Here is a 56,571-nt window from a genome sequence, read left to right as displayed (position 1 = left end):
CATCATCGCGGGCCGGGAGGGCACTGCCGTCCCCTTCAGTGGCATCGCCCCGGCCGCCCGCATCCTGCCGATCCGGGTTCTGCAGCAACTCGGCGCGGTCAACAACCCGCAGCTCCCCGCGCAGATCGCCGCGGCCATCGACTGGGCGGTCGCGCAGGGCGCTGACGTGATCAACCTGTCCCTGACCACAATTCCCCGCCCCGAACTGACGGAGGCCGTCGAGCGCGCGCTGGCCAAAGGAGTGGTGCTGGTCGCCGCCGCGGGCAACCGGTCGGAAGATTCGCAGAACCTGCCGGGTTACCCGGCCGCGTACCCCGGGGTGATCGCGGTCGGCGGGGTGGACGAGCAGGGCGGCCACGTCGGCACCTCGATCAGCGGCGACTACGTCGACATCGCCGCACCCGGGATGAACATCGTCGGGCCGGCGCCCGGAAACAACGGCTACCGCACCGTGCCGGAGGGTGGCACCAGCTACGCCGCCGCGTACGTGTCAGGAGTGGCCGCGCTGGTCCGGGCCGCCTACCCCAGTCTCGACCCGCAGCAGGTAGCAGATCGGCTGGAACGCACCGCGGACAACCCACCCGAGGGCCAGAACGCCGACATCGGCCACGGGACGGTCAACCCGTACCGGGCGGTGTCGAGCCTGCTCGGCACCCGGGCGAACCCGCCGGCCGGCACGCTCCCGGCGCCCGCCGTGCGAGACGACCCGCTGAGCTGGCAGCGCCCCACCGCGATCTGGGCGGCGGTCATCGGCGCACTGCTCGCCGGGCTGCTGCTGGTCGCGCGACCGATCATGGCCCTTGGCCGCCGACGCGACTGGCGCCCCGGCCGACGCACCGACGCCCCAACTGGCGGCTGAGCGGCGCACCGCAGCCCGGTGCCGACGCCTACGCCCGCCAACGCCAGACACAGAGCGGCTCCGGGCCGGGCGAACCGGACCGGAGCCGCCAGTGCGAATGCCTCAGCTCCACACCTTGGAGTTGCTCATCTCCGTGGTGAGGTAGTTTTCGCGGGCGATGCCCACGGCACCGCCGATCTCGTTCAGGATCCGGTTGATGTCCCGGACCGCCGCGTCCCACTTCGCCTGGTGCTGCTCGTAGGCAACCCGGTCCTCGCCGTCCCAGTGCAGCTTGGTCAGCATCGACCGCAGCGTGTCAAGCTTTTCCTCGAGGGTCTTCGAGATGGCCTGCATCTGCTGGTTGCTGCTCTCGAGGACCGCATAGTCAACTTTGATCGTCACGTTTTCCTCCTCTGCCGGCTACGGATCACGGGTTGAGAGCAGAGTGGAACTTGTCCAGCATCTGCTGCTGCTCTTCGTCGTTGACCTGGTGCGTCGTACCCGACTTGTCGAGCAGGTCAGCGATGCTGTCCATCGCCGTCAGCAGTTTGACGGTGTCCTCGTTCCAGCGCGTCATCAGCGACTGGAAGCCCGTGGACGCCTGACCCTTCCACGCGATGGCCAGGTCGTCGACCACGTTCCACAGCTTCTTCAGCTCGCCGTCGACCTCGCTGCGCGTGGACCGCACGTCACTCGCGGCGGTATGCAGAGTCGCAGCTTCGACCTCGAACGCCATGCTTCACACCCTTCCGTCTGTTGTGGTGGCGGCTTCGCCGCATCCTCCCCCGCGGCAAGGCAGCAACACCCCACCGACGGACACTCCTGTGAAGACCGTAGCGGAACGTGTCCAGCCCTCGCAGCCCTGACCCGTGACGTTCGATGGATGGTGGTGAATCGGGCCGGAACGGCCCACCACCCCCTACCGAACGACCGACCGCGCTCAGGTTGGCTCGGACCAGGCGGTCTGGATCAGCTGCTGGCCATCACGACGGCGAACCAGGGTGCCCCGGCCGGGCGGTTGCGGGCTCGGCCGCAACGTGCCGAAGACCGCGCCCTCCTCCCGGTTGCCGGACATCAGCAGGCCCGGCGAGTCCAACTCGCGAAGCCGTTGCAGCACCGGCTCGTAGAGCGCCCTGGACACACCACCGACCCGGCGCGTGACGATCAGGTGCAGACCGATGTCGCGGGCCTGCGGCAACAGCTCGTGCAGGGCGCTCAGCGGGTTGCTGCCGCCCGAGGCCACCAGGTCGTAGTCGTCCACCAGGATGTAGAGGTCCGGACCCTTCCACCAGCTCCGATCACGCAGCTGGGCGGTCGTCACGTCCGGGCCGGGCAGTCGGTTGGACAGCGCGCTGCGGATCGACCCGAGCCCCTGGGCGAACGCCTGGTTCGACGGGGCGTAGTCGAGCAGGTGGTCACCCTCCACCGCCCCCAGCAGGCCACGCCGGTAGTCGGCGATCACCAGCCGGGCCTGCGCCGGCGTGTACCGCTCGGTGATCCCCCGGGCGATCAGGCGCAGCAGGTTGGTCTTGCCGCACTCCGCGTCGCCGAAGACCGTCAGGTGCGGCTCGTTGGCCAGGTCCAGGTAGACCGGCGCGAGTGCCGACTCGTTGACGCCGATCGGGAGACCGGGTGCCGACCGGTCGATGATCCGGGCCAGCTCCGCCACCGGCAGCCGGCGCGGCAGCAACCGCACCTTCGGCGCCGGGCGACCCGGCCAGTTCGCCGCCACGTGCCCGGCCAGGGACAGCGAGGCCTCGCTCAGGTCGTCGATGTCACGACGGCCGTCGATCCGCGAGATCGCGGTGAGGAAGTGCAGCTTGTCCCGGGTCAGGCCACGACCGGGGGACTTCTCCGGCACGTTGTTCGCCGCCCGACGGTCGATCTCGGACTCCGACGCGTCGCCGAGGCGCAGCTCCAACTTGGTGCCGAGCAGATCCCGCATGTTGATCCGGATCTCCGCCCACCGTACGGCGGTGAGCACCACGTGCACACCGAAGCCGAGGCCCCGGTTGGCCAACGTGGTGATGGTCTGCTCCAACTCCTCGTACTCCTGGCGCAGGGTGTTCCACCCGTCCACCACCAGGAACACGTCGCCGAACGGGTCGTCGGCGAACTCGCCGGCGGCACGGCGACGGCGGTAACTCGCCACCGAGTCGATGCCGTGCTGGGCGAAACGAGCCTCCCGCTCGTCGAGAACTGCGACCACCTCGGCCACCGTCCGACGGACCGCCTCGACGTCGCGCCGACCCGCCACCCCGGCCAGGTGCGGCAACCGCTCCATGCTGCGCAGCGCGCCCCCGCCGAAGTCCAGGCAGAAGAACTGCACCTCCCGCGGCGTGTGCGTGAGCGCCAACGAGGCCAGCAACGTACGCAGCATCGTGCTCTTGCCACTCATCGACCGACCGACGATGACCACGTTGCCGCCGGCCCCCGCCAGCTCGACCATCATCGGGTCCCGACGCTGCTCGTAGGGGCGGTCCACCACGCCGACCGGCACGGTCAGTCGCCCACGCCCAGGCCAGGAAGCGGTGCACAACCCGTAGGTCGGGTCCACCGCCAGCGGACCGAGCAGCTCACCCAGGCCCGGCGGATCGGCCAGCGGCGGCAACCACACCTGGTGGGCCGGGCGGCCCCGACCCTTGAGCTGGTCGATCAGCACGTCGAGCATCGCCACGGCCTTGCCGTCGGCCGGCTGCTCCGGCTCCGGGGCGGTGGCCACCGGCACCTGCGGGACCTGCACCGGAACGAAGTCGAGACCGTACGGCACGATCCGGCGCTGCACCAGCGCCTGCGAGGCGGAGGCCTGCTGCCCCGGCGCCCGGTACGCACCCGACACGTACGCGGCCCGGAACCGCAGCATGGTGCTGGTGTCCGTCTTCAGGTAGCCGTGGCCCGGCGCGTTCGGCAGCTCGTACGCGTCCGGTACGCCGAGCACGATCCGGCTCTCCACCGCGGAGAACGTGCGCAGACCGATCCGGTACGACAAATGCGTGTCGAGGCCCCGCAGCTTGCCCTCTTCGAGGCGCTGGCTGGCCAGCAGCAGGTGCACGCCGAGGGACCGACCCAACCGGCCGATCATCACGAACAGGTCGATGAAGTCCGGTTTGGCGGCGAGCAGTTCGCTGAACTCGTCACAGATGATCAACAAGCTCGGCATCGGCGCCAGCGGCTCACCGGCCGAGCGCGCCTTCTCGTACTCGAAGCGGGAGACGTAGTTGCCGGCCGCCCGCAGCAGCTCCTGCCGTCGCACCATCTCGCCGGCGAGCGCGTCGCGCATCCGGTCGACCAACGGCAGCTCGTCGGCCAGGTTGGTGATCACCGCGCTGGTGTGCGGCAGCGCCTCAAGCGAGGCGAAGGTCGCGCCGCCCTTGAAGTCGACCAGGACGAAGTTCAGTTCCTCCGACGAGTGGGTCACCGCCAACGCGGCCACCACCGTACGCAGCAGCTCGCTCTTGCCGGAGCCGGTCGCACCGATCACCAGACCGTGCGGGCCCATGCCCTCGTGCGCCGACTCCTTGAAGTCGAGCTCGACCACGTTGCCGTCCGGTCCGACGCCGAGCGGGATGCGCAGCCGGTCCCGGTGCCCACGCGGGCGCCAGGTGTTCTGCACGTCCACCGCCGCGGCGTCACCGACGCCGAGCAGGTCCGGTAGCTCCGTGCTGCGGGCCAGCGGCTCGTCGCCGCCGGTCTGCTGCTGGGAGAGCCGGAAGGGGGCGATCTGTCGGGCCAGCCCTTCGGCGGCCTCGGCGCTGAGCCGGTCGGGCCGACCCAGCGTCGACGACGAACTGCCCCGGACCAGGTCGAGTGAGCTTCCGTCATTCACGTCGAGGCAGAGCAGCCAGCGGCCGGCGTCGCGCGGCACCGTCCCGGAGAGGTCGATCACTGTGGCGCCGAGCAGCCCCGGGCCAACCAGCTGGCAGGTCGGCGAGATCTCCCCGCCGTCGATCACCACGACCAGGTGCGGGGCGGTGGTCAGCGGCTTGGCCTCCGGCGCGAACCGGGGCCGCCCGCCCAGCTCGGTGGCGAGCGAGGCCTCGGCCTCGGCCAGGCTGGCGAAGACCAGTCGGCGCGCGCCGGCCGCGTCCGTACGACCGCTGTGGTGGGCGTGTGGCAGCCACTTCACCCAGCCCCAGGACGACTGCCGGTCGGGTGCGGCGACCACCGCGATCACCAGGTCGTCCGGTGCGTGGAAGGTGGCCAGCTGCCCCAGCGCCGCCCGGGTCAGGTCGAGCACCGGTTCGCGGTCGCCGCGCAGCACCACCCGGCTGAACGCGCGCACCGACAGCGCCGTGGGCAGGTCGGGCACCGTGGAGTGTGCCCGGACGAACCGACGAAGCGCGATGGCGCTCATCGGCTCCAGGTCCTCCACCGGCTTCGTCTCCGGTGGGACGATCTCCACGGCGAGCCGCTGCGGGCCGAGGGCGATCCGGGTCTCGCCGAAGTCGTCCTCGGTGATCCGTCGCTCCCAGAGTCGCCGGGAGGCGGCGATCGACCAGAGCGCGTCGGGCTCCGGGTGCCGCCAGGCCATCGCGGCCCGCTGCTGCTCGGCGGCACGCCGGGTGCGCTTGCGCATCTGCGCCAGGTAGCGCATGTAGTCACGGCGGTCGGCGTTCAGCTCGGCCTTGTCCTTGCCACCGCTGTTGGCCAGCGAGCCGATCGCCATGCCGAGCATCGAGACACCGAACAGACCACCGGCGACGTAGGTCATCATGCCGCCGCCCTTGCCGGCGTAGAGGAACGCCATGGCGCCGACCCCGCAGAACATCGGCAGGATCATGAGCAGCTGCCCCATCCCGCGGGGCGTCGGCTCGGGCAGCTCGGGAGGCGACTCCAGCAGCACCTCGCCGCGCGGTAAGGCCGGCCCCGGCTGACGCGGGAGCCGGCGGAACACCACCGTGCTCACGGCTGTCTCCTCCCCAGAAGCGGCCCTGATGACGTGCGGCCCGCGGAACACCGCCCGCGGGTGGGCATCGTACGTGCCGTCATCGTAGGTAATCTGCCGTGTGCGCGGTGGACCCGGACCGCAGCATTCCCGCCAGCCGATCACAGACGCACACCTGGAGGCCACTGTGGCGACGAAGACGGCGACCGGTGGTCTCAGCCGGATCACCATCGTGGCTCCGCGTACCCGGATGGATCTGGCGCTGCCGTCGGATGTGCCGTTGGCCGACCTGCTCCCCACCCTGCTGCGCTACGCCGGTGAGGACATGGCCGACGAGGGTGCTCGGCACGGCGGCTGGGCACTGTCCCGGTTGGGCGGTGCGCCCCTCGACGGTGGTCGTACCGCGGCGCAGCTCAGCGTCCGGGACGGTGAGGTGCTCTACTTCAACCCCCGGTCCGACGCCGCGCCGGAGATCGTCTTCGACGACGTGGTGGACGCGGTCGCCACCGCGACCAACCAGCGCCCTGGCGCCTGGCAGGTCGGCGCGACCCGCTCCTTCGCTGTGGCCTTCGCGGCGGCGGCGTTCGGCGCCGGTGCGCTGGCCGCCCTCTTCGCCGGTCCGCCGCACCTGCCCGGCGCGCTGGCCGCGCTGCTGGTCGCGGTGGCGCTGCTGGTGGGCGCGGCGGTGCTCTCCAGGGCCGCCGGTGACAGCGGCATCGGCGCGGTGCTGGCCCTGGTCGGCCTGGTGCACGCGGCCACCGGCGGCCTGCTGCTGCTCGCCGGCGATCGATCACTGACCGACCTGGCCAGTCCGCATGTCCTGCTCGCGGCGACCGCCGCGGTGGTGGCCGGCGCGGTGGCCGTGCTGGCCGTCGGCGACCGGTATCCCCTCTTTTTCGCCGCGATCGGGGTCGCGGCCGCGACCGGCCTGGGCGCGCTGCTCTGCCTGGTCCTCGGCCTCGACGCGGCAGCCTCCGCCGCGGTGGTCGCGGCGGTCGCGTTCGGCGTGGTGCCGGCGCTGCCGATGATGGCCTACCGGCTGGCTCGCCTGCCGGTGCCGTCGATCCCGACCGGTCCGGAGGACCTGAAGACCGACAGCGAGTCGGTCGACGGCCGGCAGGTGCTCCAGCAGAGTGAGCGCGCCGACCAGTTCCTGACCGGCCTGCTGTGGACGGTGTCGCTGCTGGTGCTGGGCGCGCAACTCGTGCTGGCTCTGGACGGCCGCCTGCCCGCGGTGCTGCTGTGCCTGGTGCTGGCCCTGCTGGCGCTGCTGCGGGCCCGCCCCCTCCTGGGCCGCTCGCAGCGCACCCCGGTGCTGCTGGCCGGAACCGTGGGTCTGGGCCTGGCCGCCGCGACCACCTTCGCCGGTGGGTCGCTGGCGGTCCGGCTCGGCCTGATCCTGGGCGGTCTGGTGCTCGCCGCGGTGATCAGCCTGATCTATGGTCTGACCGTCGCCGGCAAACGCATCTCGCCGGTCTGGGGCCGCCTGCTCGACATCGCCGAGATCCTGCTCATCATCTCGCTGGTGCCGCTCGCCTTCTGGGTCTGCGGCCTCTACGGCTGGATCGTCAACCTCCGACCCTGACCGTGCACCGCCGCCGCACCGGTCAGCGCGCCCGCGGACCGGTGGAGACACCCAGCGCCGACGCGACCGGAGCGGTGGCGTAGACGCCCGGAGCATGCTGACCGTCCATCGGCCGGGTCGACGCGCCCACCCGGTCGGCGACCTCACGAACCACCTTGACCAGGGCCTCGACGTGGTTGTCCATCGCCGCGACCCGCAACAGCGGTGCCGCCACCCGACCGTCCGACGAGACGGTCACGGCCACCGTGTGCGACGGCGCCGAGGTCGCGGTGATCGCGTCCACGAGCGGACCGAGCGGCGCGTCGAAGCGGCCCCGCAGAGCCATGCAGCGGTGCGTCCAGCCGCCGCCGCGCAACCCACTCCAACTCTCCGCCGGCGCCTCGGGCACCAGGTCCAGACCGGCGGCCGAGACGATGGCCGCACGTAGCTCCTCCCGGCCCAACGGACGATGGGCCAGCCCCGCCGAAGTCAGCGCCTTGCCGAGCCGGCCGATCCCGGCCGCCACCGTCCGGTGTACGCCGGTCAGCCCGCCGCCGCGGCTCACCGCCTCGACCCGGGCGTCCCGAACGGTGAGCCGCAGCGCCACCCACACGGTCCGGTGGGCCGCAGGCGGCGCACCGGGTGACGGGTACCAGACCAGCGTGTGCGCGACGACCTGGGCCCGGGAGACCGGGGCGCTGAAGTCCGCGAGCACCCGCAGCGCGCGGTCCACCGCGGCGGCGTCGACGGAGCCGACCGCCGCACCGGTCGCGGACTGCAGGGCGACGGCGGCGAACCAACCCTGGTCGTCACGCCCGATTCCGAGCCGGGTGCCTCGGTCGGTCAGCTCGATGACGCTCAGCTCAGGGGCGAGCGCGGCCAACCTCGGGTCGGTCGCCGTACCGCTGGCCAGCGCGGCCGACGCCCGCTCACCGCGTCGCCGCAACCGTCGGCGCAGCAGCAGGTCCTCGAACCACCAGCGGCCGCCGCGACGGGCGAACGCCGCCAGGACGACCAACAGCGCCGCAGTGCCCGCCGCGGCGAGCACCCAGCTGGGTCCGGCCGTGGCGGCCCAGACGCCGACCACGCACAACTCCAGTACGACGAGCTGCCCGACCAGCACGGGGCCGACCCGTCCACGGCCGGGCCGCTCGGCCGGGGGCGCCGGCCGGGTCGGAACGTCCACCGGGTCCGTGACCGCTCGGGCGGGTGGCGCCTGAACCTGCGTCATCGCTGACTGTCCCTCCTGCACGGTACGGCTCTGCGCCGGGTCGGTCCGGTGCCGGCCACGAGCGGTGGTCCCAAGGAACCACCGTCGGCCCCTTATCGTAGGGAAGCCCGCGACGGCACCCCGACCCTGATCGTCGCGGATCCACCCCGCCGGAGGTAAGTCATGCGGACCCGCCGCGATCAGGTGCAGGCGTACCGCTTCGTCACCCGCCGCATCGTCTCCGCCTTGCTGTCGGGCGATCCGGAGACCACCAACCTGCCGATGCGACGGCTCGGCATGGCCGTCTTCGGCAGTGTCCTCACCGCGGCCATCGTGCTCGGCGGGGTGGGTGCCTACGGCCAGTTGACCGGTGGCGCGGCGCCGCTGGACGACCAGACCCTGGTCATCGAACGGGAGACCGGCGCGACGTACGTGTTCATCGAGGGCAAGCTGCACCCGACGCTCAACTACACCTCGGCGCGCCTCATCGTGAACGACGCGAGTGCCCAGGTGCGGACGATGTCCCAGGCGTCGCTGCGGGACCGGCCCCGCGGCGTCACCGTCGGCATCGTCGGAGCACCGGACGCCCTGCCGGACCGCAAGTCGCTGACCGGGCTGCCCTGGTCGGTCTGCGACGTGCCCGACCCGGTCGACCGGCAGCGGTCCAGCACCCGACTGGTGATCGACCGGGCCCTGCCCGGCGGCACGCCGCTGGGTGACCGGGCGGTGCTGGTCTCGGTGAACGACCAGCGGTACCTGGTCACCAACAACACCCGACTCCAACTGCTCGACCCGTCCCGCACGATCACCGCGCTGCGGATGGCCGGCACCGAGCGACTCCAGGTCGGGCAGCAACTGCTCAACGCCGTGCCGGCCGGGCCACCGCTGCGCCGGCCGTCGCTGCCCGGTGAGGGCGAGCCCAGCAGTCGCAAGGTGGCCGGGCAGTCGCACGACGTCGGTTCGGTGTTCAAGGCCGCCGGGCGGCACTACGTGCTGACCCGGGACGCTCTCGTCTCGATCAGTGAGATCACCGCTCTGCTGCTCGTCAGCAACGGCGGTCGGATCACCGACATCACCCCGAACCAGGCCAGCGAGGCGTTCGAGGAGCGGCGGATCGAGGAGGAGGGGGTGCCCCCGACGATGCCCGCCCTGTACCCGGCCCAGCCCGGTCAGACCACGCTGTGCGCGACCTACCGCAAGGACAGCTCGGGCGGCCCGCCGACCACCACCCTGGAGGTCTTCGACCGCGTGCCGAGCGAGTTGACCGACAGCGATCCGGGTCTGGTGCCGGTGCGCCAGACCAGACGCGACGCCGTACGCACCGCCGAGGCGGTGCTGCTGCCCGGCGGCAAGGGTGTCATCGCGCAGGCCTCGCCCGGTGCCGGGACCAGCGGGTCCGGCGCCGCCGGGTCGACGATCTACCTGATCAGCCCGCAGGGCATCCGGTATCCGCTCGGCTCGGCGGCGACACTGGACGTGCTCGGCTACGGCGGGATCACCCCGTTGGCGGTGCCCGGGTCCCTGCTCGCACTGATCCCGACCGGGCCGACTCTGGACCGCGAGGACGCGTTCGCCGTCTTCGCTCCCGACGGGCCGGCACCGTCCGCACCGCCGTCGGCCGCGCCGAAGTCGGGCTCACCGTCCGCGGCGCCGCCGTCGGGCACGCCGTCCGCGGCGCCACCGTCGGGGTCGTCGTCCGCCGCGCCACCGTCGGGGTCGACCCCGTCGAGTCCGGCCGGTGGCACCCCGTCGAGCGGCGGGACCGGCGGGGGGTCCACGGAATCGACCGGCACCGACGGCTGAGCAGCTTCGGCGGGTCGCCCGGAGTCGCACTGGTGGACTAACCTGGATGTCGCTGACGGTTGTCAACCAGAACGACGGGGATGTTGCCATGGCCGGGCGTACGGAAGTCGACCTGTTGTCCCTTGAGGACTTCCACGAGCACCTGGCGTCGCGGTTGAGCCAGGCCGAGTCGGTGCTGCGCAAGCTCAACACCGAGATGCAGTGCCGTCCTCCGGCCCTGGGCTCGTTCTTCGACGCCACCGACAAGGCGCGTCGCTACAGCGAGGTGCATCAGTCCTATGTCGACCAGGCCGAACGGATCCGGCAGGCGGTGCTGGCGGCACAGCAGGCGACCAGCACGATCCTGAGCAACTACCGCACCACCGAGGCGCGTAACGCGGCCAACTCCGACGATGTCACCGCCGCGCTGAACCCGGTCGAACGGGCGTTTCAGACGAAGGAGGACGGGCGTGTCTGAATACACCCAGCGCTATCAGGGCGACAGCCACCAGCAGCTGTACGACGGCCTGATGGCGGGCAAGCCGGAGCAGATCGAGGGCGTGGCCACCCAGTGGGCCGAGCTCAAGGGCATCCTCGACGGCCTCGGCCGGGATCTGAGCGGCGACCTCGACAAGCTCGCCAACACGTGGACGGGTTCGGCGGGTCGGGAGTTCCATCGGCGACTCAGCCTGATCGTCGCCCACACCGACGCGTTGGGCGAAGGGATGGCCGGCGTCAAGCAGGGGTTGACCATGATGGCCGACCATCTGCGCGCCGCGCACAAGCAGGCCGAGAGCCCGGAGGAGACCGACGACAACGACAAGGCGATCGGCGGCGCGATCAAGGGTGGCGCGGCCTTCGGTCTGACCGGTCTGATCGTCGGGGGCATCGCGGGTCACCAGCAGGACAAGGCAGAGCAGGAGAAGGCCCACCAGCGGATGGTGACGCTGGTGGCCGGCCTGGCCAACAGTTACGAGATCTCCGCCTACGACCGGGTGGTCGAACCGCCCCCGCCCGACCCGGATACTCCGAGCACCGCCCGCAAGGACCCGACGACGCCACAGAGTGTCTCGGCCATCGCCAGGGTGTCCGGCGGCCCCAACACCGGCGCTGACACCGGGCGCACCGGTGACGCGACCATCTCGTCGCCCGTCCGCGTCGCCCAACTGCCGGGTGACGGTTCGACTCCGGGCGAGGTCGGCTCGGGCACCGGTGGCAGCCCGGCTGTCGTCACCGCTCCGATCGGCGCCGGCAGCGAAATCGCTGACGGCGGCACCTCCCTCGCCGGAGCCGACCCGCTGATCGGCGGCGCGCTGCTCGGCGGAGGTGCCGCCGGGCTGGTCGGGCTGTCCGGGCCGGCCGGCGCGCCCGCTGCGGCGAGCACCGGTCCCGGCCTGCTCTACGGAGCACAGGGCGGGTCACCGGCCGGCGGGGTGTTGCGCAGCGGCGCGCTCGCGGGCTCGGGCAACGCGGCCCCCGCCTCGGCTCGGCCGACCGGCGGTGGTGCGGCCCCGGCGGAGACCCGCGCCGCCAACGGGGTCGGGCGCAGCATCGACGGCCAGCGCGGTGGCAGCGGCGGACGCCCGGCCATGACCGGCGGCAACGCCCGACCGGGGTCCGGCGGCGGCCGCCCTGGTGTGCTCGGCGGGCAGGGTCGAGCGCAGGACGACGACTCCGACGAGCGGCTGACCTGGTTGACCGAGGACGAGAGGGTGTGGCAGGGCGACGAGAAGGCAGCGCCCCGGGTGCTCGGCACCGGCGACTGATCACGGACCGTCGCCGGCACGCCCACCCCACCGGCGGTGCCACCCCAACGATGCACGGTGCCCCCGATCGGACCCGATCCGGTCGGGGGCACTGCCGTTCCCGGCCCCCGGCCGACGCCGTCCACAGTGCGCAGGGTGGTGGCGGTCACGCCCGCCCGGTCCTTCGCCGTGCTGCGATGGGCCAGGACGGGCGATAGGTTGGTCGGGTGTCGTCCGCAGCGTCTGTCCGCCCAGCCAGGTGGGCTGTGCTGCGGTCACTGCGGGATCTGACCCGCCTGGCGGTCACCGCGCTGGTGCTCGCGGTCGGCCTCGGTGCCGCTCTCGCCGCGACCCCACCGCCCGCCCCCACGCAGCTGCGGCCCAGTGCCGTGAGCAGCCGGGTGGCAATTGTCCGCCCCGACGCCGGCCCGGCCAACCAGCGGGCCGCCCAGCCCGCTGAAGCCCCGCCGGCCGGCACGCGCGATACCGCCACGGTGACCGGTCCGGTCGCGGCGGGCCCGGTGCACGTCCCGGCCATCGATCCCGGCCGTGGCTCTCCTGCACGACGCGGCCCGCCCGCCCGCTGAGCCAGGCCCGGCGATCCCCGGGGCCCGATCCCGGCTGATCATCCCGCACGGCATCTGAGTTCGCCGTCGACGGGACCATCCCGCCACCGGGCCGACCGGTGCTGCCGCGCCTTCCTGCCCCCGTCGATACCCGCCTTCGACCGCGAGGTGCTGATCATGCAAACCATCCTCTCCGCCGTCCTGCCAGACCTCTCCCGGGCCGCCGTCATCTGGCTGAGCCTGCTCGGGGTGGTAGCCGTCGCCGTCGCCGCTCTCCTCCTGCGGCCCGGCCGGTTCCGTTTCGACCCGGGCTCCCGGATCCGCCGCGCCGCCATGCCGAGCCAACTTGAGCAGGCGCAGGAGGAGCGGGAGCAGAGCCGCTACGCGCAGGAGGTCGCGGTGGCCGCGGAGCGGGCGACCACCACCGTGCGACGCCGCCGCGCGGAGTGGGTGGCCGCGCAGGAGGCGGTCGAGGCAGCCTGGCTGGCGTACGAGCCGGCCGAGGCTGGCGTACGGCGGCTCGACGCGGCGGCCGCGATGCCGCTGCCGCACACCGCACGCACCCCCGCCGAGTACGCGGACCGCGAGCGCTACCTGCACCGGGCGGCGTTGGATGCGTACTGGCGGCGGGAGCTGTCGGTGGAGCAGCTCAGCGACGTCTTCGCGCACCGCGACGGCTGGGACCCGCGACTGCACCCGGTCGAGCAGGAGCTGGTGCTCCAGCGGGCGATCCGGGACAACCTGGCGGCCCGGCACGCCGCAGCCCGCCAGCGGGAGCAGGCCGCGTGGCGGGCGGCCGAGTTGGCGGTGGCCGCGGCTCGCAGTCTGCGCGAGGAGGCGCACGCCGCGACCGGACGACGGGTCGCCGAGTCGGCGTCGGTGCTGCCGCTGAGCGAGGTTGCCCGACCCGTCGGCGCGCAGCCCCGCGAGAACGTCGAGCAGACCCGGGAGAACAAGGTGACGGCGCGCGGCCGTGCGACGGTGCCCGCGTTCTGAGCCGCGCGGGCTCGGGTGGGTTAGCGTGACGGCATGTCCCGACAGGCGTGGGTCCTCGTGGTGATCGCCAGCATCCTGGCGCTCGCCACACTGGTCGGTGCCGTGGTGCTGGCGGTGCGGGTGGTGCGTACCCGGCGGCTGCTGACCGGGCTGGGCGCGGGCGGCAAGGTCGCCTTCTACGGGGCGCTGATCTACACGATCTTCCCGGTCGATGTTCTGCCGGACCCGATCTACCTGGATGACATGGGGGTCCTGGCCGCCGCGCTGCTCTACCTGACCCGGCTGGTGCACCAACGTCGGGCGGCGGGTCGCCAGCTGCCCGGTCAGCCGGACGCCCCACCGGATCGGGGCCAGGTGCGTCGCCGCGTGCCATGATCGGGGTCGGTTCGGCGGACAGGGGACGGGCATGACGGGCGATCATCGGTTGAACGTGCACGATGAGCGGGTTGTCGCCTTCTGCGCCGAACGGCACCTGGCGACCCTGACCACCCTGCGGGCGGACGGCACCCCGCACGTCGTACCGGTCGGGGTGACTCTCGACCCGGCGGCCGGCCTGGCCCGGGTCATCACCTCCGGCGCCTCCCGCAAGGCCCGTCAGGTGGCGGCGGCGGGCGCAGCGGGCGCGGCGGTGGCCGTGTGCCACGTGGATGGCCGCCGCTGGTTGACCATCGAGGGTCGCGCGGTGCTGCGGTCGGATCCGGCCGCCGTGGCGGAGGCGGAGCGGCGATACTCCGAGCGGTATCGGACACCGCGCCCGAATCCGGAACGAGTCGTCATTGAGATCAGCGTGACCAGGCTGTTGGGCAGCCTCTGAGCTGACCGTGTGTCCCCGATGACCGGTTCGGGTCCCGGCGGGGCTGCCGCGCGGGTCCCGGTGCCCGCAGCCGGCGGAATTCTCCGTGGAGCAGAGCGGTTACGTCCTCGGTACGCCCAGGGCCGAGACCAGATGGTCGGCCCCGTGTTGCGCCGAGCGCCATTCCCGGTGCTGCCGCCTCCGCTTGCCCGAGGCGCCAACCCCCGAACGGAGACTCGACCATGAACCAGATCGTCCAGAAGAGCGGTCTGTCCGTCGTCGGCCTGCTGGTCGCCGGCGGCTGCGCCCTCGGCCCGGCGGTGGCCGCGCAGGCTGCCCCGACGCAGGCCGCCCCGGCCTCGTCGAGCCAGAACGACAGGCACGCCGAACGGATCCTCGGCGTCGACTACCAGGCCCAGCCGAACTTCTACTACTGCGGCCCGGCCGCGACCCGGATCGCGTTGTCCGCGCAGGGCAAGGCGCTGTCCCAGGACGAGGTGGCCCGGCTGCTCGGCACCACCGAGGCGGGTACCCCCTCGGCCCTGGACACGACCCGGGTGCTGAACGAGCTGACCGGTGGCAAGTACCGGACCACCGAGATCCGTGATTCGGTGGCCCGCCCCGAGCAGGTCGAGCAGCTGCGCCGTGACGTGCTGGCCGCGGTGGACGCCGGCCGACCGGTGGTGGCCAACATCAAGGGCACGACAGTGGACACCGACGGCAACCCGCACTCGTACGAGGGTGGCCACTACCTGACCCTCGTCGGCTACCGCGACGGTGGTGACACGATCCGGGTCGCCGACCCGGCCGACCCGGCGTTGGGCGAGTACTGGATGAGCCTTCCGAAGGTCGCCAACTGGATCGCGGAGCGCGGCTACTCCTCCTGATCCGGACGGTTCACCGGGCCGGCCTCTCCCGTGCGGGGAGGCCGGCCCGGCCGTCGTTACGGGCCTGGGCGGCGAGGTGCGCGCGCCGACGGGCTCGGGCGGCCCGCGTCGGTCGGGTCCGGTGCAGTTGTCGGTGGACCGGCGGGTGGATCTCCGCCTCGCCTGCTCCGGCCGCCCGGCGCACGATCCGGTTGGCGTCTTCAGGTTCGGAACCGGCGGCCCGGAGCAGGTCGCTGGCCGCGGTACGCAGGCCGGTGACGAGGGATTCGCCGAACGACTTGACGCCGGCCGCGGAGGCGCGCCCGGCCAATTCGGCGCACTCCTCGACCAAGCGGCGGGTACACCGGGGGTCGTCACCGACCCTGCACTCCACCCGCATCTCCGCCACCGCCTGACCCAACCGGCCCATCGCACCCGGCAGTTCCGGCGGAATCGGCTCGTCGTACTGCAAGGCGGTGGTCGACCAACGGGCCATGGCGCGGGTGTCCAGCAGCAGCCGTTCCAGGTGACCGGCGGTGCGGGCGTAACGGTGGTACTGCTGCCGACGGTGCCAGCGCACCGGGGCGATCGTCACCACCTCCTCGGCGCCGCTGAGCGCATCGTGCAACCGGCCCAGGTCGTCCTCGGTGCCGCGGAGCCGCTCCAGGACGCCCAAGGTTCCGGCGCCGTCGCGTTCGCGCAGCGCCCGCGCCAGCTCGGCGAGTTGCTCGCAGAGGATCGTGAAGATCGGTGCCGCGGCGCGGTCCAGCACCCGCATCGGGTTGATCGGCAGCAGGAGCGCGACCACCACCAGGCCGACCACCCCACCGACGAGCGCGTCGAAAATGCGAGGGACCTCCAGGCCGCGCTCCATCGGGGCCAGCGTGGCGATCAGCACGGCGGTACCGCCGGCCTGACCGACGAGCGGACCACCCTTCCCAGCCACCAGCAACGCGGCGGCGATGGCCAGCGCGACCACCACGCCGGTCTGCCACGGGCCCGAGCCGAGCAGGAATCGCAGCGTGTCCCCGATGATGATGCCCAGGGCCACGCCACCCAACAGTTCGAAGGTCCGGCGGGCCCGCTGCCCGATGGCGGTGGCGATCGTACCGACGGCGGCGGCGGGAGCGAAGACGTGCGATCCCTGGCCGAGCAGATTCTTGGCGAGCAGGGCGGCGATGGCCGCGGCCAGCCCGGCCTGGATGGAGATGACCAGGGTGACCTCCCACTGCCGGGCCCTGATCCGGCCGGCCTGCCCGCCACGGTGCCGCACCCGTCGGACCGTCCGCTCGGCGGTCTGGTCGAACCGCGACTGATCGCGGTCGGCGGGTGGGCGTTCGTCGGCCATGGCGGCGGTTACCCCGGCGGCGGCAGGGCAATCGTGACGGCCGGGCACCACCGCCACCGCCAGCGCCACCGACACCGTCGGACGCATCGTCAACCGTAGGTTTGTGCAGCCCCGTGGGGGTACCAGAGCCACACACCTCCCACCGATCCGCAACCGGTAAGGGGCCGTGACATGACCAATCCACCGACCACCGACGACCACGACGCCGTCGACATCCTGGTCTCCGATCATCGTGAGATCGAGTCAGTCCTCGTCGAGTTGGCGACCCGGCAGGGCACCCCCGAGCACCGCCGGCGCCTCGCCGACGTGGTGATCGCCGAACTCGTCCGTCACTCGGTGGCCGAGGAGGCGTACGTGTATCCGATCGCCCGAAAGGTGTTGCCCGACGGCAACGAAATCGCCGACCGCGAGATCGCGGAGCACGCCGACGCCGAGCGGACCATGAAGGACTTGGAGTCCACCGACCCGTCCGACCCCCGCTTCGACGAGCTGCTCGCCCAACTGACCAGCACCGTCCGACATCACGTGACGGAGGAGGAGAAGGAGCTGTTTCCCCGGCTGCGCGCGGCGACGGCCAGGGAGGAGCTGGTCGAGATCGCCGCCCGCGTGACGGCGATCAAGGAGATCGGGCCGACCCGGCCACACCCGGGGAGCCCGGAGCACCCACCGGCGAACAAGCTGCTCGCCCCCGGCATCGGTCTGGTCGACCGGCTGCGCGACGCGTTGAGCGGCCGGCCCACCTCAATGGACGAGCTACGCGACAAGCGCTGACCCGCGCGTCACCCCGACCCGGCACTCCCGGGTCGCCGACGGCGCGGCGGCCCGGGAGGAGCGCGCTGGGTCAGCGGACCTGGTCGCCCTCACCGGTGCGCGCCTGGGCCTGGTCCACGCCCTTGTCGATCTGATCGCCGTACTTGCCGCCGGTGCGCTTGTCGGCCATGTCGCCGGCCTTCTCCGCGCCCTGGTCGACCTGCTTGTCATGCTTGTCCGCGAAGTCCTTGGCCTTGTCCATGAAGTCACCCACGGCGTTCCTCCTCAGTCTGGTCCGTCCTCTTCGCCTTCCCTCGGCCCGACGACGCAAACGCCGCCGCTCCGGACGTGATTCGCGAACACCCACCCACGTCACTCCGACCGACGTACGATCCGCGCGGGCAACGGCCAGCGATTCGGGTGTCGGGGCACGACCGACCGGGTACCGACCTCGTCGAGATCGAGGAGGACCGACATGGCCGCAGAGGAACCCGGACCGACAGGCAGCCCCGGGCCGCGCCAGACCTGGGCGGCGCTGCCGTGGCTGGTCCGGACCGCGGTGTCGTGGAGCGCCTGCCTGGTGGTGATCGCCGCAGGGCTCTACCTGCTCGGCCGGATCGCCGTCCTGTTGGCGCCGCTGGCCATCGCGCTGGCCGCCACCATCTTCCTCACCGCGCTGCTCGACCCGGTCCTGCTGCTGCTGCGGCGCCGGTTGCGCCTGCCGGCGGCGCTGGCCGCGCTCTGCACCGTACTGCTGCTGCTCGGCATCCTGGTCGGCGTCGGCGCCCTGGTGTGGAACCTGACCGCCAGCCAGTTCGATCAGCTCAGCCAGGAGTTGACGCAGGGCGTCGAACGCAGCCGGGACTTCGTGACGTCCACCCTGCCGGTCAGCGAGGCACAGCTGGACCAGCTGGTCGACCAGGCCCGGGAAGGGCTGAGCGGCAGCTCTCCGGACCCGGTGGCCGGTGCCCGGACCGCCACCGAGGTGGTCGGCTCCGCGCTGCTGGCTCTGGTGCTGCTCTTCTTCCTGCTCAAGGACGGCCGGTCCATGTGGCACTGGGTGCTGTCCCGGGTCTCCGGCCCGAACCAACCAGTGCTGGCCGAGGCCGGCCGCAATGGTTGGCAGACGTTGGGCGCGTACAGCAGGGGCACCATGTTCATCGCCGCGATCGACGCGCTGGGCATCGGGCTGGCTCTCGTGGTGCTGAGGGTGCCACTCGCCCTGCCGCTGGCGTTGATCACGTTCCTCGGCGGGTTCGTGCCGATCATCGGGGCGACGGTGGCCGGCGCGGTGGCGGTGCTGGTGGCGCTGGCCGCGAACGGTCCCACCACCGCGCTGCTCACCCTCGCGGCGGTGATCGCCGTGCAGCAGATCGAGGGCAACCTGCTGGAGCCGCTGGTCATGAAGCGGCAGGTCCGACTGCATCCGGCGGTGATCCTGGTGGCGGTCACCGCGGGCACGCTGATCGCGGGCATCGCCGGCGCCTTCGTCAGCGTCCCGATCACCGCCGTCCTCTGGCGTGTCATCGACACCGTCCAACAGCGCCGGTCGACCTCGGCTCTCCTGCCCTCGGACTGATCACCGACCGAGGTGCGTGGTGAACCAGGTGCCAGCCTGATCGGCAACCTGCTCCAGGGTGCCGGGCTCCTCGAAGAGGTGGGTGGCGCCGGGGATCACCCGCAGTTCGCCGACCTCCCCCAGCTCGGCCAGCGCCCGCTCGTTGAGCGTTATCACCTCTTCGTCCAGCCCGCCGACCAGGAGCAACGTGGGGGTACGCACCTGGGCCAGCGCGTTCCCGGCCAGGTCCGGCCGACCGCCCCGGCTGACCACGGCGGCCACCCGATCGGCGCGGGACGACGCCGCGACCAGGGCAGCGGCAGCACCCGTGCTGGCTCCGAAAAGACCGATCGGCACATCGCCGGCGGGACGCTCGACGGCCAGCCAGTCGACGATCCCGGCCAGCCGGCTGGCCAGCAACCCGATGTCGAAGCGCAGTTCGGCTGTTCGCGCGTCCACCTCGTCCTCGGCCGGGGTGAGCAGGTCTGCCAGCACCGTGCCGAGCCCACGGCCGTTCAGCGTCCGGGCCACCGCCACGTTGCGCGGGCTGTGCCGGGAACTGCCGCTGCCGTGCGCGAACAGCACCACGCCGACCGGCTGGGCAGGCAGCGTCAGGTCGGCGGGGAGTTGGGCGTCCCCGATCGGAATGGTCACACTGCGCTGCTCGTCCATGCCCCACCTCCGCGTCCTCGCCGGTGGTCCGGGTACCCGGCCCGCCGCCGGGCACGCACGCCGCGCCCGCGTCACCCCCCGCCGCCGGGCCGCGTTTGCCCGCTGGGGCGCCGGGTACGCGACGAGCGACCGCAGACCGTGTCGGCGCAGCCGCGCCCCGACGGATCGCGAGGATCGCCATGGCCAAGCAGCAGATTTCCCGGCAGCAGCAGCTGACCGAGCGAACCCAGCGTGAACAGGACGCCGAGCGCAACCAGGACGTCGGGGACCAGGATTTCGGAGACCAGGCCGCTTCGGCCCGGCTGCCCGACGACCCGAAGGCGGCGGCGCCCCGGGACGCGATCGGGCGTCCGTCCACCGGCGAGCCGGTCTGACGAACCGGGGCCGGCGAGCCGGTCTGACCCACAGGCGCGGGCGGGCGGGGCGGGAGGACTCCCGCCCCGCCCGTCACTGTTCGCGCTCGGGCAACCGCATCAGCGGAGACCGCCCCGGTGGTTGCTCGGGCGGCGGACCGGACGGCTCGGCCGGCGGCACCGGCACCGTCACCGGCTCGTCGCAGGTCACCCGCAGTATCTGGTCGTGGTGGCGCAACTCCACCACGTCGTCCGGGCCGCCGTGGCGCAGCGAGTACGTCGTCTGATGCGGCCGGACATCCACCCGCAACGCCAGCCCCCGCCACTGGAGCGAGAACTCCAACCGGCTGAGTCGGCTGGAGAGCCGGGGGGCGAAGGACAACTCGCCGTCGTGGTCCCGTAGACCGCCGAACCCGCTGACCAGGGCGAGCCACGCGCCGGCCAACGACGCCATGTGTACGCCGTCGCGGGTGTTCTCGTTGAGGTCGTGCAGGTCCATCAGCGCGGCCTCGCGCAGGTAGGTGTGCGCGAGTTCGGGGTGGCCCACCTCGGCGGCGAGCACCGCCTGGGTGCACGCCGACAACGACGAGTCGCGTACGGTGCGGCGCTCGTAGTAGAGGAAGTTGCGCACCTTCTCCTCGGGGGTGAAGGCGTCCCCACGCCAGTGCATGGCGAGGACCAGGTCGGCCTGCTTCACCACCTGCTTGCGGTACAGCTCGAAGTACGGGTAGTGCAGCAGCAACGGGTACTTCTCTGCCGGTGTGTGCGTGAACTCCCATTCCTGGAGTCGGGTGAAGCCCTCCACCTGCTGGTGGACCTCGAGTTCCTCGTCGTACGGGACGTGCATGGAGGTGGCGGCGTCCCGCCAGCTCGCGGCCTCCTCGTCGGTGACGCCGAGGTGGAACGCCTCGTCCCGGTAGCGCATGACCACTTCGGCGGCGGCGAGCAGGTTCCGCTGCGCCATCAGGTTGGTGTAGACGTTGTCGTTCTTCACGGCGGTGTACTCGTCCGGGCCGGTGACACCGTCGATGTGGAACTGCCCGTGCCGGTCGTGGTGGCCGATCGAGCGCCACAGCCGGGCGGTCTCCACCAGCAGCTCCAGCCCGATCTCCCGTTCCGACTGGGTGTCCCCGGTGACCATCACGTAGCGGCGCACGGCGTCGGCGATGTCGGCGGCGATGTGGAAGGCTGCCGTACCGGCCGGCCAGTATCCGGATGATTCCGGGCCTTCGATGGTCCGCCAGGGAAAGGCGGCGCCCCGGAGGTTGAGCGTCTCGGCGCGTTCCCGCGCCGATTCCAGCGTGCTGTGTCGCCACTGCAACGCGCTGCGCACCGCGCTCGGCTGGGTGTACGTGAGCACCGGCAGGACGAACATCTCGGTGTCCCAGAAGGCGTGACCGTCGTAACCGGGGCCGGTCAGCCCCTTCGCCGAGATCGGCCGCTGCTCGGCCCGCGCGCCGGCCTGCAACACGTGGAAGAGACCGAACCGGACCGCCTGCTGCACCTCCGGGTCGCCCTCGACCAGCACGTCGGAAGCGTCCCAGAACGCGTCGAGGTAGTTGCGCTGCTCCCGGTGCAGCCCGTCCCACCCGTCGAGCCGGGCTCCGGCCAGCGCCGCGCCGACCTGGTCGCGCAGCGCCGGCAGGGACCGGCGACTCGACCAGCTGTACGTCAGATACTTGATCACCCGCAGCTTCTCGCCGGGCTGGAGCACGCAGGCGACGGTGGTACGCACCCAGTCCTGGTAGCCCTCGGACTCGATGGTGGTGTGGTCCGGGCCGTGCACCTCGTGCTCCATGGCGGCGGCGACCCGCAGACCGGAGACCTTGGTGCGGTGGATGAGCTGGCCGCCGTCCGGGGTGGTCAGCTCCTCCTCGGCCAGCAGCGGCGACTCCAGCACCGCCGCGACCCTGGGGTCCTTGCTCTGCGCGGGCAGCGACTCGTTCGCCACCAACTCGGACTGCACGATCAGCCGCAGCGGGCCGTCGACGGCCTCCACCTCGTAGCTGATGGCGGCCACGGACCGCTGGGTGAACGAGACGAGACGGGTGCTGCGGACCTTGACCTCCCGGCCGGCGGGCGAGCGCCAGTGCAGCTCCCGGTGCAGGGTGCCGGCCCGCAGGTCGAGGATGCGCTCGTGGGCGATCAGCTCGCCGTAACGCACGTCGAGCGGTTCGTCGTCGACCAGCAGCCGGATCAGTTTGCCGTTGGTGACGTTGACGATGGTCTGCCCGGACTCGGGGAAGCCGTAGCCCGCCTCCGCGTACGGCAACGGACGCAGTTCGTAGAACGAGTTGAGGTAGGTGCCGGGCAGGCCGTGCGGTTCGCCCTCGTCGAGGTTGCCCCGCAGGCCGACGTGCCCGTTGGAGAGCGCGAAGACCGACTCCGACTGGGCCAGCACGTCCATGTCCAGCCGGGTCTCCCGGACGTGCCACGGCTCCACGGGATAGGCGCGCTCCCGAATCATCCGGAGCCCCGTTCGGTGGCGAGCGGGTCCGTGGCGGTGCGGTTGGGCGCCGGTGGGTCCGCGCGGTCGAGAAGGTCGGCGAGGTCCGTCACCACGATGTCGGCGCCGTGGGCGAGCAGCTCGTCGGCCTGCCCGACCCGGTCGACGCCGACCACGTAGCCGAAGCCACCGGCGCGGCCGGCGGCCACCCCGGAGAGCGCGTCCTCGAAGACGGCGGCCTGCGTCGGGTCGACGCCGAGCACCCTGGCCCCGGCGAGGAACGTGTCGGGGTGTGGTTTGCCGCGCAGCCCCTGCGCACGGGCGACCAGCCCGTCCACCCGGGCCTCCAGCAGCGGCTCGAATCCGGCGACGGCGACCACCTCACCCCCGTTCGCGCTGGCGGTGACCACGGCTCGGCGGAGCCCGGCGGCGGTCGCCGCCTTCAGATACCGCACCGAGCCCGGGTAGACCTCGACGCCGTCGGTACGCAGTCGGTGCAGCAGCAGGACGTTCTTGCGGTTGCCCAGGCCGTTGACGGTCTCCGCGTCCGGCGGGTCGTCCGGGCTGCCCTCGGGCAGCACGATCCCGCGGGAGGCGAGGAACGACCGGACGCCGTCGGCCCGGGGGCGGCCGTCGACATAGCGGTTGTAGTCCGGGCCCGGATCGAACGGTTGGAACGGTTCGCCGGAGACCGTGGCGCGCTGGCGGAGAAACTCGTCGAACGTCTGCGTCCAGGCGGCGTTGTGTACGCGGGCGGTCTGCGTCAGCACACCGTCCAGATCGAAGAGACAGGCGGTCACGTGAGCAGGTAGGCCCAGCACGGTACGAATCTATCCACCCTGCTGGGCTCGCAAACCCGTTTCGGCCGCCCCGGGGCGTTTCAGTTCGGTCGCAGCGTCCAGATCACGGTCATCTCCGAGGTCGGCTTGCCGCCCTCGGTGGCGATCTGGACCACGACGGGGAATTCCGGGCGTCGACCGGCGGCCAGTTCCTCGGTCACCTCGGCCGCGGGCCGGCCGAGTCGCGCGGTGGCCAGCACCGGACCCATGGCGAGTTTCCGGTAGGCGATCTCGGCCCGGACGGCCAACGGCACGGCCCGGTCGAGCAACTGCCCGAAGGCGGCCAGCACGACCGCGCCGGAGGCCGTCTCGCCGAGGGTGAACATGGCGCCGGCGTGCGGGCCCCCGATGTGGTTGTGGGTGGCCGGCGTGTCGGGCAGCCGGACGACTGCCCGCACGCCTCCCTCCGCCTCGGGTGCCACCTCGACGAACTCGATACCGAGCGTACGAGCGAACGGCACCGCTTCCAGCATGCCGGCCGCCACCTGGCGGGAGTCGATAGTCATCCCCTGACGTTACTAACCGGTAACCAGGCCGGCAACCAGCGACTTTGCCGTCCGGGCACCGGTCAGAGGTTGCCGATGATGCGCAGGATCTCCGCGTAGAAGTTGCCGTCGATGCTGCGGAAGAAGGAGAAATCCTGCCCCGGGTCGCCGAAGAACGGCCGCAGCGTCCAGGCCAGCTGGGTGCCGACAAAACCGAAGAGCAGGATCCAGATGTAGAGCAGGGTCATGCTCGCCGGCCGCTGCGTCGGTTCCCCGCGTCGGACCCCACGGCCGTCCCACGGGCGTTGCGCCACGTAGCCGGGCGGCAGCATGCCGGGCGGGAACGAGGCAGCTACCGGCTGCGTCGGAACCTGGGCCGGAGCCGTCGCGGTGGTCACGGCACCGTTCGCAGTCGATTCGGCCACGGCGGCCCCGGCCGGCACGGCGACCGGCTCGGCGCTCTGACCGGCGACCGGCACGGCAGCCGGCGTCGGCCCGGCGGGCACCGCGACCGGCACGGCCTGGACCGGCGCCGGGGCTCCGGCCTGCCCGTCGACCTTCGCGTTGGCGGCCTCGGGCGCGAGCAGGCCATGGTCGTTGAGCACCTGCATCCCGCTGGTCAGGAAGCGCAACCCGACCAGCGCCGACAGGGTCAGGATCGAAACGTTGAGCAGCTTGAAGAACCCGTAGTCATTGGCGGTGATCAGGAAGAAGAGGCTGATCGGTGCGAACGCCACCGCGAGCATCGAGGTGACCGTGATCGCCACCATCACCAGCGCCAACGACTGCCGCACCGAGAGCCGGGCGCCGAAGACCAGGTTGAACAGGTAGAGCGTGGGCAGGCAGATGACCAGGGTGACCAGGAACAGCAGCGGCAGCTTCAGCGCCGAGGTCAGCGCCATCAGTGGGCTGTGGAAGAAGCCCAGCACCGCCCCGTAGCAGGCCAACGCGATGGCGGAGCTGGTCAGCATCCGCCCGGTCAGGGCGTTGAGGTCACGCTCGGCCACGATCTGCTGCCAGATGCTCTCGCGATCACGCAGGATGCGCTCGATGACGAGCGGACTGGGACGGTCACCCGACACGGGTGCACCCCTCTCGGTGGTCTTACACAGTGGACTGGGTGGGCAGACGGTAGGGCACCGGGTGGTGGGCCCGCCACCCCGTCAGCGCCAACCCACGTCGATCCGGTCGCCGCGCTCGTCGAAGAAGTGCAGCGCGTCCATCCGTACCGAGACGGCGAGCGGGTGACCGGCGCTGACCGCCGGGTACGGCGCCAGCCGCACCGCCAGCTCCGCCGGGCGGCGGTGGTGCCGGCCCGGGTCGGGGAGCACGCTGGTCTGGACGCCACTGGGCGGGGCCTCCTGCGCCTCCACCGGCTTGCCGGTGAGCCGCTGCATCACCGAGCCGAAGCGGCGCAGGCCGCGCTGGCCGACCGGCGGCGGTTCGAGGGGGGCACCCATCTCGTCGACCACGATCGCGGTCGCGCCGATGTCGAGGAACGCCAACGACTCGTGCCCGTGGTGCTCCAGGTAGCGGATCCGCCCGCGCAGCACGTCGCCGGGGCTGTCCGGTGCGACCGGGGTGAGCGCCTCGGCCCGCATGCCGACCACGATCCGCTCACCGTGGTAGTGCGCCACCGCCCGACTGCGGATGTCGTTCCAGGGCAGGTAGAGCGACTGGTCGCCAAGGTTGAGCGTGACGTACCGGTCGAGATGAACGTAGACCGACGCCTCCAACAGGTTCATCCGTGGGCTGCCCAGGAACGCCGCCACGTAGAGCGTCGCCGGCCGCCCGTACACCTGGGTCGGTGTGCCCACGTCCTGGAGCACGCCGCGGCGCATGATGGCGACGCGGTCGGCCATGGTGAGCGCCTCGGCCTGGTCGTGCGTGACGTAGACAGTGGTGACGCCCAGCTCGCGGGTCAGGCCGGAGATCTCCGCGCGCAACTCGGCCCGCAGGCCGCTGTCCAGGTTGGACAACGGCTCGTCCATCAGGAACAGGCCGGGCCGGCGGACGATCGCGCGCCCCATCGCCACCCGCTGCCGCTGCCCGCCGGAGAGCTGACCAGGCTTGCGGGCCAGCACGTCACCGATGCCCAGCGCGCTCGCCACGTCGCTGACCCGCTCGCCCCGCGGCTCGGGCTCGACCCCGGCCAGCCGCAGCGGAAACGCGATGTTGTCGCCAACGCTCATGTGCGGGTAGAGGGCGAAGTCCTGGAAGACCATGGCGATCTTGCGGTCCCGTGGGGGCAGGTCGTTAGCCACCTCCCCGTCGAGCATGACCGCGCCGGTGGTCGGCTCCTCCAACCCGGCGATCATTCGCAGCACTGTCGACTTGCCGCACCCGGACGGCCCAAGCAGCACCATGAACTCGCCGTCGTTCACATCGAGGTTGATGCTGTCGACGGCCAGCGTGCCATCCCGGAAAACCTTGGTCACATCCTTGAGCGTGACGGTGCTCACCGTCTTCCCCCCAGCGCGCGTCGACCGAACCCCACAAGACTGTGACCAGGATCATGGGTTTGTGACATCGGGTAAACGTCTCATGTTCGATCGATGACGGTGCTATTACACGACAGAAGCCGCGATCAGCAGCGCGTGGACCGCTCGCCCGGCTCCCCGAGGAACACCTGCCGTACCACTCGCTCCGCCGCCCGCCCGTCGTCCAACGTGCAGAACCGGGCCCGGAAATGCTCGCGGGCCTTGGTCGCCGCGTCCGAGCGCACCCCGTCGGCACGGAACAGGTCGAGCAGATCGGCGAAAGTGGAGGCTACCGCGCCCGGCGGTTCGGCGGTGACGTCGAAGTAGACCCCCCGGGCCAGCCGGTACGCCTCCCAGTCCGGGGTGTAGAGCACGATCGGCCGGTCCAACACCGCATAGTCGAACATGGCCGACGAGTAGTCGGTGACCAGCACGTCCGCCACCAGATAGAGATCCTCCACCCGTTGATGGCCGCTGACGTCACGAACCCGCTCCCAGTCCCTCGGCCGGCCGGGGCGTCGATCACGGTCGTGGAAGTAGTGGCTGCGCATCAGCAACCGGCCCGACTCACCCAGCGCCTGGACGAACCGGTCCGGGTCGAACGGCGGCCGGTAGCCGGGCAGGTGCTCGCGGTGCGTCGGGGCGTACAGGACGACCTGCTCGTCGGGGTCGAGGCCGAACTCCGCGCGGAGTCGGCGCACCTCGTCCGGGCTGGCGGTGACCAGGCGGTCGTTGCGCGGGTACCCCACCTCCAGCGTGGTGTACGTGGCCGGGTATGCCCGGTCCCACATCTGGGTGGAGAAGCTGTTGGCGCTGACGCTGTAGTCCCAGCGGTCCACGCGGCGCAGCAGCCCGGCGAAGTCCATCCGGCCCGCGCCGATCGGGTAGCGCTGCTGATCCAGCCCCATCACCTTGACCGGCGTGCCGTGGTGGGTCTGCAGGTGCACCTGTTCCGGTCGCTTGCGGACGAAGTCCGGAAAGTTGACGTTGTTGACCAGCCACCGGGCACGGGCGAGCACCCGGTAGTACGCGGGGGTGCCGGCCACCACGTACTCCACTCCGGCCGGCACGCTGTCCACCCGGTCCCGGCGCACCACCCACACCCCGCGCACCCCCGGAGCCAACCGGCGGGCGTCCTCGTAGATGGCCGCCGGGTTGCAGGAGTATCCGCGGTACCAGTACGCCGCGTACACCGCGAGCGTCGGGTCGACCGGCCGCCGCAACTCGGCCCGGTAGTACTCGCGCAGCAGCCCGTCCCGGGTCAGCCGGGCACCGCGCCGGGCGACCGGGCCGACCTTGCGCCGCGCCGTGCGGGCCTGCCGGCGGGCGGCGTCGCGGGCCCGGCTGGCGGCCCGCAACGCGCTGAAGGTGCGCCACCGGCCGGAGGCGACCAGCTTGTGCTTGATCCCCTCGACCCCGTCCGGCACCGGATAGCCGCCGGCCGGCAGCCAGCGCTCGTAGTCCGCGGTGATCTGCGCGAAGAACGCCTCCCGCAGCTCCGGCGCGATCCGCTGACCGTTGCCGAGCACGGTCAGGTAGTGCCAGATCATCCGTTCGAAGACCGCCGGCCGCAGGGCCTCCGTAGCCGACCCCCACGAATCCATCAGGTGGAAGACCCGGTGCCACTGCGGGAAGACCTCGAAGTGCCGGTCACCCCGGGTCCGGGTGATCGCGCCGGCGCGGCGTTGGCGGTAGTTGACGCAGACCCGGTCGAGGACGCCGATCCGGTGCGCGGCCATCAGCACCGGGTAACTGAACGAGACGTCCTCGTACCAGCCGGGCGCGAAACGTAGCCCCAGGTCGGCGAGGAACTCCCGACGGACCAGCCGGTTCCACGCGGTGTGCAGCAGGTGCATCGCCTGCGGCCGCTCCCGCAGGCGGAAGGTGCCGGGGCCCGGCGACTCCGGAAACACCTCGGCCATCGCGCTGCGGGTGGCGGTATCGTTCCAGTGGGTGCGCACGTGGTCGACCAGCAGGACGTCCGGTCGGGTGACCCGCAACCGCTCGGCGACCTCGGTCAGGCACTCCGGAGCCAACCAGTCGTCGCCGTCGAGGAACCACACGTACTCGCCGACGGCCCGGTCCAGCCCGATGTTGCGGGCCGGACCGAGGCCGACGTTCTCCGACAGCCGGACCGAGCGGACCCGCTGGTCGCGGGCCGCGTACTCGTCGATGATGTCGCCGCTGGCGTCCGGCGAGCAGTCGTCGACGGCGATCACCTCGATGTCGGTCTCCGGTTGACCGAGGATGGAGTCCAGGCATTCCCGCAGGTATCCCTGCACCCGGAAGGCCGGCACCACGAAGCTGATCAGGGTCATCCGGCCGCCCTCCGTCAGCGCGGCACGGCACCTCCAGCGCCCGCCGGCGCCACCGACGCCCGCGCGCTACGGGCCGGTCGCACGAACCAGGCCAGGACGACGCTCACCACGAAAACCACGAGAAGGTACGCACCGAGTGTAGCCAGTCCGATACCCGCAATACCGGCGATCGCCGCGAGCGCCAGCAGCACCGAGCGCCCCTCCCAGCCCAGCGTCGCCGCGTGCAGGGGCGGTGCCGCCTGCCGCTTCTCCAGCCGGGCCGTCAGGTCGTAGTGGTGCACGGTGAGCACGAAGACGTACCCGAAGATCAGCCAGCCGGGCGCCTCCCCGACCACCCCGACCGCGATGGCGAACAGGTACTCGGCAGCCCGCAACGCCGCGGGCACCAGCCAGTCCAGCGGACCGTTGTGCGCCGCCCCGGCACCCAGGCCGCCGACCAGCAGCACCAGCAGCGCCACCGGCACCGCCCAGCCCAACCCGTCGGGCGCATCCGCCAGCAGCGCCGCGACCAGCAGCACCGCCGGGCCGAGCGCGGCGATCACCGCCAGGGTCAGCGGCCCCATCGGGCGGACCACCGGCAACCAGCGGGCCAGCGGTCCGTCGTCGCGGTGCAGGGTGGCGTCGACCGTGTCCAGCACCGGCACCCACATCCAGCGGGCCCGCAGCGTCCGGAGCGCCCCGGTGTACGCGAACGCCAGCACCCCCCAGACCAGCACCGCGATCAGGCTCACCAGCGGGTTGAACAGCGCCACGGTCAGCGCGATCAGCGCCCACCGCTCACCGATCGGGAAGACCACCGTCCGCTTCAGCCAGTACGACACCGAGCCGGTGTCCGCCTGCACCCGGGTCGACGCCGCGTTGAGCCGGTCACCGATCCCGCCGCTGGCGTTCGTCGCCGTACGCGGGCGACGGGCCGCCTCGTCGTGCAGCACCCCGTACCAGGTGTCGGTCATGTGCCGGACGGTCTGCAACGTCATCGCGGCGATCGCGAGCGCCCACCCGTTGCCCAGCCCGGCGTGGCTCACCCCGAAGCCCAGCCCGGCGTAGACCAGGTACTCCTTGGCCCGGTCCGCCATCGTGTCCAGCCAGCCACCCCAGGCGCTGAAGTGCCGGGTGTAACGGGCCAGTTGGCCGTCCACGCAGTCCAGCACGAAGCCCAGGTAGAGCAGCACCGCGCCACCGACCAGCGCGGGCCGCCCACCGACCCCGAACAGCACCGCCGCGCCCAACGCGAAGAGCACCGAGATCGCCGTCACCCCGGTCGGGGTGAGCCGGAGCCGGGCCGAGAGCCGGACCAGGTACGGCGACCAGGTGCTGACAAAGTAGGTGGAGAAGAAGTCGTCCTTCTCCTTCACCGACAGCCGCAGCTCGGCCCGGTCCTCGTCGACCGCGGTCACCGCCGCCTCGGCAGCGGTCAGCCCCGCCGGGTCCTCGACCCGGTGGGCGACGAGCAGGCGTACCCGCTGGGCGAAGATCAGGGTGCCGAGCGCCGCGAGACCCGCGAAGAGCCGGTCCACGGCGGACCCGGGGCCACCGGCCGCGACCGACCCCCCGGACCCGGCCCCGCCGTTCGCCGGCAGCGGCGCCACGTCGCCGGCCGGGCCGATCGGGGCGGCGACGGGGAGCATCCCGGACGCGGCGGCCCGAGCGGCGGCGGCGAGGTTCGGCAGGTCGTCCACGCCGACCCGCAGCGCGCCGCCGAACACGCCGGTGGCGTCACCGTCGAGGGCGTTCAACGCGCCGGCGTCGACCACCTGGCCGCGCTCCTCCCGCACGGCGGTCCGACCGGGCACCGGCGGGTCGCCGAGCACCAGCGCCACCGTGGGACCCACCGGGCTGGTGGCCAGGTGCCGCAGTACGGCGGTGTGCGCGACCAGGTCCGTGCCGGTGACCAGCACCGGGGCGGTCGCGGTGCTGATCAGCTCGGACAGCTCGTCGAGGGTGGCGGCGAAGCGCACCTCGTCCGCCCCGGCCAGGCGCAACTGGGCGGCCAGCCGGTCGGCCAGCGGCTCACCGGTCGCCGTGGTCAGGCCCGCCGCGGACGGCCCGGCGGCGAGCACGATCGCGAGCGTCACCGCGGGACCGCGGCGTGGTACGCGTCGAGCGCCTCGGCGATCGTGCCGTCGAGCGTCAACCGGCCCGCGTCGAGGTACAACCCCCGACGGCAGAACCGGGTCAGGTCCTTTTCGTTGTGTGACACCAGCACCAGCGTGCGCCCCTCCCCGAGCAGACGATCAATCGTCGCGTAACACTTCTTGCGGAACTCCGCGTCCCCGACCGCGGTCACCTCGTCCATCAGCAGGATCGGGTGCGGCAGGTGCGAGATGATCGCGAAGCCCAGCCGCACCTTCATCCCCGACGAGTAGTGCCGCACCGACGTGTCGATGGCCCGTTCCACCTGCTCACCGGCGAACTCGACGATCTCGTCGAAGTGCCGCTTCAGGTAGCTCGTCGACAGCCCGTGCAGCCCACCGACCAGGTGCAGGTTCTCCCGCCCGGTCAGGTCGTTGGAGAAACCGGCGGACAATTCCAGCAACGGCGCCACCGCGCCGTGCACCCGGATGCTGCCCTCGTCCGGTATGAGCACCCCGGCGATCAGCCGCAGCAGTGTGCTTTTGCCGGTGCCGTTGCGCCCGATCACCCCGACGGTCTCGCCGGGCTGCACGGTGAACGACACGTCCCGCAACGGCCAGAACTGGCCGGGCAACGCGCCGCGTGCCCCCCGGTGGATGAACAACTCGCGCAGCCGCAGCTGGCGGCGACGATTGCGGACGAACCGAATGCCCAGGCCGTCGGCCTCGATGATCGGCGCAGCCACCTCAGAGCTCCTTGAGCACGGCGGGCTCCAACCGGCGGAACGACCACCAACCGGCGGCCAGCACCAGCAGGCTTCCGACGATCGTGGTGGCGAGCAGCCGGGCGTCCGGGAACTCGTCCGGATACCAGATCGCGTGGTGCAGCTGGAAGATCCCGACCAGCGGGTTCAGCTCGTACACCACCTTCAACCAGCCGGGCAGCCCGGACTCCCGGACCAGGCTGAGCGGATAGATGATCGGCGTGGCGTAGAAGAGCACCCGGATGATCAGCCGCATCAGCCGTTCCACGTCGCGCATCAGCACGTTCCACGCGGACAGCAGCAGGGCGAGCCCGGTCAACAGGACGGCCTGGACGGCCACCGCCAGCGGCAGGGAGAGCAGCGACCAACCGGGGTGGATCCGACCGTGCACCGCGTAGATCACCGCGATGGCGATCAGGATCGGCAGGCCGGCCGCGTACTCGGCGAACCGACCGGTGACCCGGCCGATCGGAAAGACCTGACGCGGCACGTTCATCGTGGTGATCAGCCGGGACTGCCCGGTCAGCGCGTTCGTCGCCTCGCTCAGCGCCGAGCTGGTCCACATCCAGGCGAAGATGCCGGTGATCAGGAACAACGGGTACGACTCGGCCGCCTCACCGAGGTGCCGACCGGTGTCCCGGGAGTAGAGCACCCCGAAGACGAACCAGTAGATGGCGCCCATGCCGAGCGGCTCGATCAGCGACCAGAAGTAGCCCAGCACCGACTGCTGGTACTTGACCGCGAGATCCCGCCTGACCAGGATGCGCAGCGAGTTGCGGTGCGACCACAACGCCGCGACGCCAGAGGTCACCGCAGCCTCCCGCCTCCTGAAACGGACGACAGGTTAGCAGTCGGTGAACGATTGCCCCGAATCGACCGGACTCAGCACTCGATCACGTTGACGGCCAAACCGCCACGCGCCGTCTCCTTGTACTTGACCTTCATGTCGGCGCCCGTCTCCCGCATGGTCTTGATGACCTTGTCCAGCGACACCTTGTGCACCCCGTCGCCGCGCAGCGCCAGCCGGGCGGCCGTGATCGCCTTGATGCTAGCCACCGCGTTCCGCTCGATGCAGGGGATCTGCACCAGGCCACCCACCGGGTCACAGGTCAACCCGAGGTTGTGCTCCATCCCGATCTCGGCCGCGTTCTCCACCTGCTCCGGGGTGCCACCGAGCGCCTCGGCCAGCCCCGCCGCCGCCATCGAGCACGCCGAACCGACCTCACCCTGGCAGCCCACCTCGGCGCCCGAGATCGAGGCGTTCTCCTTGAACAGCACACCGATCGCGCCCGCCGTCAGCAGGAACCGCACCACACCCTCGTCATCGGCGTCCGGCACGAACCGGGTGTAGTAGTGCAGCACCGCCGGAATGATCCCGGCTGCACCGTTGGTCGGCGCGGTGACCACCCGGCCACCCGCGGCGTTCTCCTCGTTGACCGCGAGCGCGAACAGCGTCACCCAGTCCATCGCGTGCAGCGGGTCGGCCGTCCCGGCCTCCGCCTCCAGGCCGCGCCGCAGCTCCGCCGCGCGCCGCCGAACCTTCAACCCCCCAGGGAGTACGCCGTCCCGCTCGCAGCCGCGCTGCACGCACTCCTGCATCACCCGCCAGATCTCCAACAGACCGGCCCGGATGTCCGCCTCGCTGCGCCAGGAACGCTCGTTGGCCAGCATCACCTCGCTGATCGACAGCCCGGTGCGGGTGGTGACGTCGAGGAGCTGCGCCCCGGTCAGGAAGGGGTGCCGCACCACAGTGCTGTCCGGCTTGATCCGGTCCGCCCCGGCCGCCGCCTCGTCCACCACGAACCCGCCACCGACGGAGTAGTAGGTGCGGCTGCGCAGCTCGGCGCCGGCCCTGTCGTACGCCACGAACGTCATCCCGTTCGGGTGGTACGGCAACGACCGGCGGCGGTGCAGCGTCAGGTCCCGATCCGGGTCGAAGTCGATCTCGTGCGCGTCGAGGATGTTGATCCGCCGCTCGGTCCGGATCCGCTCGACCCGAGGACCGACGGTGTCCGTGTCGACCGTCTCCGGCGACTCGCCGGCCAACCCGAGCAGCACCGCCGGGCCGCTGCCGTGGCCGTGCCCGGTGGCACCCAGCGAGCCGAACAGCTCGGCCTGCACCCGTGCCGTGTCGCTGAGCAGCCCGTCGGCCTTCAGCCCGCCAACGAACGTCCGCGCGGCCCGCATCGGCCCCACCGTGTGTGAGCTGGACGGCCCGATACCGACGCTGAAGAGGTCGAAAACACTGATCATGGCTGCGCTTCCTCGCCGTCGTCCCGGCGTACGGGACCCGGCCGGGTCGCGACCGCCGGTCTGGCGGCCCCGCTCGTGACCGTCCGGGGTATGGGGTGCCGGCCCTCCGGGGTGTGGAAGGCCGATCAATCAGCCTACCCGCCCAGCTCACCGCCCACCCGGTCCGGGACGTGAACGCCCGACCACCGTCTCTCCCGCCCGGCGCACGCCTCCCCCGGGGTCGAGCACGGCTTCCGCCCGGCGGGGCGCGGGCGGTTCGGGTCGGGGAGGCGTCAGCGGGGGGTTGCCCGGGTAAAGCACCTACGGGTCCACGGGTTGCCGCTCCTCCTCGGGACCGAGGGCGAGGTGGCCATCCTTTTCTACCGTGGATTGCAGACGCGGCGCACCGCCGCAGAGTGGGAGTACGACGATGAGTCGCAAACTGGTCCGGCCCCGCGAGGGGCGCATGATCGCCGGCGTCTGTGCCGGCCTCGGACGGCGGTTCGGCATGTCGGCCGGAATGGTCCGGCTGCTGTTCCTGCTGTCGCTGCTGCTGCCCGGCACGCAGGTGATCGTCTACCTGATCCTGTGGGTGCTGATGCCGAACGAGGACCGCTACCTGGCCTCCACCGGCCACTGATCTCGCCCCGCGCACCCCACGTAGTCAGAGATCTTGGACAGTTTCCGTCAGCACGGCGGGCTCACCTGACGGGAACTGTCCAAGATTGCTCGGATCCCAGCCCACGGGCATCGCAGATCCGGCACATCGGGTGATCGACTCCGGCCAGGGCGGCAGCTTGGGGGCCACCGGGGGTCGCCCGGGGACGCCCTGGGGCGCAAATTCCGGGCGGCATCCCGCCCGTGAGGCAGCAAACGGGAGCGCCCGCTCCGACGGAAAGTCGGGGCGGGCGCTTCGACGTACGGGAGCAGGTCAGGGGGCTATGTAGGTGACCGTGATCTGCTGGTAGCCGAGGGAGCGGAGCAGCCCCTCCAGCATCTTGCGGGTGTTCTCCTCGGCTCGGGCCGAGAGCCCGCTGTCCCGGGCGGCGGCGGTGATCCGGTCCTCGGCGAGCTGGTAGACCTGCTGCTGCCGGTTGGGGTCGTTGCCGACCAGGTCACCGAGTCGGTTGAGCAGACCGCGCTGCTCGGCGAAGACGTAGCTCTTCTCCATGTCGAGGTTGGTCTCACCGAACTGCGGCGCGGGCAGCTTGATCTCGACGGACTTGCCGTCGGCGGACTGGACGACAGCACCCTCAGCGATCTTGGTGAAGTCGACGTACGCCTCGACGCTGCCGGCCCCGACGAACAGGGTGCGCTCGTTGAGCAGGAAGTCTGGAACGTTGCGCCGGTCGTTCTGCGTGTCGACCACGACCTGGAAGTTGCCTTCCGCGGCCACGTAGCGGCTGAGGTCCTGGATCGACTTCAGCAGCGGTGGCTGACTGCGGTCGGTCTGCTCTTTGGCGAACGGGTTGCGGAACTCCGGCAGGATGCCGGTCGCCTGAATGCCGAGCAGCACGACCACGGCCAGCGCGGCGGCGCCGAGCAGCAGGAGCAGACCTCGGGCCGCCCCACCGCCACCGCCACCACCGGGGCCGTCGCCACCGCTCGTCGGACCACCGGGACCACCGGGGCCTCCAGGCCCACCGGGACCAGCAGGCCCACCGGGACCGGCCGGCTCGCCGGGGTCACCCGGCGTATCCGTGGTCCAGTCGGATGTCGCGGTCGACCGCGCCTTGAGATCGTCACCGGTCGGGTAACCGGGGAACTCTCTCGTGGGCTCGTTGCTGCCAGCGTCGCGGGCCATCACGCTCACCGTCCTCGTCAGACACGTCGTCTGTCAATGACGGTACGGCCCCGATACGACAGGCGCGCGGCGAGCGCCAGGAAGTGACAAACGGGCAGGTCAGGCGAACGCGGAGAGCCCGGTGAGCCGCTGCCCGATGACCAGTTGATGGATCTCGGAGGTGCCCTCGTAGGTCAGCACGCTCTCCAGGTTGTTGGCGTGCCGCATCACCGGGTACTCACCGGAGACGCCGTTGGCGCCGAGGATGGTGCGGCACTGCCGGGCAATGGCCAGGGCCTCCCGCACGTTGTTCAGCTTGCCCACGCTGACCTGCTCGGGCCGCAGCCGCCGGGCGTCGGCGAGCCGACCCAGGTGCAGCGCGAGCAGTTGTCCCTTCACCAACTCGACGGCCATGTCGGCGAGCTTCGCCTGGGTGAGCTGAAAGCCGGCCAGTGGGCGACCGAACTGGGTGCGGCTGGTCGCGTACGCCACTGTGGTTTCCAGGCAGTCGCGGGCGGCGCCTACCGCGCCCCAGACGATGCCGTAGCGGGCCTCGGTGAGGCAGCTCAGCGGCGCCTTCAGCCCGACCGCCTCGGGCAGTTGGGCGTCGGCCGGGAGCCGGACGTCGTCGAGCACGATCTCGCCGGTCACCGACGCGCGCAGCGACATCTTGCGGCGGATCTCCCGGGCCGTGACGCCGGGCGTGTCCATGGGTACGGCGAAACCCCGCACGCCCTCGTCGGTGCGAGCCCAGATCACCGCGACGTCCGCGATCGGGGCGTTGGTGATCCACATCTTCCCGCCGGTGAGCACCCAGTCGTCGCCGTCGCGGCGGGCCCGGGTGGCCATCGAGGCGGGGTCGGAGCCGTGATCCGGTTCCGTCAGGCCGAAGCAGCCGATCGCCTCACCGGTGGCCATCGACGGCAGCCACCGTTGCTTCTGCTCCTCGCTGCCGTAACGCCAGATGGCGTACATGGCGAGCGATCCCTGCACGGAGACCAGGGAGCGGAGGCCGGAGTCGCCGGCTTCCAGCTCCTGGCAGGCCAGCCCGTAGGCGACCGCGGAGGCGCCGGCGCAGCCGTAGCCCGTCAGGTGCATGCCGAGCAGGCCGAGCTTGCCGAACTCGCGGGCCAACTCCCGGGCGGGCACCTTGCCGTCCTCGTACCAGTCGGCGACGTGGGGTCGCACCCGGTCGTCGACGAGCTGGCGGACGACGTCACGGATCTGTCGCTCCTCCTCGCTGAGCGACGGGTCCAGGTCGAGCAGGTCCAGCGCAGCGGTCATGGACGCCACCCTAACGAAGGTTCAGCGTGGGAAAGAAGGCTCGTCACTCGATGGGTTCGGAGAGCACCAGCACCCGCGCGTGGATCTGGTTGCGCTGCTGGAGGGCGGCGCGCAGCGCCCGGTGCAGCCCGTCTTCCAGGTAAAGCCCGCCGTTCCACTGCACGACGTGCGGAAAGAGGTCACCGTAGAAGGTGGAATCCTCGGCGAGGAGCTTGTCCAGCGCCAACTCGCGCTTGGTGGTGATCATCTGATCCAGGCGCAGTGGCCTCGGCGGGATCTCCGCCCACTGCTTGAGCGTCAGATTGTGCTCCGGATAGGGACGCCCGTCCCGGACCGCTCTGAAGATCACGACGGCACGCTCCCCTCCCCGTGGCCGGGCCGACCGACGGCGCCGAGCCGGGCCGCGGCGGGCACCGCGCGGCGCGGCACCGATGACCGTGCCAGCCTAGCCGCCCAGCGCACGCTACGTTCTGCTCCCTGATGTCAGTTTCGCTACCGCTCGTCCGATCCTCAACCGGACGAACGGGACGTCAGCGTCAGTTCCACCGGCCGCGCCGCACTACCTCGTCCATCGGACGACGTCCCCGGCGCAACGATGGTGACCGATGGTCGGCCGCACGGTAACCGATTGTGACGGCGCCGATGGGTTGATACTCCGCCGGCACGCCGAACGCGTCCCGGTAGGCGGCGAGCCGCTGCGGCGGAATGCCGAAGAAGCACGCCCCCAGCCCCTCGTCCACCGCGGTGAGCAGCATCAGCAACGCCGCGAATCCGGCGTCCACGTGCCAGTACGGCACCGGCCAGCGGTCCGTGGACTGATCCGTCCAGCCCTTGTCCGGCTCGGCGTACCGCCGCAGGTAGGCCGACTCGTTGGCGTGCGGCACCACGATCAGGGGTGCCCGGCGCATGCCCGCGAGCCAGCGCTCCCGCCCACCGCCGTCGGGGGTGGTGGCGGCCCAGAACCGGTCCCGATCGGCCAACTCCTCCAACACCAGGAAAGCCCAGCCCTGGGCGAAGCCGGCCGACGGCGCGCGGACCGCGTGGTCGAGCAACCGGTCCACCACGTCGGGCGGGACCGGGCGGTCCGGGTCGTAGTTGCGCACCATCCGCCGTCGGCGGACGACCTCGGCGAACTCCATCAGGCGCCGGGGCGGATGCCCCAGGCACCTCGCCAGGTCGTGCCGGGCTTGAGGGTGAGCAGGTCCTTGCCGGACCGGAACGCGTCCGGTGGGCAGGTCATCGGCTCGATCGCCACCGAGCGGCGGTGCCGCTCGCCGGTGAGCGCGTCCCCGGTGAACACCTGCCACCAGCCGAACTCGGCGTCCGCCCAGATGCTCACCCCGGCCGAACCGTCCGGAGCGGCGAGGCTCACCGACGAACCGCCGTCCGCGTCCCGGACCACGTCGCCGAAGCAGGAGTCCAGCACGGCCGCGCCGATCCGGCGAGGGCTGGTCCAGTCGTACTCGGTGCCGGCCACCGGGGTCACCCCCACCGGCAGCAGCCGACCGTCCGCCAGCACCCGGCTCCGGGTGGGCAGCCGGAGCACCAGGTCGTCCACCGCGACGCCCGGCAGTTGCAGGTACGGGTGCACGGAGAAGCCGAACGGGGCCAACTCCCCGCCGATGTTGATCACCTCGTGCTCGGCGCGCAGCCCATCCGCGTCGACGCTCCACCTGCTGCGCAGCCGCAGCGGCCACGGGTAGCCGGGTTGCGGCGGCAGGTCGTAGCCGACCGTCACGGCGTCCGCCGACTGCTCCAGCAACTGCCACGGCACCCAGTTGACCAGCCCGTGGATGGCCACGCGCCGCTCCGGCTCGGTCAGTGCGAGCTGGCGCGTCCGCCCGTCGAACGAGTAGCGACCATCGCGGATCCGGTTCGGCCAGGGTGCCAGCACCTGCCCGGTGCAACCGGGGCAGACCTCGTCGGTCTGGTACCCGTCGAGCAGGTCGACACCGTCGTGCCGGTACGTCCGGAGCCCACCGCCGACCTCCACGATGACGGCCTCGTGGCCGGCGGCGGAGATGGTCCACTGGGCGCCGGAGAACGGGCGCGGATCGGGGCTTTCCATGCCGGCGACCCTAACCGGTCAGGCCCGGTTGTCGCTCGACGCCGTCGCCGCCCGGTAGCGCAGCAGTGCCGGGAACGCGACCGCGAGCACCACCACGAGCACCGCGGAGGCGAGCCCACCGGCCACCCAGGCCACCCCGCCACCGAACCCGGCGGCCATGGTGCCGGCGCGCAGATCACCCAGGCGTGGGCCACCTGCCACCACTACCGTGTTCACGCCCTGGAGTCGGCCGCGCATCCGGTCCGGTGCGTAGACCAGCAGCATCGACTGACGCAGCACCGCGCTGATCAGGTCGGCGGCGCCGGCCACGGCGAGCAGCACGACCATCAGCCAGAGCTGGTGGGCCAACCCGGCCGCGGCGATCGCCAGGCCCCAGCCGACCACCGCGAACACCAGGCCGAGCCCCTGCCTGCGGAGCCGGCCGATCCAGCCGGAGGTCAACCCACCGATCATCGAACCGATAGCGATGGCGCTGTAGAGCAGACCGACCGAGCCACCGCCGCCGAAGCGTTCGTGCGCGATCTCCGGAAAGAGGGCCCGTGGCATGGCGAGGATCATCGCGATCAGGTCCACCCCGAAGGACAGCAGCAGGACCGGGGTGGTGGCCAGGTAGCGGAACCCGTCGACGACGCTGGCCAGACCGGCACGCCGGGCCTGGCCGTCGTCGGTGGGCTCGGGCGGGAGCGAGGGCAGCCGCAGCGCCGCCCAGAGCATCGCGGTGAACAGCACCGCGTCCAGCCCATAGGCGATCGGCAGGACCACCGTGGTGTCCGGCGATGCGGAGAGGATCAGACCGGCGGCGAGCGGGCCGGCGACCGAGGCGGCGGTGAAGGTCGTGTAGTTCAGCGTGGTGGCGGACGCCACCAGGTCTTCCGGCACCAGCCGGGGCAGCATGGCGCTGCGGGCCGGCGAGCTGATCGCGAACGCCACCGACTGCAACGCCATCAACGCCAGCAGCAGCACCGGGCTGCCCACGTCCAGCACTGCCTGGAGCAGCAGCCCGAGAGTGGATGCCCAGAGCAACAATGAGCCGCCGAGCAGCACCGCACGCCGGTCGCGGGCGTCGGCGACCGCGCCGCCCCAGAGCCCGAAGATCAGCAACGGTACGAAGGCGGCCACGCCCAGCAGGCCCACCCAGAACGAGTCCCGCGTCAGGGCGTACATCTCCACCGGCACCGCGACGGCGGTGAACTGGAAGCCGAACATCGCCACGGTGTTGCCGAGCCAGAGCCTGCGGTACGCCGGAACCCGCAGCGGACGTACGTCGATCGCCCAGCGGCGCGCTGCGCGCGGCCGGGTCTCCCGCACACCCGTCACGGCGCCAACCGCTCGACGATCCAGCCACCCTCGTCGAGGCGACGGAAGCGGAGCCGGTCGTGCAACCGGCCGGCCCGGCCCTGCCAGAACTCCACCGACTCGGGTTGGACCCGCAGCCCACCCCAGTGCGACGGGGTCGGGATCTCGGCCTGGTCGGCGAACCGCTCGGCCGCCTCCTGGTACCGCTGCTCCAGCGCCGCCCGACCGGAAACCACCTGGGACTGGGGGCTGGCCCAGGCACCCAGTTGGGAGCCGCGCGGCCGGCTGGCGAAGTACGCCTCGCTCGTGGCCCGGTCGACGTGCGCGACCCGCCCGGCGACCACCACCTGACGCTGCATGGGAAACCACGGAAAGACCAGGCTGGCGTACGGGTTGGTGCTCGCCTCGACGCCCTTGCGCGACAGGTGGTTGGTGAAGAAGACGAAGCCCTGCGGGTCGTACCCCTTCAGCAGCACCGTCCGCCCGCTCGGCCGACCGGCCGAGTCGGCGGTGCCCACCACCATGGCGTTCGGTTCGGACAGCCCGAAGGCCACCGCGTCGGCGAACCAGCGGTCGAACTGGGTGTGCCAGTCGACGGCCAGGTCAGCCTCGGTCAGGCCCAGGTCCGCGGCGTACTCGTTACGCATCGCGGCCGGGGCGGGTGTGTCACCCGTCACGTCCCCACTCCTTCTCGGGGGCCCCGCCAGCACCCTCCCGCGCTGACCAGCCCAACCCGCCCAGTCTCACTGAGCCGGACGGAGAATGCGCGTCCGGGGATGTCGCGTGCAGCACAGTCGCAGCGGGTCGCGTATCCCTTACTCAGCAGGCAGTATGTTGCGAACACATCCCTGAGGGTCGCCTAAGGCGCTCGGCCGATCGGGCCGGATGAGCGATCGGGCGCACCGACCAGATCCAGGAGAGCGACATGGCCGATTTCAAACCCGGGCTGGAGGGCGTCGTCGCCTTCGAGACCGAGATCGCCGAACCTGACCGTGAGGGCGGTGCGCTGCGCTATCGCGGAGTCGACATCGAGGATCTGATCGGCCAGGTGTCGTTCGGCAACGTGTGGGCACTGCTGGTCGACGGCCGGTTCGGGCCGGGCCTGCCGCCGGCGGAGCCGTTCCCGGTGCCGGTGCACTCCGGTGACATCCGCGTCGACGTGCAGTCCGCGGTCGCCATGCTGGCCCCGTACTGGGGTCTCAACCAACTGCTGGACATCTCCGACGAGCAGGCCCGTGAGGATCTCGCCCGGGTCTCGGTGACCGCGCTCTCCTTCGTCGCCCAGTCCGCCCGCGGCCTCGGCCTGCCGGCGGTGCCGCAGAAGGAGATCGACAAGGCGCAGACCATCGTCGAGCGGTTCATGAAGCGCTGGCGCGGCGAGCCCGACCCGCGGCACGTCAAGGCCGTCGACGCGTACTTCATCTCGGCCGCCGAGCACGGCCTGAACGCGTCCACCTTCACCGCTCGCATCGTCGCCTCCACCGGGGCGGACGCGGCTGCCTGCATCTCGTCGGGCATCGGCGCCCTCTCCGGCCCGCTGCACGGCGGCGCCCCGTCCCGGGTGCTCAGCATGCTGGAGGCGGTGGAGCGCAGCGGCGACGCCGAGGGCTACGTCAAGGGCGTCCTCGACCGCGGCGAGCGGTTGATGGGCTTCGGTCACCGCGTCTACCGTGCCGAGGACCCGCGCGCCCGAGTGCTCCGGCGTACGGCCAAGGAGCTGGGCGCGCCGCGCTTCGAGATCGCCGAGGCGCTGGAGAAGGCCGCCCTCGCCGAGCTTCAGGCCCGTCGCCCGGACCGGGTGCTGGCCACCAACGTCGAGTTCTGGTCGGCAGTGGTGCTGGACTTCGCCGAGGTGCCGGCGCACATGTTCACCTCGATGTTCACCTGCGCGCGGATGGGCGGCTGGAGCGCGCACATCCTGGAGCAGAAGCGCCTGCAGCGGCTGGTCCGCCCGTCCGCCCGCTACATGGGCCCGGAGACCCGCAAGCCGTCCGACGTCGAGGGCTGGGCGGCCATCCCGCACGGCGTCTGAGCTGGTAGGCAAGGGCCCCTCCTCGACGTCGGACGTCGAGGAGGGGCCCTTGCCGTCGCCACGCGTCGAAGAGTGGTCGTTGTCGTCGGCCACGGAAGCCGACTGTGGCGAAGGACTCAGACCGACCGCCGGGACCCCGGCCATCGCCGTCCGGCCCGGGTGCGAGGATGGGGGCCGGCAGTGTCGCCGGGCCCACCCTCGCCCTTGCGGAAGGATCTTCAAGACCGTGGCTGACGCAGCGATCATCCGGATTCCCGATGAGATCAAGCCCGCCGACGGACGCTTCGGCTGCGGCCCGTCCAAGGTCCGCCCGGCAGCGGTGTCCGCTCTCGCCGAGGTCGCGACCACCTATCTCGGCACCTCGCACCGGCAGAAGACGGTCCGTGACCAGGTGGCCCGGCTGCGCTCCGGCATCGCTGAGTTCTTCTCGCTGCCCGAGGGCTACGAGGTGGTGATCGGCAACGGTGGCACCACCGCGTTCTGGGAGGTCGCCACCTTCGGCCTGATTCGCGACCGGGCCCAGTTCGCCAGCTTCGGCGAGTTCGGCGCCAAGTTCGCCAAGTCGGTCAAGGACGCCCCGTTCCTCGGTGAGCCGACCGTCCGCAAGGCCGACGCGGGCACCGCCCCGGCCCTGGTCGCCGAGTCCGGCGTGGACGCGTACGCGACGCCGCAGAACGAGACCTCGACCGGTGTGGCCGTCCCGATCAGCCGGGTGGCCGGTGCCGACGAGGGCGCGCTGCTGCTGGTCGACGCGACCTCCGGCGCGGGTGGCCTGGAGGTCAACGTCGGTGAGACCGACGTCTACTACTTCGCCCCGCAGAAGTGCTTCGGCTCCGACGGCGGTCTCTGGCTGGCTCTGATGTCCCCGGCCGCACTGGACCGGGCCGCCGAGATCAAGGCGTCCGGGCGCTACATCCCCGCCTTCCTCGACCTGGTCACCGCGATCGACAACTCGCGGCTGGAGCAGACCTACAACACCCCGGCGCTGGCCACCATCTTCCTGGCCGCCGAGCAGACCGACTGGATGAACGCGCAGGGCGGCCTGTCCTGGGCGGCGAAGCGCACCGCCGAGAGCGCCGCAGCGGTCTACGGCTGGGCCGAGCGGTCCAGCGTGGCCACCCCGTTCGTCACCGACCCGGCGCTGCGCTCCAACGTGGTCGCCACCATCGACTTCGCCGACGGGGTGGACGCCACGGCGATCGCCAAGGCGCTGCGCGCCAACGGCATCGTGGACACCGAGCCCTACCGCAAGCTCGGTCGCAACCAGTTGCGGGTGGCGCTGTTCCCGGCCGTCGAGCCGGCCGATGTCGAGGCGCTGACCGCGTCCATCGACTACGTGGTCGAGCGACTCTGACGTTCGTCACGGTCGGTGTCCGTTGGGGCCTCCACGGACACCGACCGTGATCATCGCCGCAGCTCAGTCACGACATGCGGGGTGTCGCTTCCCCCACCCCGAGGCAGATGCGCGTACGGTGGTCCGAGACGCCTGGGTGGCCGACTCGTGGTGTGCGGCCAGCGAAGCGGGACGGAGGCAACGTTATGCGCCCAGTACGCTTCGTCGCCCTCTCCGAGGACGGCCAGGCGCTGGTGCTCGCCGACGAGGTTGGGCGCCTCCTCGCCCTGCCGATCGACGAACGCATCGCCGGTGTGATGCACCCCGAACCGGGTGCCCCGCCGCTCGCGGTGGCACCGAGCACCGTCGACCCGATTCCCTCACTGTCCCCCCGGGACATCCAGGCCCGCATCCGTTCCGGTGAGTCCGCGGAGGACGTCGCCCGGATCGCCGGGGTGCCGGTCGACCGGGTGCTGCGCTATGCCGGCCCGGTGTTGCAGGAGCGGGCGATGCTCGCCCAGCACGCCCGGCGCACCCGGCTCAAGGGCGCGGAGAAGCCCACCCCGCTCGCCGAGGTGGTCAACGGCCGGCTGAGCCAGCACGGCATCGACACCGAGAAGATCTCCTGGGACGCGTACCGGCGCGACGACGGCACCTGGCGGATCATCGCCACCTGGCCGTCGGGTAAGGCCACCGCGCAGGCCATCTGGGACATGGACAAGGCCCGGCAGGTGGTTACGCCGCACGACGACATGGCGCAGTACCTGTGCGCCGAGCGGCCCACGCCGATCCTCGGCCAGGAGCCGGCGCCGGAGCGCGGCGGGCACGCCCTGCCGGGTCCGTCGCGCGGTGAGCCAAGTCGTGGGGGGCACGGTTTGCCGGCGGCGGCCGAGCACCCGCGCCCTGGCCGCGATCCGATCCGGGCCGGCCGTGACGCGCTGCTCGCCTCCCTGGACCGCCCGCTCGGCGGTTCGTCGGGTCGCGGGCTGGAGCCGCGTACCCCGGCTGCTCTTGCCGGGTCGGACGCGCCCCGGCAGCGACCGGTCGGTGGGGGTGCCGCCGCGCTGCTCGGCGGTGGCCAGGGCTCGGCCTTCGACGACGATTCGGACGCGCCCAAGGAGGTGCCGGCCGTGCCGTCGCTGGCGGTGCTGCGGCCTCGCCGGACGGGCGCCGCGGCGGCCGCCGGCGGCGAGTCCACCGACGCCAACGGCAAGCCGCGCAAGCGGCTGCCGAGCTGGGACGACGTGCTCTTCGGCAGCGGCCCGGCCGCCCGCGAATCTTCCTGACGCTTCGCGTTGACGGGTGACAGTTCGTCACCCGTCAGCGCGAGCGTTCGGACCTCACCGAATGTCTCCGACGCCTTCGCGATGAGGGGTGGCGACCCCGCGCACGGCCTCGGCGACGGCGCGGAAGTCCTTCTTGAGGATCGCACCGTGGTTACTGGTGACCTTTGCCCCGATGGTGATGTGCGGGTTGCGGACGGTCACCGCGTCGAGGCTGGTGCGGATCTGCTCCTGTTCGTCCCCGCGACTGCCGAGGGACGTTCCCGAGGCGACCACGTACCGCACCGGGACGCTGATGGCGTCCAGCACCGGGCCCAGTTCGCGCTCGCGGGAGAGTTCGCCGAGTTCGATGTTGCTGTCCGCCATCTGGTCGGCGTTCATCCGCGGGGTCAGGCCGGTCGGGCGCAGCAGCGGCATGAACAGGTTCATCCGTCGGAACATCTTGCGGATCCGCTGCGCCATGGCCTCGTCGAGCCAGTCGTGTGGGAAGGCGCCGTCGACCAGGACCGCGCCCAGGGCCCGCTCCGGGTTCCGGTTGGCCCAGTGCGCCCCGACCACCGCCCCGTAGGACCAGCCCACCAGCACCGCCCGGGCCACCCCCCGGGCGGCGAGAACGGCGTCGACGTCGCGGACGGCCGCCTCGAACGAGTAGTCGGCTGAGCGCTTCGACTTCCTGCCGCGGGCCCGCTCGTCGTAGGTGATGTGCCGGAATTCGGTGCCCAACTCGGCGATGACCCGCCGCCAGTACCCCTGGGTGGCGAACTGGCCGTTGAGGTAGACCACTGGGATGCCGGGGCCGCCGGTGTCGGTGACGGCCAGGGCCGTGTCGTCGACCGGCACCATGCCGGTCCACGCCGACCTGGCCGAGGACATGTTGTTGTTCGTCATCGCGATCCGTCCTTTTCAGAGGCTGCGGGCGTTGATGTCGCCCTGCAGGGTGCTGGCGTGGATGTCGAGCTCGACGGTGCCGTCGTTCTTGAGGGCGTTGCTGACGCGGCCGTGGCCGGTGCCGGCGTCCAGGGCGGCCGAGACGCCGGCCGCCGCCGCGACCGAGATGTCGCCGGACTGGGTACGGAGGACGACCCGGCCGCGCATGGCCTCGGCGACCCTGATGTCACCCCGCGCGGTGCTGATCTCGGCGGGGCCGTTGAGCCGGCCGATCTCGACGTCGCCGTCGATCGCGGTGAGGCGGACACTCGCTGCCTCGTCAATCTTGATCTGCCGGTACGCCCCGTCGAAGGCGACGTCGCCGAGGCGGCCGACGCCCCGAAGTTCGGCGCTGGCGGCCCTGGCCTCGACGTGGGAGCCTGCGGGCACCCGGACGGTGATCTCCAGAGAGCCGGAGGGGCCGAAGAGCTTGTTGATGGGACGTGCGGTCGTGATGCGCAGGACGCCGTCGGCGTAGGCAACGGTGGTCTGCTCGGCGGCCCTCGTGTCGCCTTTCTTGGCGGGGTCGGCCGGGAGGACCTCGACGGTGGTGTCGGCGCGGTCCGCGGCGATGAGCTGGATGCGTCCGGCGGGGATGTCCAGGACGGCGGAGACGGGGGCGGGTGTGTCGAACGTCTGCATCGTGCTCTCCCAGGTTGGCGCTTGTTTCTGATGTGGGAAACGCTACGTTGCTTTCCAGTTTTTGCAACAACCTTGTTGCAGCCCAATGATGTTTTAGCTGCTCAGATCAGTGAATTTGTTGCAACCGCCTTGAATCTAATGCAACGCAATCCCTCTCGCCGTTGCATTGACATGCGGGTTAACGCTATGGTGGCGGAAGTCGAGGGCCGCCGCCCTACGGGACCACGAGGGAGATCGCGATGCCGGGAGGCAGGCTCACCCAGCAGGAACGCCAACAGATCGCGCTGGGGCTGGCCGACAGCCTCCCCTACGCCGAGATCGCCCGACGCCTCGACCGTCCCACCTCGACGGTCACGCGCGAGGTGATGCGCAACGGCGGCCCCACCGGCTACCGCGCCGATCTGGCCCATCACGCGACCGAGCGCCGCGCCCACCGGCGCAGGCCCGCCCCTTCCCGTGGCGCCGAGGCGGCCCCGCGACAGGACGGACGCGACGCCCAGGCCGTGGCCGACTACGAGGAGGCGTTCACCACCGTCCTCATGGCCTCCGGTCTGAACAAGATGGGGGCCCGAGTGTTGACCAACCTGTTCCTCACCGACTCGGGCAGCCTCACCGCGTCTGAGCTCGCCCGGCGCCTCCAGGTCAGCCCGGCGTCGATCTCCAAGGCGATCACCTTCCTGGAGAGCCAGAGCCTCGTCCGCCGCGAACGCGACGAACGCCGCCGCGACCGCTACGTCGTCGACGACGACCTCTTCTACCAGGCGACGATCGCCAGTGCCCGGGCCAACGACCATCTCGTCGCGACCGCACGCCAGGGTGTCGCTCTCCTCGGCGCGCACACCCCCGCCGCCGCCCGACTGGAGAACATCGCCCGCTTCCTCGATTTCATCAGCGAGAGCATCACCCGCGCCGCCGAACAGGCCCGCGAGATTCTCCGCAACGGGCCTTCCACAGCGACCAGCCACGTGCCGCCGGGTCACAGCGACCAGGCGGCGATCCGCTCGTAGCGCGGTCGGTCGCCGCCGAGGTGGCTGCGCACCAGCAGCAGCTCCGACGCCGGCCACGATGGCCCTTCGTACCCGTCCAGGCTGGCCCGGTCGGCCTCGACGTCGGCCGGGTCCATCCGGTCACCGGGCCGGGCGACGGTCAGGTGCGGCCGAAACGGCTTCTCGTCGCACGGCAGCCGGCCGTGGCGCAGCCGGGACCGAATCAGCCCGGCCAGCACGTGCAACGCCTCGATCTCCCCGCGCAGGTCCACCCACAGCACTGTGGATCGCCCCCGGCCGAACCGGCCACCGCCGCCGAGACTCAACCGGGGTACGGCGTCCCGGCCGTCCCGGAACCGCTCGGCAGCCAAGCCGAGCGCACTCTCCACCTCGACCAGCCGGTCAGACTCGACGGCGCCGAGGAACGCCAGGGTGAGGTGCAGGTCGGCCGGGTCGGCGAGCCGGACGTTGACGCCGGCGGCGGCCGCCGCCGCGACGCGCAGACGGGCGACCTGTACGCCAAGGTGATTGACCGCCTGGACGGACGGGCGGACCGCGACGAAGAGTCGCACAGCGTGCGGCCCCTCAGCGGTGCCGCTGCCAGAGCCCGGCCCGGGCCGCCGGAAGGGCCAGCCCGGCGGCGTGCAGCACGCCCTCCACCCGGACTCGCTCGATCTCCTGATCGACGCCCTCCAACTCGGCGAGGTGTTCGGCGATGCCGAGGGCGCGACAGGCGAGACGAAGCCGGTCGTCGTACGCCTGGAGAAGCGCGCTGTGCCAGACCATGGATCGACCGCCGCCGCCGATCCGCTGACCGCCGAGGCGGCGCAGGTCGGCGGCGAGCTGCTCCAGCGGCCGGCGGTCGACGCGGTCGAACTCGCTGAGGTCGATGTCCCGGGTCAGCGCGTCGGCCTCGATGGCGCGGTCGAGACGGGCGATCGTGCGCTTCTCCCGTCGGCGGTCACGCCGCTCGGACCAGCCGCAGACGACCCGGTCGACGATCTCGTCGTAGCAGAAGATCAGGGCGAATGCCGCCGGCAGCGTGGCCACGGCGAGGAACGCCAGGGCCAGCATCAGCGCGCGTCCGACTCCCACGTATCGACGCTAAGCCCCACCGTGCCACCCTGCCACCGGTTTCGCCGCATCCGCGGGATCCGCGCAACCGGACGCGGCCGGCGCCGGTGGTAAACCTCAGCAGTCGGTGGAGGTGACGTAGAAACGGGGCATCGGCAGCACCCGGAATCGCAGCCGGGCACCGGAGTGGCGGAGCTGCCAGGTGAGGGCGATCACCGCGGCGGCCAGCGAGATGAGCCCGCCCATCCAGATGCTGGCACCGGCACCGTAGTGCTCGGCGACCCAGCCGATCAGCGGCGCGCCGACGGGGTTGGTGCCCAGGAACACCAGCACCCACAGGGCCATCACCCGTCCCCGGAACGCCGCGTCGACGCCCATCTGGATCCGCTGGTTGGCGGCCTGAGCGAAGAAGACCATGCAGAAGCCGGTCGGCACCAGCAGCGCCACGACCAGCCAGTACGCCGTGGAGAGGCCGACCAGGGTGCCGAAGCTGGCGCAGGCGATCGCCGCGCCGAGCACCAGCCACACCGACGGGCGGCTACGCCGACCGGTGCCACTGAGCGCGCCTCCGAGCGCGCCGACGGCCAGCGCCGTGCTGAACAGGCCGAAGGAGGCGGCGCCGGTGTGGAAGACCGTCTTCGCCAACGCGGCCAGGGTGAGCTGGAAGTTGAACAGCGACATGCCGATCACCGACATGATCGCCATCGGCAGCAGCAGGTCGGGGCGGCGCCACACGTACCGCAGCCCGTCGACGACCTTTGCGGACGCCCGCTCGTCACGGGGCAGCAGGGCGTCGCGGTGCAACTCGGTCGTACGCATCCGGACCACGTTGACCAGGGGCGCGACCGAGCTGAGGGCGGTGAAGAGGAAGACCGGGCCCACGTCGAACGCGGCGATGGCCAGGCCGGCGACGGCCGGGCCGACGATCCGGGCGGAGTTGAACACGGCGGCGTTGAGCGACAGCGCGTTGGGCAGCAGCGGCGTGCCGACCAGTTCGGAGACGAACGCCTGCCGGACCGGGGTCTCCACCGCGTTGGCCGTGCCGAGCAGCGCGGCGAAGGCGAAAACGTGCCAGAGCTGCACCAGGTCGGTGAGGACCAGCACCGCCATGCCGAGCGCCAGCAGGCTCCAGAAGGCGTTGGCGGCGAAGAGCAGCACCCGCTTGTCGTACCGGTCGGCGAGCCGGCCGGAGAGCAGGGTGAGCAGGAGCACCGGGGTGAACTGGCAGGCGGTGACCACGCCGAGCGCGGTCGCCGAGTTGTTGGAGAGCTCGAGGACGAGCCAGTCCTGGGCGATGAACATCATCCAGACGCCGATCAACTTGATCAGCTGCCCGGATGCGAAGAGGCGGTAGTTGCGGACCTGTAGGGACTGGAACATCGTGCTCAGCTTCGCCTGCACTCTTGGTGCGCCTCCTCCGGACGTACGCGTCATCGACACGTGACGGCACGGACCCGGTGGCGCGGGTACGGCTCAGGCGCGAGCGAGCTGCTGAAGAATCTCGGCGGCCCTCTGCAGGGTCTCGCGTTCGTCCTCGTCGAGTGCGGCCAGCCGGTGGGCCAACCACTCGTCGCGGGCCCGCTCGAACTGGTCGAGCACGGCCTGCCCTCCTTCGGTCGCCGCGAGGATGACCTGCCGCCCGTCGGTCGGATGGGGTGTCCGCCGCACGAGGCCGCGGTCTTCCAACTTCCCAACGATCTTGGTCATCGTCGGCGGCTGCACCCGCTCCACATCGGCCAGCTCACGGGGTGTCATCGCGCCCGCCAGCCGCAGGCTGGTGAGCGCGGAGACCTGGGTGACCGTGAGGTCGCCGACCGGTCGGGCCTGTCGGACCCGTCGGTTGAGTCGGGTGATCGCATCACGCAGCTGGGGAGCCAGCTGCGCCGGTGGCACGCGTTCCGCCGTCACCGTCCGCTCCGTCACAGTAGTTAGCTTAACTAATGAGCCTGGCTAACGACATCCGTTATGACCAGGCTCACGAGGGGATTCAGATGGTACGGGCGGGGAATCCTGATCGACTCCCCGCCCGAACGTGCCTCAGAGCACCAGGGACTCGATCGGCCCACGCAGGAAGTACAGCACGAACAGCACCGCTACCCCGTACAGCAACGGGTGGATCTCCCGGGCCTTGCCCCGTGCCAGCTTGACCACCACGAAGGTGATCAGACCAGCGCCGATCCCGTTGGAGATCGAGTAGGTGAACGGCATCAGCACGATGGTGAGGAACGCCGGAATGGCGATCTCGTAGTCGGACCAGTCGATCGTCCGCACCGCGGTCATCATCAGGAACCCGACCACCACCAGGGCCGTCGACGCCGCCTCGAACGGCACGATCAGGACCAGCGGCGCCAGGAACATCGCGAGCAGGAAGAGCGCGCCGGTGACCAGGTTGGCCACGCCGGTCCGGGCACCCTCCGCGACACCGGCGGCGCTCTCGATGTACGACGTGTTGCTGGAGGTGCTGGCCGCACCGCCGGCCGCCGCCGCGATCGAGTCGACCAGCAGGATCTCCTTGGCCTTCGGCGGCGTGCCCTGCTCGTCGAGCAGGCCGCCCTCCTGGCCGACCGCGACCATCGTGCCCATGGTGTCGAAGAAGTCCGTGATCAAGAGCGTGAAGATGAACATCAGCACGACCAGCCAACCGGCCCGGCCCCACGAGTCCAGCACGTTGAACTTGCCGAGCAGCGACAGGTCCGGCAGGTCGACCACCGTCTTCGGCAGCTCCGGCACGTTCAGCGACCAGCCCTTCGGGTTGGGCTGACCGTTGACGAACGACGGGCCGATGTTGCCGATCGCCTCCACGATCACCGCAAGCACCGTCGAGGCAAGGATGCCGATCAGGATCGCGCCCTTCACCCGACGGACCACCAGCACCAGCGTGATCAGCAGGCCCACCACGAAGACCAGCATCGGCCAGCTCACCAGCTTGCCGCCGATGCCCAGGCCGACCGGAACGGTGGTGTTGGCATCATCCGGGATGCGCCGGACGAAGCCGGCGTCCACCAGGCCGATGATGGTCAGGAACAGACCGATGCCGACGCCGATCGCGCTCTTCATCTGGGTCGGCACCGAGCGGAACACAGCGGTCCGCAGGCCGGTCAGCACCAGCACCGCGATGATCACACCCTCGATCACCACCAGGCCCATCGCGTCGGCCCAGGTCATCTCGGGGGCGATCTCGTACGCCACCAGGGCGTTGACACCCAGACCGGCGGCGAGCGCCAGCGGGAACCGGCCGACCACACCCATCAGGATGGTCATCAGGCCGGCAACCAGCGCGGTCGCCGCAGCCAGGGCGGGAATCGGGAGGCTCTTGCCGTCACCGTCGACGGCGCCGCCCAGGATCAGCGGGTTGAGCACCACGATGTACGCCATCGTGAAGAAGGTCGCCAGGCCTCCGCGTACCTCACGGCTCAACGTCGAGCCACGGGCGGAGATCTCGAAGAAACGGTCGAAACCGTTACGCGGATGAGCGGGGTTGGGAGGTGTGCCGTTCTCGGGCGGCGCTACGGCCATCAGGTCCTCGCAGGTGATCTTCCAGTTGTCGCGCGCATCGTCCCAGATCGTCGGTGGGCAGGGGAAGTAGATCCCGTACGCTTGCCGAATGCCGAACGAGCAGCCACCGCGGCCCGCACCACTGGATCCGCCGATGGTGCCGTTCGCCCTCGCCGGGTTGATCGCGTGGGCGGTGGCAGGGCTGGTCCTGCTGATCTTCTTCCGGGGCTGGCTGACCGACCACGGCCACCAGAACTGGCTCTGGACCTGCCTCGCCGGCTTCCTGTGGGGTTTCCCGGGCCTCGCCGTGATGATGCGGCACGACGCCAACAGACGCCGCCGCCGCGCGAGGTGAGCTGGGCGCGCCGGAGCACTCCGGCGCGGACGATCAGGAGTGCCCGTACGGCTCCGCCGGCTCAGCGGCCTCCACCGAGCCCAAAGCCCGGCTGACCGACATGGCCTCCACCGCACTGTCGTCGTACACCGTGGGCAGCTCGTCGACCGCGGTCTCGGCCGCCTCGATCAACGTCTCGGAGTGCGCGCCGCACCCGTGATCGGCGCTCACCACCCGGCCGTCGTCCGGGGCGTAGAAGTTGCCGCACGCCCCGAAGGCCTGCCGCATCGCACCGGCCAGCGGCAGATAGAAGCCGCAGGTGCCGCAGCGGGCGGCGGACGGTGCGGCGGTCGAGATGGCCGCGGCGGGGCCGTGGTCACCTTCGTACCAGCGCTGCGCCGTGTCGATGCGGCCCTCCCGGGAGAGCACGCGGGCGCGCCCGAGGCCCATCTCCCACGCCGTCTCCTCCACCGCCGGGTCGTCGGAGAGCAGGTAACCGGGAACCAGTCGATCGTCGTCGGGCGAGGTCGGGAGCAGGTCACCCGGACCCAGGTCGCCCGGCTTGAGCCGCTCCTGCCAGGGCAGCCAACCGGGCGCGAGCAGCGCGTCCGGGCCGGGCAGCAACACCGTCTCGCAGATGGTCACCGTCTTGCTGCGCGGCACCCGGGTGACGGTGACCGCCCACCGCCAGCCGTTGTACCCGGCGAGGCGACATTCGAAGTAGTGGGTGACCAGCCGATCACCCTCGGCCACGACCTGCAGGTGGTCGCCGACGTCGTCGGCGTCCACCTCGGTGATGCCGGCGCGGGCCACCTCGACGGCGGCGGCGCAGACCTGGTCGAGACGGGCGGCACGGGTGGAGACGGGCCTGGTCACCCGACCATTGTTCCCCATGCGCCTCGCAGGGGTGACAGGGACTCCCGGGGAACCTTTCCCAGCGGTGGTGCGGCGTACCCGGATCAGATGGGCGAGGATGGTGCACATGCCGTCGTACTCCCGCTCCGGGCGTTCCGTCCTCGGGCGGACCGTCGGCACCGGCATTCGCGCAGTCCGTCTGCTGTTGCGCGGTTCGGTGGGCAGCGGTCGCTGGGTGACCCGCCGGGCCGGGCGGGCCCGGGCCCGGGGTGCCGGCGGCGAGGTCGGCATGGTTCGCCTGTTCGACCTGCACGCGCTCTCCTGTGCCGGCGACACCCTGATCGCCATCGGTCTGGCCGGCACGATCTTCTTCAACGTGCCGCTCGGCGAGGCCCGCAGCAAGGTGGCGCTCTACCTGCTGGTGACCATGGTGCCGTTCGCGATGCTCGCCCCGGTGGTGGGTCCGCTGCTGGATCACTTCCGGCACGGCCGGCGGTACGCCCTGGCCGCGACGATGCTCGGACGCGCCTTCCTGGCCTGGTTGATCTCCGACTACATCCACGGGTTCGGGCTCTACCCGGCCGCGTTCGGGGTGCTCGCGCTCTCCCGGGCGTACGGCGTGGCCCGCTCCGCGGCGGTGCCCCGGTTGCTGCCGGAAGGGCTCGGCCTGTCCCAGGTGGGTGCCCGGGCCAGCGTCTACGGCACGGTCGCGGGTGCACTGGTGGCACCGATCGGGTTGGCCGCGTTCTGGTTCGGGCCGCAGTGGCCGCTGAGGGTCGCGTCGTTGATCTTCCTGGTCGGCATGGTGATCTCGTTGCGGCTGCCGCCGAAGGCCGACTCGGAGCCACCGGAGCGCGTCCCTCGGCCACTGCGCGCGCTGGGCCGCCGCCGTGGCGACCGACCGCTGGGCCGGGGCCGACCGTCCGGCCGGTTGGTGATCGCCACCCTGATCGGCGCGGCGACGCTACGCGCGCTCTACGGCTTCCTGCTGCTCTTCCTCGCCTTCGCGATCAAGAAGGGCGACCTGACCACAGTGGTGTTCGGCCGGGATCTGGGCGCCGAGTGGGCGTTGGGCGTGGTCGGCGGCGCGCTCGCGGTCGGCACCTTCCTGGCCACCGCCATCGGCACCCGACTGCGCATCCACCGGCCGACCGCCATCCAGTCCAGCAGCATGATCATCGTGGCCGGGGTGGCGGTGCTCGCCGTCATCCAGTTCTCGCTGCTGATGGTCGCCCTGCTCTGCCTGGTCGCCGCGCTGGCCAGCGGGGTAGCGAAGCTGGCGGTGGACGCCTCGATCCAGGAGCGCATCCCGGAACGGTTGCGCGCCAGCTCCTTCGCCCACTCCGAGACGGTGCTGATGCTCGCCTTCGTCGCCGGCGGCGGCCTCGGGCTGGTGCCGTTCGATGGTCGGATGGGCATCGCCGTGGCCGCCGGGGTCGGCGTACTGGCCGCGATCCGGGGTGTGCTGGCCGCCGCCCGGCTGCGCGGCGAGAAGCTGGCCGGCCGACCGCTCGGTGACGACGAGCTGACCGAGGACGAGCCGGCGGACGAGCCCGGGGACCCCACACCAACCTCACCGGCGCCGACCCAGACCAGCTCACCGCAGTACGACGACCCGAGCCCCGCCCCGCCGGGCTACCACATCTACCGCCCGTCGTCGGCCGTTGGCGGCCCGGGTGGCGGGGCCGACGACGAAACCCGCCGCGAGTCCCCCGGCTCACTCTCGTGACCGGTCTGCTGGTGGTGACTGCGGTTCCTGCCGAGGCGGACGCGGTCCGCGCCGGGCTGACCGACCCCACCGTGACCGTCACCCCGATCGGTGTGGGTCCGGCCGTCGCCGGTGCCGCCACCGCCCGGCTGCTGGCGCTGGCCGAGGCCGCCGGCCGCCCGTACCGGGCGGTCGTCAGCGCCGGCGTGGCCGGCGGCTTCACCGGGCGGGCCGAGGTCGGCGACACGGTACTCGGCACCGCCAGCATCGCCGCCGACCTGGGCGCGGAGTCACCCGACGGCTTCATCCCGGTCGACGAGCTGGGCATGCCGCCCGCGCTGCTCGGCGCGGGCAGCAGGGTGCCGGCGGACCCGGGTCTGCTCGCGGCACTGCGAGCCGCCCTCCCGACGGCCACGGCCGGCCCGGTGCTCACGGTCAGCACCGTCACCGGCACCACGGCCAGCACCGACGAGCTGCGCCGGAGGCATCCGGAAGCGGTTGCCGAAGCCATGGAGGGGTACGGCGTGGCGGTCGCCGCGGCGCAGGCCGGGGTGCCCTTCGCCGAACTGCGCACCATCTCCAACCCGATCGGCCCCCGCGACCGGGACGCCTGGCGGCTGCGCGAAGCCCTGGCCGCCCTGACCGCAGCAGCCCCGGCGCTGCGCTGACCGGCATCGCGCTGAGCCGGCATCGCGCTGAGCCGGCGCTGCGCTGACCCGGACGACGTTCAGGAGAAGTAGCGTTTGGCCGGGTGGCCCAGGCGCAGTGCGGCTGGGCGGCGTCCCTCGATCTCGAAGCCGCACGCCAGCAGCAGGTCGGTGCCGGATCCCTCGGCGATAGCGACCGCGTCGTCGATACCCGCCTCGCGCATCGCAGTCACCAGCGCGGTGACCAACCGACGCCCGAGCCCCAACCGCCGGTACCGGGCGTCGACAAGCACGCCGTCGAGCACCATCTCCCGCTCCGGCATGTTCGGATGCCACTCGCCGAACTCCAGGAACGGGCTCCGCTCATGGGCCCGCAGCTCACCGACCAGCGTGCCGTCGGGAAGCTCGGCGACGTATCGCCAGCAGGTGGCCGGCAGGTCGCCACTGATCACCCGGCGCACCTGCGCAGTCCGCCGGACCTCGGCGGCCCACCGCCGGTTGTCGCGATAGCGCCGGTTCAGCTCGTACGCGGCCGGTGGCAGCGGGAGCGGATACCGCTCGGGCGGCAACCGGTACCACTCCGCCCACCAGGCACCGGGCCAGTCCCGCGGTTCGTGGACCGGCCAGACGTCCAGGTGAGCCGGGTATCGGCGGCCCGCCTCGTCCCGCATGTCGTCGTGCGGAACCGGCGCGGGTTCGGTGAGGCCGGAGATGGTTGGTGGGACGCCAACGGCCAACGTCCCACCCGCCGCCTGGACGAGGCGTTCCACTGTCCGGAATCGGGGATCAAGCGCCCGCCCCGACTCGATCCGGGCAAGCGTCGGCTGTGGCACCCCGGATTTCTCGGCCAACTGTCGCTGACTCAGATCGGCCCGCCGACGCAGCGCACGGAGCGCCTGCCCGAGATCGGCTCCGCAGGCTTCGTCGGTGTGGTCACTCGCCTCGGTCACAGGCCGATGTTCCCGGCTGGTCAGCGAGCTATCAACACCCTGCGCCGAGCTGTGGATAACACTGTGGACAACCCCGCCGACCGGTGGATGACCTAACTCCCGCGACCCCCTTTGGAGCTGACTCGTTTGCGGCATCACCACCCTCTCGGGGCCCCGGGCAAGATCCCCGGCCCCGGCCCCGGCCCCGGGTCTGGGTCTGGGTCTGGGTCCCACCCCGGGTCTGGGTCCGACCCTGGGTCTGGGTCCGACCCCGGGTCTGGGTCCGACCCCGGGTCTGGGTCCGACCCCGGGTCCTGTCTCTTATACACATCT

Annotated in this window: 54 protein-coding genes (1 of these 54 only partly in view); 21 read left to right on the top strand and 33 right to left on the bottom strand. The window is 71.6% G+C overall.

Annotated elements, in window-relative coordinates:
- Positions 1 to 859 carry the 3' portion of a type VII secretion-associated serine protease mycosin gene (gene mycP / locus DLJ58_RS23050; RefSeq protein WP_244219088.1) on the top strand. 371 nt of this gene lie to the left of the window's left edge, so the window shows 859 of its 1,230 coding nt (coding positions 372–1,230); its start codon lies off the left edge, out of view; its stop codon occupies positions 857 to 859.
- 102 nt (positions 860 to 961) lie between these two features.
- On the opposite strand, the gene DLJ58_RS23045 is transcribed toward mycP, so the two are convergent.
- The 3 genes from DLJ58_RS23045 to eccCa all read right to left on the bottom strand — a co-directional run bounded on the left by DLJ58_RS23045 (position 962) and on the right by eccCa (position 5,744).
- Positions 962 to 1,240 carry a WXG100 family type VII secretion target gene (locus tag DLJ58_RS23045; protein WP_030329555.1) on the bottom strand — a complete coding sequence of 93 codons (279 nt, stop codon included), beginning with the start codon at positions 1,238 to 1,240 and terminating at the stop codon, positions 962 to 964.
- Between the two features lie 25 nt (positions 1,241 to 1,265).
- Entirely contained in the window at positions 1,266 to 1,574 is a 309-nt protein-coding gene (locus tag DLJ58_RS23040) for a WXG100 family type VII secretion target (protein ID WP_030329557.1), read from the bottom strand.
- A 204-nt stretch (positions 1,575 to 1,778) separates the two neighbouring features.
- Complete coding sequence (gene eccCa / locus DLJ58_RS23035; protein ID WP_124859171.1) at positions 1,779 to 5,744, bottom strand: type VII secretion protein EccCa; 3,966 nt, start codon at positions 5,742 to 5,744, stop codon at positions 1,779 to 1,781.
- Between the two features lie 166 nt (positions 5,745 to 5,910).
- On the opposite strand from eccCa, the gene eccD reads away from it, so the two are divergent.
- A complete protein-coding gene (eccD, locus tag DLJ58_RS23030) occupies positions 5,911 to 7,308 on the top strand; it encodes a type VII secretion integral membrane protein EccD (RefSeq protein ID WP_124859169.1) in 1,398 nt (465 codons plus the stop codon).
- 22 nt (positions 7,309 to 7,330) lie between these two features.
- Here the strand turns inward: eccD and DLJ58_RS23025 are convergent, their stop codons facing one another.
- The gene (locus tag DLJ58_RS23025) at positions 7,331 to 8,518 is read right to left on the bottom strand and encodes a type VII secretion protein EccE (protein WP_124859167.1); all 1,188 of its coding nucleotides are present in this window, start codon (positions 8,516 to 8,518) and stop codon (positions 7,331 to 7,333) included.
- Positions 8,519 to 8,680: 162 nt separating this feature from the next.
- On the opposite strand from DLJ58_RS23025, the gene eccB reads away from it, so the two are divergent.
- The 8 genes from eccB to DLJ58_RS22985 all read left to right on the top strand — a co-directional run bounded on the left by eccB (position 8,681) and on the right by DLJ58_RS22985 (position 15,266).
- A complete protein-coding gene (gene eccB / locus DLJ58_RS23020; RefSeq protein ID WP_124859165.1) occupies positions 8,681 to 10,300 on the top strand; it encodes a type VII secretion protein EccB in 1,620 nt (539 codons plus the stop codon).
- A gap of 46 nt (positions 10,301 to 10,346) precedes the next feature.
- On the top strand, positions 10,347 to 10,757 hold the full coding sequence (locus DLJ58_RS23015) for a hypothetical protein (protein WP_244219087.1): 411 nt from the start codon (positions 10,347 to 10,349) through the stop codon (positions 10,755 to 10,757).
- Positions 10,750 to 12,045 (top strand): WXG100 family type VII secretion target, encoded by a 1,296-nt coding sequence (locus DLJ58_RS23010; protein ID WP_124859163.1) that lies wholly within the window; start codon positions 10,750 to 10,752, stop codon positions 12,043 to 12,045. The genes DLJ58_RS23015 and DLJ58_RS23010 overlap by 8 nt, the downstream gene beginning before the upstream one ends.
- A 245-nt stretch (positions 12,046 to 12,290) precedes the next feature.
- Positions 12,291 to 12,611, top strand: a complete 321-nt coding sequence (locus tag DLJ58_RS23005; protein WP_124859161.1) for a hypothetical protein — start codon at positions 12,291 to 12,293, stop codon at positions 12,609 to 12,611.
- A 156-nt stretch (positions 12,612 to 12,767) separates the two neighbouring features.
- Entirely contained in the window at positions 12,768 to 13,586 is an 819-nt protein-coding gene (locus DLJ58_RS23000) for a hypothetical protein (RefSeq protein ID WP_124859159.1), read from the top strand.
- 33 nt (positions 13,587 to 13,619) lie between these two features.
- On the top strand, positions 13,620 to 13,961 hold the full coding sequence (locus tag DLJ58_RS22995; protein WP_124859157.1) for a YkvA family protein: 342 nt from the start codon (positions 13,620 to 13,622) through the stop codon (positions 13,959 to 13,961).
- A 31-nt stretch (positions 13,962 to 13,992) separates the two neighbouring features.
- On the top strand, positions 13,993 to 14,400 hold the full coding sequence (locus tag DLJ58_RS22990; protein WP_124859155.1) for a pyridoxamine 5'-phosphate oxidase family protein: 408 nt from the start codon (positions 13,993 to 13,995) through the stop codon (positions 14,398 to 14,400).
- A 221-nt stretch (positions 14,401 to 14,621) separates the two neighbouring features.
- Positions 14,622 to 15,266: a C39 family peptidase gene (locus DLJ58_RS22985; protein WP_124859153.1), complete on the top strand. Its 645-nt coding sequence runs from the start codon at positions 14,622 to 14,624 to the stop codon at positions 15,264 to 15,266.
- A 10-nt stretch (positions 15,267 to 15,276) separates the two neighbouring features.
- Here the strand turns inward: DLJ58_RS22985 and DLJ58_RS22980 are convergent, their stop codons facing one another.
- On the bottom strand, positions 15,277 to 16,680 hold the full coding sequence (locus tag DLJ58_RS22980) for an FUSC family protein (RefSeq protein ID WP_244219086.1): 1,404 nt from the start codon (positions 16,678 to 16,680) through the stop codon (positions 15,277 to 15,279).
- A gap of 84 nt (positions 16,681 to 16,764) precedes the next feature.
- On the opposite strand from DLJ58_RS22980, the gene DLJ58_RS22975 reads away from it, so the two are divergent.
- The gene (locus DLJ58_RS22975) at positions 16,765 to 17,364 is read left to right on the top strand and encodes a hemerythrin domain-containing protein (protein WP_124859151.1); all 600 of its coding nucleotides are present in this window, start codon (positions 16,765 to 16,767) and stop codon (positions 17,362 to 17,364) included.
- Positions 17,365 to 17,434: 70 nt separating this feature from the next.
- Here the strand turns inward: DLJ58_RS22975 and DLJ58_RS22970 are convergent, their stop codons facing one another.
- A complete protein-coding gene (locus tag DLJ58_RS22970) occupies positions 17,435 to 17,605 on the bottom strand; it encodes an antitoxin (protein WP_231393380.1) in 171 nt (56 codons plus the stop codon).
- Positions 17,606 to 17,818: 213 nt separating this feature from the next.
- On the opposite strand from DLJ58_RS22970, the gene DLJ58_RS22965 reads away from it, so the two are divergent.
- Entirely contained in the window at positions 17,819 to 18,922 is a 1,104-nt protein-coding gene (locus tag DLJ58_RS22965) for an AI-2E family transporter (protein ID WP_124859149.1), read from the top strand.
- On the opposite strand, the gene DLJ58_RS22960 is transcribed toward DLJ58_RS22965, so the two are convergent.
- Positions 18,923 to 19,573 carry a dienelactone hydrolase family protein gene (locus DLJ58_RS22960; protein ID WP_112581800.1) on the bottom strand — a complete coding sequence of 217 codons (651 nt, stop codon included), beginning with the start codon at positions 19,571 to 19,573 and terminating at the stop codon, positions 18,923 to 18,925.
- Positions 19,574 to 19,752: 179 nt separating this feature from the next.
- Here DLJ58_RS22960 and DLJ58_RS22955 point away from each other — a divergent pair, with 179 nt between their 5' ends.
- A complete protein-coding gene (locus tag DLJ58_RS22955; RefSeq protein WP_091395197.1) occupies positions 19,753 to 19,947 on the top strand; it encodes a hypothetical protein in 195 nt (64 codons plus the stop codon).
- 73 nt (positions 19,948 to 20,020) lie between these two features.
- Here the strand turns inward: DLJ58_RS22955 and DLJ58_RS22950 are convergent, their stop codons facing one another.
- The 10 genes from DLJ58_RS22950 to DLJ58_RS22905 all read right to left on the bottom strand — a co-directional run bounded on the left by DLJ58_RS22950 (position 20,021) and on the right by DLJ58_RS22905 (position 33,583).
- Entirely contained in the window at positions 20,021 to 22,393 is a 2,373-nt protein-coding gene (locus DLJ58_RS22950; protein WP_124859147.1) for a glycoside hydrolase family 65 protein, read from the bottom strand.
- Positions 22,390 to 23,193, bottom strand: coding sequence for an HAD family hydrolase (locus DLJ58_RS22945; protein ID WP_124859145.1), 804 nt, complete (start codon positions 23,191 to 23,193; stop codon positions 22,390 to 22,392). Before DLJ58_RS22945 ends, DLJ58_RS22950 begins: the two co-directional genes overlap by 4 nt.
- Positions 23,194 to 23,252: 59 nt before the next feature.
- Positions 23,253 to 23,717 carry a DUF4442 domain-containing protein gene (locus DLJ58_RS22940; RefSeq protein WP_124859143.1) on the bottom strand — a complete coding sequence of 155 codons (465 nt, stop codon included), beginning with the start codon at positions 23,715 to 23,717 and terminating at the stop codon, positions 23,253 to 23,255.
- 62 nt (positions 23,718 to 23,779) lie between these two features.
- Entirely contained in the window at positions 23,780 to 24,778 is a 999-nt protein-coding gene (locus DLJ58_RS22935) for a hypothetical protein (RefSeq protein ID WP_124859141.1), read from the bottom strand.
- A gap of 81 nt (positions 24,779 to 24,859) precedes the next feature.
- Positions 24,860 to 26,158: an ABC transporter ATP-binding protein gene (locus DLJ58_RS22930; protein WP_124859139.1), complete on the bottom strand. Its 1,299-nt coding sequence runs from the start codon at positions 26,156 to 26,158 to the stop codon at positions 24,860 to 24,862.
- 125 nt (positions 26,159 to 26,283) lie between these two features.
- On the bottom strand, positions 26,284 to 28,494 hold the full coding sequence (locus DLJ58_RS22925; RefSeq protein ID WP_124859137.1) for a bifunctional glycosyltransferase/CDP-glycerol:glycerophosphate glycerophosphotransferase: 2,211 nt from the start codon (positions 28,492 to 28,494) through the stop codon (positions 26,284 to 26,286).
- A 14-nt stretch (positions 28,495 to 28,508) separates the two neighbouring features.
- A complete protein-coding gene (locus tag DLJ58_RS22920; protein WP_124859135.1) occupies positions 28,509 to 30,569 on the bottom strand; it encodes a DUF5941 domain-containing protein in 2,061 nt (686 codons plus the stop codon).
- Entirely contained in the window at positions 30,566 to 31,312 is a 747-nt protein-coding gene (locus DLJ58_RS22915; protein WP_112581808.1) for an ABC transporter ATP-binding protein, read from the bottom strand. The genes DLJ58_RS22920 and DLJ58_RS22915 overlap by 4 nt, the downstream gene beginning before the upstream one ends.
- Before the next feature lies 1 nt (position 31,313).
- The gene (locus DLJ58_RS22910) at positions 31,314 to 32,141 is read right to left on the bottom strand and encodes an ABC transporter permease (protein ID WP_124859133.1); all 828 of its coding nucleotides are present in this window, start codon (positions 32,139 to 32,141) and stop codon (positions 31,314 to 31,316) included.
- Positions 32,142 to 32,212: 71 nt separating this feature from the next.
- A complete protein-coding gene (locus DLJ58_RS22905) occupies positions 32,213 to 33,583 on the bottom strand; it encodes an L-serine ammonia-lyase (RefSeq protein ID WP_124859131.1) in 1,371 nt (456 codons plus the stop codon).
- A 409-nt stretch (positions 33,584 to 33,992) separates the two neighbouring features.
- Here DLJ58_RS22905 and DLJ58_RS22900 point away from each other — a divergent pair, with 409 nt between their 5' ends.
- Positions 33,993 to 34,202, top strand: a complete 210-nt coding sequence (locus DLJ58_RS22900) for a PspC domain-containing protein (protein ID WP_030486383.1) — start codon at positions 33,993 to 33,995, stop codon at positions 34,200 to 34,202.
- 291 nt (positions 34,203 to 34,493) lie between these two features.
- Here the strand turns inward: DLJ58_RS22900 and DLJ58_RS22895 are convergent, their stop codons facing one another.
- The 7 genes from DLJ58_RS22895 to pdxH all read right to left on the bottom strand — a co-directional run bounded on the left by DLJ58_RS22895 (position 34,494) and on the right by pdxH (position 40,640).
- Complete coding sequence (locus tag DLJ58_RS22895) at positions 34,494 to 35,366, bottom strand: DUF4230 domain-containing protein (protein ID WP_124859129.1); 873 nt, start codon at positions 35,364 to 35,366, stop codon at positions 34,494 to 34,496.
- Between the two features lie 99 nt (positions 35,367 to 35,465).
- Positions 35,466 to 36,629, bottom strand: a complete 1,164-nt coding sequence (locus tag DLJ58_RS22890) for an acyl-CoA dehydrogenase family protein (RefSeq protein ID WP_124859127.1) — start codon at positions 36,627 to 36,629, stop codon at positions 35,466 to 35,468.
- A 43-nt stretch (positions 36,630 to 36,672) separates the two neighbouring features.
- Positions 36,673 to 36,978, bottom strand: coding sequence for a type II toxin-antitoxin system VapB family antitoxin (locus DLJ58_RS22885; protein ID WP_030329612.1), 306 nt, complete (start codon positions 36,976 to 36,978; stop codon positions 36,673 to 36,675).
- A gap of 187 nt (positions 36,979 to 37,165) precedes the next feature.
- On the bottom strand, positions 37,166 to 37,768 hold the full coding sequence (locus tag DLJ58_RS22880; RefSeq protein WP_124859125.1) for a nitroreductase family protein: 603 nt from the start codon (positions 37,766 to 37,768) through the stop codon (positions 37,166 to 37,168).
- Entirely contained in the window at positions 37,768 to 38,697 is a 930-nt protein-coding gene (locus DLJ58_RS22875; protein ID WP_124859123.1) for an aldose 1-epimerase family protein, read from the bottom strand. Before DLJ58_RS22875 ends, DLJ58_RS22880 begins: the two co-directional genes overlap by 1 nt.
- An 18-nt stretch (positions 38,698 to 38,715) precedes the next feature.
- Entirely contained in the window at positions 38,716 to 40,014 is a 1,299-nt protein-coding gene (locus DLJ58_RS22870) for an MFS transporter (RefSeq protein WP_124859121.1), read from the bottom strand.
- A complete protein-coding gene (pdxH, locus tag DLJ58_RS22865; protein WP_124859304.1) occupies positions 40,011 to 40,640 on the bottom strand; it encodes a pyridoxamine 5'-phosphate oxidase in 630 nt (209 codons plus the stop codon). The genes DLJ58_RS22870 and pdxH overlap by 4 nt, the downstream gene beginning before the upstream one ends.
- Positions 40,641 to 40,918: 278 nt before the next feature.
- Between pdxH and DLJ58_RS22860 the strand changes: the two genes are divergently transcribed.
- From DLJ58_RS22860 to sepH, 3 genes are all read left to right on the top strand, one after another.
- The gene (locus tag DLJ58_RS22860) at positions 40,919 to 42,025 is read left to right on the top strand and encodes a citrate synthase 2 (protein WP_091395245.1); all 1,107 of its coding nucleotides are present in this window, start codon (positions 40,919 to 40,921) and stop codon (positions 42,023 to 42,025) included.
- A 226-nt stretch (positions 42,026 to 42,251) separates the two neighbouring features.
- A complete protein-coding gene (gene serC / locus DLJ58_RS22855) occupies positions 42,252 to 43,379 on the top strand; it encodes a phosphoserine transaminase (protein ID WP_124859119.1) in 1,128 nt (375 codons plus the stop codon).
- Positions 43,380 to 43,564: 185 nt separating this feature from the next.
- Complete coding sequence (sepH, locus tag DLJ58_RS22850) at positions 43,565 to 44,644, top strand: septation protein SepH (protein ID WP_124859117.1); 1,080 nt, start codon at positions 43,565 to 43,567, stop codon at positions 44,642 to 44,644.
- A gap of 54 nt (positions 44,645 to 44,698) precedes the next feature.
- Here the strand turns inward: sepH and DLJ58_RS22845 are convergent, their stop codons facing one another.
- Entirely contained in the window at positions 44,699 to 45,529 is an 831-nt protein-coding gene (locus DLJ58_RS22845; RefSeq protein WP_124859115.1) for an alpha/beta fold hydrolase, read from the bottom strand.
- Between the two features lie 15 nt (positions 45,530 to 45,544).
- A complete protein-coding gene (locus DLJ58_RS22840) occupies positions 45,545 to 46,210 on the bottom strand; it encodes a DUF4097 family beta strand repeat-containing protein (protein ID WP_124859113.1) in 666 nt (221 codons plus the stop codon).
- Positions 46,211 to 46,449: 239 nt separating this feature from the next.
- Between DLJ58_RS22840 and DLJ58_RS22835 the strand changes: the two genes are divergently transcribed.
- On the top strand, positions 46,450 to 47,217 hold the full coding sequence (locus tag DLJ58_RS22835) for a GbsR/MarR family transcriptional regulator (RefSeq protein ID WP_124859111.1): 768 nt from the start codon (positions 46,450 to 46,452) through the stop codon (positions 47,215 to 47,217).
- Here DLJ58_RS22835 and thpR read toward each other — a convergent pair.
- The 5 genes from thpR to DLJ58_RS22810 all read right to left on the bottom strand — a co-directional run bounded on the left by thpR (position 47,187) and on the right by DLJ58_RS22810 (position 51,786).
- Positions 47,187 to 47,768: an RNA 2',3'-cyclic phosphodiesterase gene (gene thpR / locus DLJ58_RS22830; RefSeq protein WP_124859109.1), complete on the bottom strand. Its 582-nt coding sequence runs from the start codon at positions 47,766 to 47,768 to the stop codon at positions 47,187 to 47,189. The two genes, DLJ58_RS22835 and thpR, sit on opposite strands and share 31 nt — an antisense overlap.
- Before the next feature lie 13 nt (positions 47,769 to 47,781).
- Complete coding sequence (locus tag DLJ58_RS22825; RefSeq protein ID WP_124859107.1) at positions 47,782 to 48,291, bottom strand: hypothetical protein; 510 nt, start codon at positions 48,289 to 48,291, stop codon at positions 47,782 to 47,784.
- Positions 48,292 to 48,387: 96 nt separating this feature from the next.
- Positions 48,388 to 49,671, bottom strand: coding sequence for an MFS transporter (locus DLJ58_RS22820; RefSeq protein WP_124859105.1), 1,284 nt, complete (start codon positions 49,669 to 49,671; stop codon positions 48,388 to 48,390).
- Positions 49,672 to 49,743: 72 nt separating this feature from the next.
- On the bottom strand, positions 49,744 to 50,193 hold the full coding sequence (locus DLJ58_RS22815) for a MarR family winged helix-turn-helix transcriptional regulator (RefSeq protein WP_030486369.1): 450 nt from the start codon (positions 50,191 to 50,193) through the stop codon (positions 49,744 to 49,746).
- A 114-nt stretch (positions 50,194 to 50,307) separates the two neighbouring features.
- Complete coding sequence (locus DLJ58_RS22810) at positions 50,308 to 51,786, bottom strand: NCS2 family permease (RefSeq protein ID WP_124859103.1); 1,479 nt, start codon at positions 51,784 to 51,786, stop codon at positions 50,308 to 50,310.
- Between the two features lie 88 nt (positions 51,787 to 51,874).
- On the opposite strand from DLJ58_RS22810, the gene DLJ58_RS22805 reads away from it, so the two are divergent.
- Entirely contained in the window at positions 51,875 to 52,120 is a 246-nt protein-coding gene (locus DLJ58_RS22805) for a DUF2530 domain-containing protein (RefSeq protein WP_091395273.1), read from the top strand.
- A gap of 33 nt (positions 52,121 to 52,153) precedes the next feature.
- Here DLJ58_RS22805 and DLJ58_RS22800 read toward each other — a convergent pair whose 3' ends face one another.
- Positions 52,154 to 52,993 carry a DUF3027 domain-containing protein gene (locus tag DLJ58_RS22800; RefSeq protein ID WP_124859101.1) on the bottom strand — a complete coding sequence of 280 codons (840 nt, stop codon included), beginning with the start codon at positions 52,991 to 52,993 and terminating at the stop codon, positions 52,154 to 52,156.
- Positions 52,994 to 53,081: 88 nt separating this feature from the next.
- On the opposite strand from DLJ58_RS22800, the gene DLJ58_RS22795 reads away from it, so the two are divergent.
- Both DLJ58_RS22795 and DLJ58_RS22790 read left to right on the top strand, forming a co-directional pair.
- On the top strand, positions 53,082 to 54,683 hold the full coding sequence (locus tag DLJ58_RS22795; protein ID WP_124859099.1) for an MFS transporter: 1,602 nt from the start codon (positions 53,082 to 53,084) through the stop codon (positions 54,681 to 54,683).
- Positions 54,680 to 55,330, top strand: a complete 651-nt coding sequence (locus tag DLJ58_RS22790) for a futalosine hydrolase (protein ID WP_124859097.1) — start codon at positions 54,680 to 54,682, stop codon at positions 55,328 to 55,330. Before DLJ58_RS22795 ends, DLJ58_RS22790 begins: the two co-directional genes overlap by 4 nt.
- Before the next feature lie 59 nt (positions 55,331 to 55,389).
- On the opposite strand, the gene DLJ58_RS22785 is transcribed toward DLJ58_RS22790, so the two are convergent.
- Positions 55,390 to 56,259: a helix-turn-helix domain-containing protein gene (locus tag DLJ58_RS22785; RefSeq protein WP_244219085.1), complete on the bottom strand. Its 870-nt coding sequence runs from the start codon at positions 56,257 to 56,259 to the stop codon at positions 55,390 to 55,392.
- Positions 56,260 to 56,571 lie beyond the last annotated feature (312 nt).

Source organism: Micromonospora arida, from assembly GCF_003857035.1.
GTDB lineage: Bacteria > Actinomycetota > Actinomycetes > Mycobacteriales > Micromonosporaceae > Micromonospora > Micromonospora arida.
This window is presented reverse-complemented; position numbering and strand designations above follow the sequence as displayed.

Coding starts and splice junctions, on each gene's coding strand:
- DLJ58_RS22800 (WP_124859101.1), bottom strand. CDS start 52,993: ATGGGGAACAATGGTCGGGTGACCAGGCCCGTCTCCACCCGTGCCGCC.
- DLJ58_RS23040 (WP_030329557.1), bottom strand. CDS start 1,574: ATGGCGTTCGAGGTCGAAGCTGCGACTCTGCATACCGCCGCGAGTGAC.
- DLJ58_RS22960 (WP_112581800.1), bottom strand. CDS start 19,573: ATGGACGAGCAGCGCAGTGTGACCATTCCGATCGGGGACGCCCAACTC.
- DLJ58_RS22875 (WP_124859123.1), bottom strand. CDS start 38,697: ATGGAAAGCCCCGATCCGCGCCCGTTCTCCGGCGCCCAGTGGACCATC.
- DLJ58_RS22950 (WP_124859147.1), bottom strand. CDS start 22,393: ATGATTCGGGAGCGCGCCTATCCCGTGGAGCCGTGGCACGTCCGGGAG.
- DLJ58_RS23025 (WP_124859167.1), bottom strand. CDS start 8,518: ATGACGCAGGTTCAGGCGCCACCCGCCCGAGCGGTCACGGACCCGGTG.
- DLJ58_RS22810 (WP_124859103.1), bottom strand. CDS start 51,786: ATGGCCGTAGCGCCGCCCGAGAACGGCACACCTCCCAACCCCGCTCAT.
- DLJ58_RS22970 (WP_231393380.1), bottom strand. CDS start 17,605: ATGGACAAGGCCAAGGACTTCGCGGACAAGCATGACAAGCAGGTCGAC.
- DLJ58_RS22995 (WP_124859157.1), top strand. CDS start 13,620: ATGTCCCGACAGGCGTGGGTCCTCGTGGTGATCGCCAGCATCCTGGCG.
- DLJ58_RS22975 (WP_124859151.1), top strand. CDS start 16,765: ATGACCAATCCACCGACCACCGACGACCACGACGCCGTCGACATCCTG.
- DLJ58_RS22990 (WP_124859155.1), top strand. CDS start 13,993: ATGACGGGCGATCATCGGTTGAACGTGCACGATGAGCGGGTTGTCGCC.
- eccB (WP_124859165.1), top strand. CDS start 8,681: ATGCGGACCCGCCGCGATCAGGTGCAGGCGTACCGCTTCGTCACCCGC.
- DLJ58_RS22955 (WP_091395197.1), top strand. CDS start 19,753: ATGGCCAAGCAGCAGATTTCCCGGCAGCAGCAGCTGACCGAGCGAACC.
- DLJ58_RS22835 (WP_124859111.1), top strand. CDS start 46,450: ATGCCGGGAGGCAGGCTCACCCAGCAGGAACGCCAACAGATCGCGCTG.
- DLJ58_RS22860 (WP_091395245.1), top strand. CDS start 40,919: ATGGCCGATTTCAAACCCGGGCTGGAGGGCGTCGTCGCCTTCGAGACC.
- DLJ58_RS23000 (WP_124859159.1), top strand. CDS start 12,768: ATGCAAACCATCCTCTCCGCCGTCCTGCCAGACCTCTCCCGGGCCGCC.
- DLJ58_RS22905 (WP_124859131.1), bottom strand. CDS start 33,583: ATGATCAGTGTTTTCGACCTCTTCAGCGTCGGTATCGGGCCGTCCAGC.
- DLJ58_RS22840 (WP_124859113.1), bottom strand. CDS start 46,210: ATGCAGACGTTCGACACACCCGCCCCCGTCTCCGCCGTCCTGGACATC.
- pdxH (WP_124859304.1), bottom strand. CDS start 40,640: ATGCGTAACGAGTACGCCGCGGACCTGGGCCTGACCGAGGCTGACCTG.
- DLJ58_RS22895 (WP_124859129.1), bottom strand. CDS start 35,366: ATGGCCCGCGACGCTGGCAGCAACGAGCCCACGAGAGAGTTCCCCGGT.
- DLJ58_RS22805 (WP_091395273.1), top strand. CDS start 51,875: ATGCCGAACGAGCAGCCACCGCGGCCCGCACCACTGGATCCGCCGATG.
- DLJ58_RS22980 (WP_244219086.1), bottom strand. CDS start 16,680: ATGCGTCCGACGGTGTCGGTGGCGCTGGCGGTGGCGGTGGTGCCCGGC.
- DLJ58_RS22965 (WP_124859149.1), top strand. CDS start 17,819: ATGGCCGCAGAGGAACCCGGACCGACAGGCAGCCCCGGGCCGCGCCAG.
- DLJ58_RS22985 (WP_124859153.1), top strand. CDS start 14,622: ATGAACCAGATCGTCCAGAAGAGCGGTCTGTCCGTCGTCGGCCTGCTG.
- DLJ58_RS22940 (WP_124859143.1), bottom strand. CDS start 23,717: ATGACTATCGACTCCCGCCAGGTGGCGGCCGGCATGCTGGAAGCGGTG.
- DLJ58_RS22900 (WP_030486383.1), top strand. CDS start 33,993: ATGAGTCGCAAACTGGTCCGGCCCCGCGAGGGGCGCATGATCGCCGGC.
- DLJ58_RS22795 (WP_124859099.1), top strand. CDS start 53,082: ATGCCGTCGTACTCCCGCTCCGGGCGTTCCGTCCTCGGGCGGACCGTC.
- DLJ58_RS22845 (WP_124859115.1), bottom strand. CDS start 45,529: ATGACGAACAACAACATGTCCTCGGCCAGGTCGGCGTGGACCGGCATG.
- DLJ58_RS22925 (WP_124859137.1), bottom strand. CDS start 28,494: ATGACCCTGATCAGCTTCGTGGTGCCGGCCTTCCGGGTGCAGGGATAC.
- DLJ58_RS22880 (WP_124859125.1), bottom strand. CDS start 37,768: ATGGAGTTCGCCGAGGTCGTCCGCCGACGGCGGATGGTGCGCAACTAC.
- DLJ58_RS22890 (WP_124859127.1), bottom strand. CDS start 36,629: ATGACCGCTGCGCTGGACCTGCTCGACCTGGACCCGTCGCTCAGCGAG.
- sepH (WP_124859117.1), top strand. CDS start 43,565: ATGCGCCCAGTACGCTTCGTCGCCCTCTCCGAGGACGGCCAGGCGCTG.
- DLJ58_RS23015 (WP_244219087.1), top strand. CDS start 10,347: ATGTCGCTGACGGTTGTCAACCAGAACGACGGGGATGTTGCCATGGCC.